General features: G+C 44.7%; 48 protein-coding genes (1 of these 48 running past the window's edge). 37 read left to right on the top strand and 11 right to left on the bottom strand.

The window, feature by feature from the left end; all coding sequences use genetic code 11:
* From ACTRWI_RS08050 to ACTRWI_RS08035, 4 genes are all read right to left on the bottom strand, one after another.
* Positions 1-472, bottom strand: partial view of a PglL family O-oligosaccharyltransferase gene (locus tag ACTRWI_RS08050; RefSeq protein ID WP_499130386.1) — the 5' portion only. It extends 1292 nt beyond the left edge of the window; the window shows 472 of its 1764 coding nt (coding positions 1-472); the start codon lies at positions 470-472; the stop codon falls past the left edge of the window.
* 96 nt (positions 473-568) lie between these two features.
* A complete protein-coding gene (gene uvrA / locus ACTRWI_RS08045; RefSeq protein WP_499130384.1) occupies positions 569-3400 on the bottom strand; it encodes an excinuclease ABC subunit UvrA in 2832 nt (943 codons plus the stop codon).
* 149 nt (positions 3401-3549) lie between these two features.
* The gene (galU, locus tag ACTRWI_RS08040) at positions 3550-4422 is read right to left on the bottom strand and encodes a UTP--glucose-1-phosphate uridylyltransferase GalU (protein ID WP_499130382.1); all 873 of its coding nucleotides are present in this window, start codon (positions 4420-4422) and stop codon (positions 3550-3552) included.
* Between the two features lie 423 nt (positions 4423-4845).
* A complete protein-coding gene (locus tag ACTRWI_RS08035; protein ID WP_499130381.1) occupies positions 4846-5493 on the bottom strand; it encodes a LuxR C-terminal-related transcriptional regulator in 648 nt (215 codons plus the stop codon).
* 279 nt (positions 5494-5772) lie between these two features.
* On the opposite strand from ACTRWI_RS08035, the gene ACTRWI_RS08030 reads away from it, so the two are divergent.
* The 26 genes from ACTRWI_RS08030 (at position 5773) to tldD (ending at position 37396) form a co-directional block, all read left to right on the top strand.
* On the top strand, positions 5773-6324 hold the full coding sequence (locus tag ACTRWI_RS08030) for a single-stranded DNA-binding protein (RefSeq protein ID WP_128162173.1): 552 nt from the start codon (positions 5773-5775) through the stop codon (positions 6322-6324).
* Between the two features lie 161 nt (positions 6325-6485).
* Positions 6486-8501 (top strand): RNase E specificity factor CsrD, encoded by a 2016-nt coding sequence (gene csrD, locus ACTRWI_RS08025; protein WP_499130379.1) that lies wholly within the window; start codon positions 6486-6488, stop codon positions 8499-8501.
* 2 nt (positions 8502-8503) lie between these two features.
* The gene (locus ACTRWI_RS08020; protein WP_499130378.1) at positions 8504-9946 is read left to right on the top strand and encodes a type IV pilus biogenesis protein PilM; all 1443 of its coding nucleotides are present in this window, start codon (positions 8504-8506) and stop codon (positions 9944-9946) included.
* Positions 9946-10593 (top strand): hypothetical protein, encoded by a 648-nt coding sequence (locus tag ACTRWI_RS08015; protein ID WP_499130376.1) that lies wholly within the window; start codon positions 9946-9948, stop codon positions 10591-10593. The genes ACTRWI_RS08020 and ACTRWI_RS08015 overlap by 1 nt, the downstream gene beginning before the upstream one ends.
* On the top strand, positions 10586-10918 hold the full coding sequence (locus ACTRWI_RS08010) for a hypothetical protein (RefSeq protein ID WP_499130375.1): 333 nt from the start codon (positions 10586-10588) through the stop codon (positions 10916-10918). The genes ACTRWI_RS08015 and ACTRWI_RS08010 overlap by 8 nt, the downstream gene beginning before the upstream one ends.
* A gap of 15 nt (positions 10919-10933) precedes the next feature.
* Entirely contained in the window at positions 10934-12586 is a 1653-nt protein-coding gene (gene mshL / locus ACTRWI_RS08005; RefSeq protein ID WP_499130373.1) for a pilus (MSHA type) biogenesis protein MshL, read from the top strand.
* Positions 12587-12633: 47 nt separating this feature from the next.
* On the top strand, positions 12634-13473 hold the full coding sequence (locus tag ACTRWI_RS08000) for an ExeA family protein (RefSeq protein WP_499130371.1): 840 nt from the start codon (positions 12634-12636) through the stop codon (positions 13471-13473).
* Positions 13474-13475: 2 nt separating this feature from the next.
* Positions 13476-14621 carry a tetratricopeptide repeat protein gene (locus ACTRWI_RS07995; protein WP_499130369.1) on the top strand — a complete coding sequence of 382 codons (1146 nt, stop codon included), beginning with the start codon at positions 13476-13478 and terminating at the stop codon, positions 14619-14621.
* Positions 14611-16335 (top strand): MSHA fimbrial ATPase MshE, encoded by a 1725-nt coding sequence (mshE, locus tag ACTRWI_RS07990; protein ID WP_499130368.1) that lies wholly within the window; start codon positions 14611-14613, stop codon positions 16333-16335. Before ACTRWI_RS07995 ends, mshE begins: the two co-directional genes overlap by 11 nt.
* 12 nt (positions 16336-16347) lie before the next feature.
* Positions 16348-17571 (top strand): type II secretion system F family protein, encoded by a 1224-nt coding sequence (locus tag ACTRWI_RS07985; RefSeq protein ID WP_499130366.1) that lies wholly within the window; start codon positions 16348-16350, stop codon positions 17569-17571.
* Positions 17572-17574: 3 nt separating this feature from the next.
* Positions 17575-18030, top strand: coding sequence for a hypothetical protein (locus ACTRWI_RS07980; protein ID WP_499130364.1), 456 nt, complete (start codon positions 17575-17577; stop codon positions 18028-18030).
* A 78-nt stretch (positions 18031-18108) separates the two neighbouring features.
* Positions 18109-18684 carry a prepilin-type N-terminal cleavage/methylation domain-containing protein gene (locus ACTRWI_RS07975; RefSeq protein WP_499130363.1) on the top strand — a complete coding sequence of 192 codons (576 nt, stop codon included), beginning with the start codon at positions 18109-18111 and terminating at the stop codon, positions 18682-18684.
* Positions 18685-18719: 35 nt separating this feature from the next.
* Complete coding sequence (locus ACTRWI_RS07970; RefSeq protein WP_499130361.1) at positions 18720-19187, top strand: type II secretion system protein; 468 nt, start codon at positions 18720-18722, stop codon at positions 19185-19187.
* A gap of 142 nt (positions 19188-19329) precedes the next feature.
* Entirely contained in the window at positions 19330-19821 is a 492-nt protein-coding gene (locus ACTRWI_RS07965; RefSeq protein WP_499130359.1) for a pilus assembly FimT family protein, read from the top strand.
* Positions 19811-20380 carry a prepilin-type N-terminal cleavage/methylation domain-containing protein gene (locus ACTRWI_RS07960; protein WP_499130357.1) on the top strand — a complete coding sequence of 190 codons (570 nt, stop codon included), beginning with the start codon at positions 19811-19813 and terminating at the stop codon, positions 20378-20380. The genes ACTRWI_RS07965 and ACTRWI_RS07960 overlap by 11 nt, the downstream gene beginning before the upstream one ends.
* Positions 20377-21165: a PilW family protein gene (locus ACTRWI_RS07955; protein ID WP_499130356.1), complete on the top strand. Its 789-nt coding sequence runs from the start codon at positions 20377-20379 to the stop codon at positions 21163-21165. Before ACTRWI_RS07960 ends, ACTRWI_RS07955 begins: the two co-directional genes overlap by 4 nt.
* Positions 21134-21565, top strand: coding sequence for a hypothetical protein (locus ACTRWI_RS07950; protein WP_499130355.1), 432 nt, complete (start codon positions 21134-21136; stop codon positions 21563-21565). The genes ACTRWI_RS07955 and ACTRWI_RS07950 overlap by 32 nt, the downstream gene beginning before the upstream one ends.
* Complete coding sequence (locus tag ACTRWI_RS07945) at positions 21555-26285, top strand: DUF8613 domain-containing protein (protein ID WP_499130354.1); 4731 nt, start codon at positions 21555-21557, stop codon at positions 26283-26285. The genes ACTRWI_RS07950 and ACTRWI_RS07945 overlap by 11 nt, the downstream gene beginning before the upstream one ends.
* Before the next feature lie 239 nt (positions 26286-26524).
* A complete protein-coding gene (locus tag ACTRWI_RS07940) occupies positions 26525-27568 on the top strand; it encodes a rod shape-determining protein (protein ID WP_004740843.1) in 1044 nt (347 codons plus the stop codon).
* 94 nt (positions 27569-27662) lie between these two features.
* A complete protein-coding gene (gene mreC, locus ACTRWI_RS07935; protein ID WP_499130353.1) occupies positions 27663-28550 on the top strand; it encodes a rod shape-determining protein MreC in 888 nt (295 codons plus the stop codon).
* Positions 28540-29028, top strand: coding sequence for a rod shape-determining protein MreD (gene mreD, locus ACTRWI_RS07930; protein WP_499130352.1), 489 nt, complete (start codon positions 28540-28542; stop codon positions 29026-29028). Before mreC ends, mreD begins: the two co-directional genes overlap by 11 nt.
* 7 nt (positions 29029-29035) lie before the next feature.
* Positions 29036-29680, top strand: coding sequence for a Maf family protein (locus ACTRWI_RS07925; RefSeq protein WP_499130351.1), 645 nt, complete (start codon positions 29036-29038; stop codon positions 29678-29680).
* 20 nt (positions 29681-29700) lie between these two features.
* Entirely contained in the window at positions 29701-31170 is a 1470-nt protein-coding gene (gene rng, locus ACTRWI_RS07920; protein WP_499130350.1) for a ribonuclease G, read from the top strand.
* A gap of 10 nt (positions 31171-31180) precedes the next feature.
* Positions 31181-35053, top strand: coding sequence for a YhdP family protein (locus ACTRWI_RS07915; protein ID WP_499130348.1), 3873 nt, complete (start codon positions 31181-31183; stop codon positions 35051-35053).
* Between the two features lie 44 nt (positions 35054-35097).
* Positions 35098-35931, top strand: a complete 834-nt coding sequence (locus ACTRWI_RS07910) for a carbon-nitrogen hydrolase family protein (RefSeq protein WP_499130347.1) — start codon at positions 35098-35100, stop codon at positions 35929-35931.
* Between the two features lie 19 nt (positions 35932-35950).
* On the top strand, positions 35951-37396 hold the full coding sequence (tldD, locus tag ACTRWI_RS07905) for a metalloprotease TldD (RefSeq protein WP_499130345.1): 1446 nt from the start codon (positions 35951-35953) through the stop codon (positions 37394-37396).
* 104 nt (positions 37397-37500) lie between these two features.
* On the opposite strand, the gene ACTRWI_RS07900 is transcribed toward tldD, so the two are convergent.
* Positions 37501-38880, bottom strand: a complete 1380-nt coding sequence (locus ACTRWI_RS07900; protein WP_499130343.1) for a PhoH family protein — start codon at positions 38878-38880, stop codon at positions 37501-37503.
* 464 nt (positions 38881-39344) lie between these two features.
* Between ACTRWI_RS07900 and rapA the strand changes: the two genes are divergently transcribed.
* Positions 39345-42254: an RNA polymerase-associated protein RapA gene (gene rapA, locus ACTRWI_RS07895; protein ID WP_499130341.1), complete on the top strand. Its 2910-nt coding sequence runs from the start codon at positions 39345-39347 to the stop codon at positions 42252-42254.
* An 88-nt stretch (positions 42255-42342) separates the two neighbouring features.
* Here rapA and ACTRWI_RS07890 read toward each other — a convergent pair whose 3' ends face one another.
* A complete protein-coding gene (locus ACTRWI_RS07890; RefSeq protein WP_499130340.1) occupies positions 42343-43614 on the bottom strand; it encodes an NRAMP family divalent metal transporter in 1272 nt (423 codons plus the stop codon).
* Positions 43615-43772: 158 nt separating this feature from the next.
* Between ACTRWI_RS07890 and ACTRWI_RS07885 the strand changes: the two genes are divergently transcribed.
* Together ACTRWI_RS07885 and ACTRWI_RS07880 are read left to right on the top strand one after the other, a co-directional pair.
* Positions 43773-44507, top strand: coding sequence for a pseudouridine synthase (locus ACTRWI_RS07885; RefSeq protein WP_499130339.1), 735 nt, complete (start codon positions 43773-43775; stop codon positions 44505-44507).
* A 36-nt stretch (positions 44508-44543) separates the two neighbouring features.
* Positions 44544-45506, top strand: a complete 963-nt coding sequence (locus ACTRWI_RS07880) for a D-2-hydroxyacid dehydrogenase (RefSeq protein WP_499130337.1) — start codon at positions 44544-44546, stop codon at positions 45504-45506.
* An 84-nt stretch (positions 45507-45590) separates the two neighbouring features.
* On the opposite strand, the gene ACTRWI_RS07875 is transcribed toward ACTRWI_RS07880, so the two are convergent.
* From ACTRWI_RS07875 to argR, 4 genes are all read right to left on the bottom strand, one after another.
* A complete protein-coding gene (locus tag ACTRWI_RS07875) occupies positions 45591-46028 on the bottom strand; it encodes a universal stress protein (RefSeq protein ID WP_499130336.1) in 438 nt (145 codons plus the stop codon).
* Between the two features lie 104 nt (positions 46029-46132).
* Positions 46133-48712: a TRAP transporter permease gene (locus ACTRWI_RS07870; RefSeq protein ID WP_499130334.1), complete on the bottom strand. Its 2580-nt coding sequence runs from the start codon at positions 48710-48712 to the stop codon at positions 46133-46135.
* A gap of 256 nt (positions 48713-48968) precedes the next feature.
* Positions 48969-49937, bottom strand: coding sequence for a TAXI family TRAP transporter solute-binding subunit (locus ACTRWI_RS07865; protein WP_004740828.1), 969 nt, complete (start codon positions 49935-49937; stop codon positions 48969-48971).
* A 343-nt stretch (positions 49938-50280) separates the two neighbouring features.
* Entirely contained in the window at positions 50281-50751 is a 471-nt protein-coding gene (argR, locus tag ACTRWI_RS07860; protein ID WP_004740827.1) for a transcriptional regulator ArgR, read from the bottom strand.
* 332 nt (positions 50752-51083) lie between these two features.
* On the opposite strand from argR, the gene mdh reads away from it, so the two are divergent.
* Positions 51084-52019, top strand: a complete 936-nt coding sequence (gene mdh / locus ACTRWI_RS07855) for a malate dehydrogenase (RefSeq protein WP_499130330.1) — start codon at positions 51084-51086, stop codon at positions 52017-52019.
* Between the two features lie 127 nt (positions 52020-52146).
* Positions 52147-52338 (top strand): hypothetical protein, encoded by a 192-nt coding sequence (locus ACTRWI_RS07850; protein WP_499130328.1) that lies wholly within the window; start codon positions 52147-52149, stop codon positions 52336-52338.
* A gap of 92 nt (positions 52339-52430) precedes the next feature.
* Here the strand turns inward: ACTRWI_RS07850 and ispB are convergent, their stop codons facing one another.
* A complete protein-coding gene (gene ispB, locus ACTRWI_RS07845; protein WP_499130326.1) occupies positions 52431-53402 on the bottom strand; it encodes an octaprenyl diphosphate synthase in 972 nt (323 codons plus the stop codon).
* A gap of 267 nt (positions 53403-53669) precedes the next feature.
* On the opposite strand from ispB, the gene rplU reads away from it, so the two are divergent.
* The 6 genes from rplU to folA all read left to right on the top strand — a co-directional run bounded on the left by rplU (position 53670) and on the right by folA (position 57581).
* Complete coding sequence (rplU, locus tag ACTRWI_RS07840) at positions 53670-53981, top strand: 50S ribosomal protein L21 (RefSeq protein WP_004740823.1); 312 nt, start codon at positions 53670-53672, stop codon at positions 53979-53981.
* A 19-nt stretch (positions 53982-54000) separates the two neighbouring features.
* Positions 54001-54258 carry a 50S ribosomal protein L27 gene (gene rpmA / locus ACTRWI_RS07835; RefSeq protein WP_004735905.1) on the top strand — a complete coding sequence of 86 codons (258 nt, stop codon included), beginning with the start codon at positions 54001-54003 and terminating at the stop codon, positions 54256-54258.
* A 267-nt stretch (positions 54259-54525) separates the two neighbouring features.
* Positions 54526-55698, top strand: a complete 1173-nt coding sequence (cgtA, locus tag ACTRWI_RS07830) for an Obg family GTPase CgtA (RefSeq protein ID WP_102424975.1) — start codon at positions 54526-54528, stop codon at positions 55696-55698.
* Positions 55699-55821: 123 nt separating this feature from the next.
* On the top strand, positions 55822-56589 hold the full coding sequence (locus ACTRWI_RS07825; RefSeq protein ID WP_499130322.1) for a threonine/serine exporter family protein: 768 nt from the start codon (positions 55822-55824) through the stop codon (positions 56587-56589).
* Positions 56589-57062, top strand: coding sequence for a threonine/serine exporter family protein (locus ACTRWI_RS07820; RefSeq protein WP_499130320.1), 474 nt, complete (start codon positions 56589-56591; stop codon positions 57060-57062). Before ACTRWI_RS07825 ends, ACTRWI_RS07820 begins: the two co-directional genes overlap by 1 nt.
* Positions 57063-57101: 39 nt before the next feature.
* On the top strand, positions 57102-57581 hold the full coding sequence (folA, locus tag ACTRWI_RS07815) for a type 3 dihydrofolate reductase (protein ID WP_499130319.1): 480 nt from the start codon (positions 57102-57104) through the stop codon (positions 57579-57581).
* Positions 57582-57671 lie beyond the last annotated feature (90 nt).

The following is a 57671-nucleotide window of genomic DNA, read 5'->3' as shown; positions in this document are numbered from 1 at the left end:
AAAAATATTGTGCATAACCAAAAAGCGCTTGTATGACGACAGCGAGTACGATGAACCACAGCATTCGCTGTTTGTATTTGTTGCTGAATTTGAATTGTTGAAGAACCACGAATAAGGCAAAGCCAGCCCATAAGCCAAGTAATCGAGCTGAAGCCCCTTGCGGTGAAGCATTGCTGTATAGAATCGGTAATGTGAGTATCACGCAGCTTATCAGCAAACCTACAGTTAACTTGGAGTACTTGAGTGCTCGATTGGTCGCTAGTTGATAAAAACCAATGGCTAAAGTGAAGCTTAGAGCCAGCCAAGTCGTCGGATTAAAGGATAGAGCAAGCCCCGAACCTCCTGGGTTAGGCATGAAAAAGTGCATGGCGAGTAAGAACACAACAGCTAGTGAAGCAATGAATGCTTTGTTGAGAGGTAGCTGAGTGACCTGATGCTCTAGCTGGGTTCCGCTAGTGTGTATTGTTGCCATAAATCCCTAACCTTATACAAACGGAGCTTGTTCCTTTTGAAACAAGCTCCGTTACTTTAACATTTTTCTGCCTGCCCGCAGGACGCTATTTTACACCTAGTTCAAATTTAACATAGGCTTAAGGAAGCGTGCGGTATGTGAACCTTCGACTAGTGCCACATCTTCTGGTGTACCCTCTGCAACAATTTCACCACCACCTTGACCACCTTCAGGGCCGAGATCGAGTATCCAGTCTGCGGTTTTAACGACATCCAAGTTGTGTTCAATTACCACAACGGTATTGCCGTGATCACGCAGTCGATGTAATACGGTCAATAACTGTTGGATATCGTGGAAGTGAAGGCCGGTTGTTGGTTCATCGAGAATGTATAAAGTCTTTCCTGTATCTCGCTTCGACAACTCACGCGCCAATTTAACACGTTGAGCTTCACCACCAGATAGGGTCGTGGCGGCTTGCCCTAGGCGGATGTAAGAAAGACCAACATCCATGAGAGTTTGTAGTTTACGTGCGATTACTGGAACCGGATTAAAGAACTCACGTGCGTCTTCTACGGTCATTTCCAGTACTTCATCAATGGTTTTACCCTTGTAGCGAACTTCTAGTGTTTCACGGTTGTAGCGCTTGCCCTTACACACATCACACGGCACATAAACGTCCGGTAGGAAGTGCATTTCTACCTTGATAACACCATCGCCCTGACAAGCTTCACAGCGTCCGCCACGCACGTTAAAGCTGAAGCGTCCCGGTTTGTAACCGCGCGAACGTGACTCTTGTGTTCCAGCGAACAACTCACGAATAGGAGTGAATATTCCTGTGTAGGTTGCAGGGTTTGATCTTGGCGTTCGACCGATAGGGCTTTGGTCAATATCGATGACCTTATCGAAATGCTCTAATCCTTTGATCTTCTTGTGAGGTGCAGGTACTGCTGTCGTTGCACCGTTGAGTTGGGTGTGAGCAATCTTAAAGAAGGTGTCATTAATCAGTGTCGACTTGCCTGATCCTGATACACCAGTAATACAACTGAATAGGCCAACCGGGATAGTCGCGGTGACATTTTTCAGGTTATTACCGGTAGCCCCAATGATCTCGACGACTTTCTTCTTGTCGATCGGCGTTCGTTGTTTTGGTACTTCAATCTCTTTTACGCCACTCAGGTACTGACCTGTCAACGAATTTGGATTGTCGATGATATCTTGCATGGTGCCTTCTGCGACGACGTGGCCGCCGTGCACACCAGCACCAGGGCCGATATCGATCACATGGTCTGCACAGCGAATCGCGTCTTCATCATGCTCAACGACAAGCACTGTATTGCCTAAGTCTCTTAGGTGAACCAAGGTTTGTAGCAGTCGTTCATTGTCACGTTGGTGGAGGCCAATCGATGGTTCATCCAATACATACATAACTCCCACTAAGCCTGCACCGATCTGACTTGCGAGACGAATTCGTTGCGCTTCACCACCAGATAGGGTTTCAGCACTGCGTGATAGGTTGAGGTAGTTCAAGCCGACATTAACCAAGAAGTGCAGGCGATCATTGATCTCTTTCATTACTTTATCGGCGATTTGTCCACGTTGACCGTCTAACTTCAACTCTTGGAAAAATTGCAATGCATCAGCAATGCTCAGTTCAACGATTTCAGGCAATGTAGTATCGCCAACGAAGACATTACGAGCCTCTAACCTTAAACGAGTACCGTCACAGCTCGAGCATGATTTCGTTGAGATGTACTTAGCAAGATCTTCACGGACTGCATTTGATTCCGTATCACGGTAACGGCGCTCCAACGTGTTCAAAATACCTTCAAATGGGTGACGTTTGACTCGAATATCACCACGATCATTGATGTACTTGAATTCAACTTCAGTACGACCTGAACCTTTGAGAATGATCTCTTGAGTCTTCTTGGGTAGAGAATTAAAGGGTGCAAACAGATCGAAACCATAGTGTTCCGAGAGCGATGTTAGCATCTGGAAATAGTAGTAGTTCTTTTGATCCCAGCCCTTAATAGCTCCATCTGCAATACTAAGGTTCTCATCTAAGATCACTCGACTCGGATCAAAATACTGCTGAACTCCAAGGCCATCACACGTACCACATGCACCAGCTGGGTTGTTGAATGAGAATAGGCGAGGTTCAAGCTCTTGCATGCTGTAACCACACTTGGGACAAGCGAAGTTAGCAGAGAACACGATCTCTTCTTGATCTGTTTCGTCCATCCAACCGACAACGGCAATACCACCAGAGAGCTCTAATGTGGTCTCGAACGATTCGGCTAAGCGCTGTTGTAGATCGGGGCGTACTTTAAATCGATCAACGACGACTTCAATAGTGTGCTTCTTATGCAGTTCTAATGCTGGTGGATCGGATAGGTCGCATGTCTCACCATCAATACGCGCGCGAATAAAGCCCTGAGCCGCTAAGTTTTCTAGTGTTTTTACGTGCTCACCTTTACGTTCTTTAACGATTGGTGCTAACAGCATCATCTTTGAACCAACAGGTAGCTCAAGTACTTTGTCTACCATTTGGCTGATAGTTTGCGCGGCAAGCGGTGTATTGTGTTCTGGACAGCGGGGTTCGCCGACTCGAGCATAAAGAAGTCTCAGATAGTCATACACTTCTGTAATAGTACCGACTGTTGAGCGAGGGTTATGAGACGTCGATTTTTGTTCTATTGAGATGGCGGGAGATAAGCCTTCGATGTGGTCGACATCAGGCTTTTCCATAAGGGATAGAAATTGACGAGCATAGGCAGACAGGGACTCAACATAACGGCGTTGTCCTTCTGCGTAGAGTGTATCAAACGCAAGTGATGACTTACCTGAACCAGAAAGACCTGTGATAACAATCAACTTATCACGAGGGATGGTAAGGTTTACGTCTTTGAGGTTATGCGTACGAGCGCCTCTAATTTCTATTTTATCCATCTCAACAGACCATGTAATTTTTAGTGGCTAAAGTATTACATAGAGTGAGATTTGTGCAAAGTTTTACTGGATAAAAAAACAGTAATTAAAAAGGGCGACTCCTAGAGCCGCCCTTTACATCGTATGAAATGTTACTTACCAGTCAGTAGTTATGCTTCTTTCTGTGTTGCGTGTTTGCCTAACTCAACTTGCTGCTGGTCTTTCTTGTATAAGTTTTCAAAACAGTAGTTTGTTGCTTCGATATAGCCTTCTACGCTGCCACAGTCAAAACGCTGACCTTTAAATTTGTACGCCAATACACAACCTGCTTTTGCTTGTTTGAGCAGTGCATCGGTGATTTGGATCTCGCCACCTTTACCTGGTTCCGTTTGCTCGATCAGTTCGAAGATATCAGGAGTCAAGATGTAACGGCCAATGATCGCTAGGTTGCTTGGTGCTTTGCCTTGTTCTGGCTTTTCCACCATGTCATCAACACGGAACAAATCGTCTTTGATCATTTCACCAGAGATAACACCGTACTTATGCGTCTCTTCTTCAGGTACTTCTTGAACCGCAACGATAGAACAGCGGAACTGTTTGTATAGGGCAACCATTTGTGCCAGCACGCCTTGTTGCTCATTTACACATAGGTCATCGGCAAGTACCACTGCGAATGGTTCGTCACCTACAAGTTCGCGACCAGTCAAGATAGCGTGACCTAAACCTTTCATTTCACGTTGACGAATATAGGTAAAGTTTGCAGCTTCAATTGTTTCACGAATATTAACCAGAAGGTCTTCTTTATTGGTGCCACTGATCTGGTGTTCAAGCTCGTAGTTCTTGTCGAAGTGATCCATGATCGAGTGCTTGCCACGACCCGTTACGATACACATTCCGTCCATACCAGCTTCGATGGCTTCCTCAACGCCGTACTCAATCAGTGGTTTGTTAACTACTGGCATCATTTCTTTCGGCATTGATTTGGTTGCTGGTAAGAAGCGTGTACCGTAGCCTGCTGCCGGGAAAAGGCACTTTTTGATCATCGTAAGACCCTTTATCTATAATAATTATTGATTCAACCTGAGCGGTTGATATTTCTGAGTGCAACTCTAGCACAAATTTTGTCGAAAATTCAGCAACAATCCGCATGGCTAACTAGGGCGTGTTGATCTTTCGAGCTGATTTTTGCAGCGAGTTGCTGGGTATTTATACAAGGCAGAGGCTTTGACGTGTAGCTAGCCTACATGAGAAGCCGCTAACGTAGTAGAAATGACCAGCAAACGCTGCCCGGAGGGTTCGGCTAAAAGCGTTTTACTCTTTGTTGAGGGAGATTTGCTTAGAATGACTAGGCTACTTCCCCCTCGCCGCGATTAAAACGCTTTTATCTCGAACAAAATTCAACCACGAAAGGTCAACACGCCCTAGAGCTTCCCTCAAAATTATCGTCACTTTAAGAAGCCGATCAATTATGCAAGCAGGTTTTGGTTTGCCCATGCGATCGCTTGGACTCTATTTTTTACCGCCAGTTTGCGGAATATTTGATAGAGGTGGGACTTCACCGTGAACTCACTGATAAATAGGTCGTCAGCTATTTGCGTGTTCGATGAGCCGGATTGGAGGCAACGAATAACCTGAATCTCGCGAATGGTGAGATCAACATTAGTCGGCGTTGTGTTGGTATTGACCATATTACGATAGTAAAACAGCAGTTGATTGGTGACCTTTCTTGGCAGCCAGTTTTCGCCATTGATTATCTCTTGTAAACCATGAGCAATTTTGTCTTTTTTATCGGTTTTATAAAACAGCCCTTTTAACACACCATAAGTCAACAGCTCTGATGTTGGCAGTTGCTGGGGGACATTAAACAAAATGATCTCATTATTTTTCCACATCACGGTCAAGTTAGGGCAGGTTACTAATAGCTTTGGCACTTGCTTATAGTCGACAAGAAGAATGCGATTACTCTGCTTTCTGTCTACTAACATTAAGTCGTCTGGCGTCATCTTGTGCAAGACAATAGACAGGTGTTTTTCTATCTCTTTTACATGTAAGTAAGTATCACTTGGGTCGATGCATATAAAGTGTAAAGTGCGAGCGTGTCGAGATTTTCTCATTGAAACTCCATGTCTAAATTGAATGAGATTTCACGTTGTCATGCAGGCTTTGGCATCTCTAGCATCATTGTTGTGACTTGCGTTGAATATCAACCCTTAAAGTAAATGAGTGGTTTATCAGTGGAGAAAAAAGCAACATCGATCTGAATATCATGATTTGTTACGTTTTTATTCTTTGTCGTGAAGTGAGAATAGGAATGCGATTTATCACAGCAGAAAAGCATGTTATTCTAGAACGCTAAAAATTTTCTGAGACTACGAATTTAGACGGAGCAAATCATGGCTAGCCGTGGAGTTAACAAAGTTATATTAGTGGGTAACCTAGGTAATGACCCAGAAATTCGTTACATGCCAAATGGCGGCGCAGTAGCGAACATTACCATTGCAACGTCAGAGTCATGGCGTGATAAAGCAACGGGCGAACAGCGTGAAAAAACAGAATGGCACCGTGTTGCTCTGTTTGGCAAGCTAGCTGAAGTTGCTGGTGAGTACCTACGTAAAGGTTCTCAAGTTTACATTGAAGGTCAACTTCAAACTCGTAAATGGCAAGATCAAAGCGGTCAAGATCGCTACACAACGGAAGTTGTGGTTCAAGGCTTTAACGGCGTAATGCAAATGCTAGGCGGTCGTGCTCAAGGTGGCGCACCAGCTCAAGGCGGCATGGGTGGCCAACAACAGCAAGGTGGTTGGGGTCAACCTCAGCAACCACAACAGCAACAATATAGCGCTCCAGCTCAACCGCAAAAAGCGCCTCAACAACAAGCTCCTCAGCAGGCTCAACCTCAATATAATGAGCCACCGATGGATTTTGATGATGATATCCCATTTTAAGCCCTGTTTTTAATATAATATAAAGACAGTATTAATTTGGAAAAAGCCGCGATCATCGCGGCTTTTTGTTACCTAGAATTCTTAACGCTTTATTAACAACCTCAATTTATAGTATAAGTAGCAATACGGTATAATGTGAGTTGAAAAGGATTTCGTTATTCATGAGATATACCCCCACACTAAAATTGAGCACCCGATTGGTCGCATTTGTCACCGTGATAGTGATCAGTGCGATGTTCATTCTTTTTATCGGTGGCACCCTCTCATTTAAGCGTATCGGGCAAGAGTATTTAGACCATTATTTGGAGGGTATTGTCGACGTCGTAGATAAGGAAATGGAAGATCCTGATGCCGCATATTCAATGCAACGTTGGATGCCTAAGATGTTGCAAGCAAGCAACATTGTTGAGATGAAGCTGACGAATAAGACCGGCATTGTCTATCGTTTCAAAGACACATCCCCACAGATTGATCCCAGCCGCTTGTATCTAAAAAGTTATGTATTAGAGCGAAATACCGGTTACCAAATTGAATTTAAGGCCCTGCCTCCTTACATTGGATACAGCTACTCATTAGAGGCGATGTGGTCGATCACCTTAGCGGTCGCCTTGATCATTTTCTGTTTAGCTCGTGGCGTTCGATGGCTAAAAGAGCAGTTAATGGGCTCTGAAATGCTGGAAGAGCGTGGAAGGATGATCCTTGCTGGTCAGGTTGAAGCTCATGCAAGAGGTGATGAGCGAGAGTGGCCTTTTACCGCGAGTGAAGCTCTCGATGTTCTTATTGATGAGTTAAAAGACGCTCGGCAAGAGCGTAGTCGCTTTGATACCTTTATTCGTACCCATGCCTTTTTAGATAAACTCACAGGCACTGCTAACAGAGTATTGTTTGATAACAAGCTCGAATCGACATTGCATGAAAGTGGCGCCCGTGGTGGTGTGTTATTGATACGTATCGATGAGTGGGAACAGGTACGTGATGATAATGATAAGCAAGTTACAGATAACTTTATTATTGAGGTTGGTGAAGTTCTATCGAATATCGTTCAGAGATACCCAGATGTAATTTTTTCTCGCTATTACGAAGCCGACTTTGCTGTATTTATTCCGCATCAAGGTGCTAAAGATATTGCAACGCTGGCAGCCCAGTGTTTAAGACAACTTGATAAGCTAACACCACCAGAGCCTTTAGAGTCAGATAATTGGTGCCATATCGGTGTGACCATGTACACCGAAGGTGAACGTCACAGCCAAATCATGAGTGAAACAGAAACGGCATTAAAAAGTGCGCAATTGGAGCGTATTAATAACTGGAGCCGCTTCCCGAAAAAAAACAAAAATGATCTTGATAGAGGTAGCGTTCGCTGGAGGACGCTGCTTGATACAGCGTTGCTTCCTGATAATTTAGTAATCTTTGCCCAGCGGTGTTATCTTATGTCAGAGCAAGGTCAAGTTAATGAATTACATAAAGAAATATTTACTAGAATTCAGGACCCAGAGAGAGGCTTATTGAAATCCTCTCGATTCATGCCTGCAGTAGAGCAAGTGGGTTATCAAGCTCAAATGGATCAATCGGTTTTGAAGGTGTTGTTGAAGTCATTAAAAGAATCAACTCAACCTATTTATTATTCAGTGAACCTCAATGTCACGCCATTTGCGAGTAAGCAACATTTTAAATGGTTTAGGAGTGAATTGCTGCAGCTCTCTGCACAGCATCGTTCACAACTCGCTTTTGAGTTCTCTGAGGGGGATCTCATTGCCCATCTTGATTATATGAGGCCAGTGGCGAAGATGCTGCGCGGACTAGGGTGCAAAATCATTGTTGGTCAAGCTGGGCGAACTATTGTCAGTACTCATTACATCAAGGACTTGAAGGTTGACTATATAAAGCTTCATCGAAGTTTGATTAAGAGAATCGATCAACGGCATGAGAATCAGCTGTTTGTCCGTAGTTTAGTCGGGGCGTGTGGTGATGCCCCAACTCAAGTAATTGCGGTGGGAGTTGAGACAAAACAAGAAAAGAACACTTTGATAGAAATAGGTATAAACGGCTATCAGGGAAGATATTTCGATAAAGAACAACAAATTATCCCTTTGCCTAATAAAGACTCAAAGTCGGTGAAAACTGAATCGGTAGTAAAAATTGGTCGAAGGAATCGATGGCGTAAGAGTAGTGGCTAAATATGAATTTTAAAGCGGTTGTAGACAAATTAAAGCCAAGTAAAAGCAATGACAACACTCAAGTTGTTATGCTGGGTCACGATGCAGTCTATATTTCATCGACAGGGCAAGAATCTCAAGTAACCAGCATTCCTCTCGTTAATGGAGACTGGGAAAGTGCGCTGAATAAGTCGTTAAATAGTGAGGCGTTTACCAGCAATACTCTTCAACTTATTGTTAGCACCAACTACTACCAAACCTATCAGCTTGATAAGCCGGATATTCCAGAAAGCGAATGGTCGGTTGCCCTACCATTTCTACTCAAAGACCTTGTTGCTGAGAGAGTTACGGAGATTACTGCGAGTGCGGTCGCTCTACCTACTTCTAATAAACTACAAGTGTATGTATTGCCGAGAAAGCTATTAGACAAGCTAGTTAATATTACGAGTTCGGCGCAAATTGAGCTAAAAGGTGTGACGCCAGAAGATGAAATCTGGGGTTATAGTACGGGTGAGCTGTCGAATTTTATCCTTTTACAACGAAGTACTAATTCGCACTTTAAGTTGGGGGCGTTTGTTGAACATACCGTTTGTTTCCAGAGAACCATACGTAGTGTTTTGCCCCCTTTAACTGGAGTGGCGTCCAGTGCTCTTCAATTAGATGGTCTTGCCTTGGAGCTTCAACGCTCTATTGATTATTTGTCCTCTCAAATTAAAGGCACGCAGCTTCATCAATTAAAGCTCTGTTGTGATGAAGAGGATGAAGCGGAATTACAAAGTGCGTTAAATAATACACTCAGTTCGACGGTCTCTTTGCTCGTTGAAGGTGAGCGTGAAAACTCTGAAAGTTTATTGGTTCAACTTGCGACTAAAAAAGAGACGTTCAAGGTCAATCTTTACCCTGAGCATTTAAAGCCTAAAAAAGAGTATTTTACTTTAGCGAATGTCGCCGCGAGTTGGGGATTGGTTGGTGTATTGTTGCTTGGCAGTTACTTTGTCATCAACTATCAAGCTTCCAATTTAGACACTGAGTTAACAGTGTTACAACAAGATTCTAACCAATTTAGCATTCAGATTAACCAACTCAATAGTAAATTAACTCAACATAAACCCTCCTCTGGTAACGTGGCAGCAGTTGAGCGTCTCAAACGTGAGATTGAAACAAAAAAAGAGGCGTTAAAGGCGATTGGGCAATACGACGAATCTCAGAAAGTCGGGTATTCTGGCGTCATGAATTCCTTAGCTCAATTAGGCCGAAATGATATCTCTCTTTCGCACATCTATATGACCCATGACACGTTAGATATGAGTGGCTTAGCTCGTAATGCTAATGTCGTCCCTAACTGGATTGGCCAATTTAAAAACGAGCTTAATCTTGTTGGTCGTTCTTTTGAAAAACTGAAAATAGGTCGTAATGAACAAGATGTGGTGACCTTTGAGTTAAGTACTCGTAGGGAGAGCAAGTAATGCCGCAGTGGAATCAACTTAGCGATAAGTTTCTTGCGTTAAGTCCAAGAGAAAAGTGGTTGCTTTTCGTGTGTGGTTTCGTTGGTCTCTCCATGTTGCTTTTTACCTTGCTGGTGGAGCCTGCATACCTCGAGTTGCAAGCTAAAAATGCCAAGATGACGAGCCTGATTCAGTCAAATCAGAGGCAGCAAGGTGAGTTACTGGTCCTGCAAGCCAAATTGAACAAAGATCCTGATAAAGAGCTCGATCTCGAACGCAAAAAGTTGTTGCGAGAGAGGGATGCCCTGTCTCTTGAGCTTTCTGAAATGGTCGATGGGCTCATATCACCATCCCAAATGTCGCAATTGCTAGAAAGTGTACTGAATGCAGGTAAGGGTTTGAAGTTGGTGTCGCTAGAGTCACTTGAGCCAGAAGCGATTTCGAACAACAAAGAGACCAGTGAATATTCAGATTATTTCCTTCACCCGGTGAGAATGGAATTGACCGGTAGCTACTTTGACATTGCAGCGTACCTTCAAGCGCTTGAGTCTCTTCCTGTGAATTACTACTGGCGTACATTTGAATACACAGTAGAAGAATACCCGACAGCTCGACTTGTATTCGAGGTTTATACACTAGGTACCAGACAGGAGTTTATCGGTGGTTAGAACGCTATTGTTGTCATTACTGCTTTCCAGCTCACTGGTGTCGGCAGAGCAAGATCCAACGACACCTCTGGGGTGGATGACGCCTCAACAAAAAACAGCACCGGCCAAGCAAGCGCAAACTCATTATCGTTTACCGTCTTTAGAAAGCATCGTGTGTAAAGCGGATACGTCTTGCCACGCCATTCTCAATGGTGAAATTGTTGCTCCGGGAGAGACGATAGAAGGGTATAGAGTTAAGAAAATAGATTCAGAATACGTCACTCTGCAGAGAAGCGCTAAGCAGTGGAAATTAGAGATGTTCTCTTTAGATATTAAGAATAATTAAGGTTTGAGTGAAGACATGCGTAAACTTGTAGTAGCAATCCTAGTATCATCTTTGGTCGGTTGTTCGATGGGGCATCGTGATCCTATTGAGATAAAAGCGTCTTTAAACGAATCTATTAATGAAGCGAACAGCAAGGCGCTTCATGAACTGCCTTTGTCTGTACAAGATGACCTTATGCCTCAGCTTAATACCGATGCTATGTCTCCTGGAATGGAAACCGTAAAGCGTTTTCGTATTCAAGCAAAAGGTGTCGACGCGAGAACCTTCTTTGCTAGCTTAGTGAAAGGCACAGAATACAGCGCAGCGATTCACCCAAGCGTGTCTGGAAAGCTTACGTTGAACTTAACGGATGTGACGCTAGATGAAGTGCTGGCTGTGGCTCAGGATATGTATGGCTATGATATTGAAAAGCGCGGTAAAGTGATTCAAGTCTACCCTGCAGGCCTTCGCACAGTCACGATTCCAGTCGATTACTTACAAGTTAAGCGCGCGGGTCGCTCGTTGACGACGATAACGACGGGGACGATCTCTAACTCAAACAACGGTTCATCGAGCTCTTCAAACTCGGACTCAAATTCATCGAACGCGTCAAACAACTCAACTTCGAGCGGTGGCACTGAGATTGAAACCACTTCTGAAAGTGACTTTTGGCCACAACTGGAGGCGGCGGTTGCGCACCTCATCGGTTCTGGTGATGGCCAAAGTGTTGTTGTGACGCCTCAAGCGAGTGTGATTACGGTTCGTGCTTTCCCTGATGAAATTCGCGAGGTTCGTGAGTTCCTAGGTGTTTCTCAGCAACGCTTGCAGCGCCAAGTGATTCTTGAAGCCAAAATCATGGAAGTAACCTTGAGCGATGGTTACCAACAGGGGATCAACTGGACGACAATGTTCTCGGCAAATGGAACCAATTACACGATTGGCATGGGGTCCATTATAAAGGATGCGACAGGCGCCATTATTCCGGGCAAATTACCTGGGATGGATCCTATTGGCGATGCCCTGGGTGGTCAATCTAATCTCGTTGTATCGAGCAGTAGCTTCGAGGCGGTATTGAGTTTTATGGATACTCAAGGCGACCTCAATGTGCTTTCTAGCCCAAGAGTGACGGCTGCAAATAACCAAAAAGCGGTGATCAAAGTCGGCACAGATGAGTATTACGTCACCGATTTATCCAGTGCGGTGGGCAGTGGTGACAACGCAAACGTGGCTCCTGAAGTGGAGCTCACGCCATTCTTTTCGGGTATCTCTTTAGATGTCACGCCTCAGATTGACGATAATGGCAATGTATTCCTGCATGTTCACCCTGCGGTGATTGAGGTGGAAAAGCAATTAACAGATATCAACTTTGGTTCAACAATGGGGGTTGTACAACTACCATTAGCGAAAAGTTCTATTCGTGAGTCTGATTCAGTGATTCGTGCACAAGATGGTGATGTGGTGGTTATTGGTGGTTTGATGAAATCCAACAATGTTGATTCGACGTCTAAAGTACCATTCTTAGGTGATATTCCAGCTTTGGGCCACTTATTCCGCAACACCAATCAATTGACGCAAAAGACCGAGCTTGTCATTTTGCTTAAACCGACCGTTGTGGGGGTGAATACTTGGCAAACTGAGCTGGAGCGTTCTCGTGATCTGCTTAAACAATGGTTTCCTGATGAAGAGTAAATGTGCATTCCCTGAGCTGGTAGCGCTTTACCAAACTGGATGAACCTATGTATCAAGCGCATTTTGGTTTTGAACAACTGCCCTTTACGTTAACGCCCAATACCGATTTTTTTTATGGATTAGCCCCGCATTTTGAGGCGATTCAAACGGTCATCTCGGCGTTAGAGATGGGAGAGGGCGTCATCAAGGTGACTGGAGAAGTTGGCACTGGTAAGACAATGGTTTGTCGGATGTTGGTCAATCATCTAAAAGAGAGTACGGCATTAATTTACTTGCCAAACCCTGTGCTGTCCGGAACTGACTTACGTCATGCTGTTGCAAAAGAGCTTGGTTTAACGGTTGAGAACGAAGCCTCGCTGGTGGACAACATTCAACATAAGTTGATTGAACTGCATAACACCGGGTTAAAAGTAGTCGCGATACTTGATGAAGCTCAAGCTCTATCGGATGAGGCGCTCGAAATACTAAGGTTGTTCGGTAATTTAGAGACAGAAGATAAGAAATTATTACAGATAGTGTTACTCGGACAGCCTGAATTGGATACCCGCTTAGAAGCCTATCATCTTAGGCAGTTTCGTCAAAGAATCACGTTTGGCTCAACACTAAGACCGCTTAACCTTGACGAAGTGGTGGCTTATATCGATAACCGAATAGCTAAATCGGGTGGCAATCAAAATCTATTTAGTTTGAATCATAAAAAAGCAATTTGGCGCTCTTCTCTAGGGGTTCCAAGGTTGATTAATCAGTTGTGTCATAAAGCCTTATTGCTTTCATTTAGCGAAGATAAAAAAACGGTTGAAAATCAACACCTATTTGCTGCTATGCACGAAACATACGATGTATGTAAGCCGAAATTTAAAATGCCAATACTGTGGGGTTGGAATTAACTATGAGCGCTATTAATAACGCCTTGTCTGAATTGGCCAAGAAAGAATCAACAACATCGATAGAAGCGGCTGTTGTGCCTAAAGTCAAAACGCGCTCGCCATTAGTATGGGTTGCGGGTGGGTTTACCTTAAGTTTGGCCATGGGTGGTTGGGCGATTTCACAGGGGCCAACGGTCGATAACTCAATCTCTACTCGAGAGAGGCAAGTTCAGGTTTCTGTTGTAGACAGCTCGCCAGACGTGTCTGCCATTGTTACTCAAGCTCCGTCATCGCCGACCAAAAAGTTAGTGGTAGTCGATTCTTCCTATCTCACTCAAGTCAACTCAGAGACAAGCTCTCGAAATCAGGCGCAAGTTGTCGATTCAGTGGTTAAAACGCCACGAATAACAAAACCGCAGGTACAAGCTAAACCTATAGCAACAACAAAAGTAAATACGACAGAAGTGCCTGAGCCGACTTTGATTGCGAGTGTTGCGCAAAGCAGCTCTGATCCTCTTTCTGATGAGCCTAAAGACATAGAAAACAGTCGAATACTGATTGAACAAGTCGAACTGACCCCAGAGCAACTTTCTGTAAATGCTCAAGGGCGAGCTCAGAAAGCGCTGGATGCCAATGATCTTACAGGTGCATTGAAGGGGTACAGCGAAGCACTTCGTTATACGCCAAGAAATGAAGATGTTCGTCAAAAGCTCGCTATTCTCTATTTCGGCAAGGGTGATACTCGTAAAGCTTACGAGCTTTTTCAGTCGGGTATTAAGCTTAACGCCAATAGTGAAAAGCTACGTTTGGGCTTATCAAAACTATTGGTTAAAGCGGACCAAGCAGAGGCAGCGTTGAGCCCTCTGATACACATGCCTCCGCACCCAACCCAAGAATACTTAGCAATGCGTGCTGCGTTGAGCCAAAAGTCTCAGCAAGAAGAGATTGCTCTGGAGAGTTACCAAAAGCTAGTCGAGATCGATTCTGAGAACGCCCGCTGGTGGCTAGGTTTAGCGATACAGCAGGAGCGACAGTTAGATTTTGCTGCAGCCAAACAATCATACCAAGGTGCGTTAACTCGAGTCGGTATCTCATCTCAATCACAAAGCTTTGTGCGTGACCGATTGAAAATAATCAGTGCTTTAGAGGAGAGCAGCCATGCAGATTAGATTAAGAAAAAGGCTTGGTGATTTGCTTGTTGAAGAAGGCATCATCACCGAGGCCCATGTTGATCAAGCACTTGCCTCTCAAAAGAGTAGTGGTCGTAAGCTCGGTGATACCTTGATCGAACTTGGTTTCTTATCTGAACAGCAGATGTTGAGCTTTCTATCCCAACAGCTTGCTATTCCTCTTATTGATTTAAGCCGAGCGAACGTTGATATTGAAGCGGTACAGCTCTTACCTGAAGTACATGCTCGCCGCCTTCGAGCTTTAGTCATTGGTCGTCAAGGTGAGACTCTACGTGTGGCGATGAGTGACCCTGCGGATCTGTTTGCCCAAGAATCGCTGCTTGGTCAATTAGGCGATTACATACTTGAGTTTGTTATCGCGCCTGAAAGGCAACTGGTCGATGGGTTTGATCGCTACTATCGTAGGACGAAAGAGATCGCTTCATTTGCTGAGCAGCTTCATGCTGAGCATCAAGTTAGTGAAGCCTTTGATTTTGATATTGCAGAGGACGACAGTGATGAAGTGACAGTGGTAAAGCTGATTAACTCATTGTTTGAAGATGCGATTCAAGTTGATGCTTCCGATATCCATATAGAGCCGGAGGCCAATGTTTTACGTATTCGCCAACGTATTGATGGCGTGCTGCATGAAACTCTATTAAACGAAGTCAATATCGCACCAGCGTTGATATTGCGTTTAAAGCTGATGGCAAACCTGGATATCTCAGAGAAACGTCTTCCTCAAGATGGTCGCTTTAATATTAGAGCCAAAGGTCAATCTGTTGATATTCGTATGTCGACCATGCCAGTACAGCACGGTGAATCTGTGGTTATGCGTCTGCTCAACCAATCTGCTGGCTTACGTAAATTGGAAGCGTCGGGCATACCGAGTGATCTGCTGGTTCGCCTTCGTAAACAATTGCGTCGCCCTCATGGAATGATACTCGTTACTGGCCCTACGGGCTCAGGTAAAACAACCACTCTTTATGGCGCGTTAAGCGAATTAAACGAGCCGACTAAAAAGATCATTACTGCGGAAGATCCGGTGGAATATCGTCTTCCTCGTGTGAACCAAGTTCAGGTAAACCCTAAGATCAACCTCGACTTCTCTACTATCCTCAGAACTTTCCTTCGACAGGATCCCGATATCATCCTTATTGGTGAGATGCGTGACCAAGAAACCGTTGAGATTGGTTTGAGAGCAGCCCTTACCGGTCACTTAGTGCTAAGTACTCTTCACACCAATGATGCGGTAGACAGTGCACTGCGTATGATGGATATGGGCGCGCCGGGTTACTTAGTCGCGAGTGCGGTTCGTGCGGTTGTGGCACAGCGATTAGTTCGTAAAGTGTGTACCGACTGTAAAGTTGATGATGAGTTGGACGAAGCGCGCAAACAATGGTTGAGTGTTCGTTTCCCTAATCAGATCGACGTGCCTTTCATGAAAGGGCGTGGTTGTCAGAACTGCAACTTAACCGGCTATCGTGGGCGTATCGGTGTATTCGAAATGTTGGAGCTTGAGCACAACATGATGGATGCTTTGAGAGCTAACGATGCGGTAGGTTTTGCTCAAACCGCAAGACAGTCTGAAAATTACAAACCGTTACTGGCCTCAGCGATGGAGTTGGCTTTGCGAGGTGTTGTGAGCCTTGACGAGATAATGAACCTCGGCGAAGGTGACGCGTCTGGCTCAACCGACCCAATTTATTTATAGGGGTAGAGTGTTATGCCAACGTATCGTTATGTAGGACGCAGCTCTGATGGCAGCCAAGTCAGTGGCCAATTAGACGCGAATAACGAAGATCTTGCCGCGGAAAGTTTGATGAGTAAGGGGATTATCCCAACCTCGATTAAGCTTGGGAAAAGTGGTGGTTCCGTCTTGGATATGGATGTCTCTGCTCTATTCTCACCAAGTGTCCCACTTGAGGTCCTAGTGCTGTTCTGCCGTCAGTTATACAGCTTAACCAAAGCAGGGGTTCCGCTATTAAGGTCGATGAAAGGCCTGGCCCAAAACTGTGAGAATAAACAGTTGAAAGCTGCGCTTGAAGAGGTGGTTGCAGAGTTAACCAATGGTCGTGGACTGGCGGCATCGATGCAGATGCACCCTAAAGTGTTTAGCCCGCTGTTTGTCTCTATGATAGGGGTTGGTGAAAATACCGGTCGTCTTGATCTGGCCTTGCTGCAATTGGCGGGTTACTACGAACAAGAAGTCGAGACCCGCAAGAGAATCAAGACCGCGATGCGTTACCCAACCTTCGTGATCAGCTTTATCTTGATCGCGATGTTCATACTAAACATCAAGGTGATTCCACAATTCTCTAGCATGTTCGCACGGTTTGGTGTCGATTTGCCATTAGCGACCCGTGTCTTAATCGGTATGTCTGAGTTCTTTGTGAATTACTGGGAAATCATGCTCGGTGTGATCTTTGGTTTTATCTTTGCGTTTAAAGCTTGGGTAAAGACGGATAAAGGCCTGGAGAAGTGGGACAGAGTTCGTTTAAAGATACCTGTCATTGGTGGGGTCGTGAACCGAGCATTGCTGTCACGTTTTTCGCGTACCTTTGCGTTGATGCTGAAAGCAGGTGTGCCGCTCAATCAATCTTTAGCGCTATCGGCTGAAGCCTTGGATAACCGCTTCTTAGAGCTGCGGGTGCTAGCCATGAAATCGGCTATCGAAGCAGGAAGCACGATTTCATCGACGGCAATTAACAGTGAAATTTTCACACCTTTGGTCATTCAAATGATCTCGGTGGGGGAAGAGACTGGGCGTATCGATGAATTATTGCTTGAAGTCGCGGACTATTATGATCGAGAAGTCGACTATGACCTGAAAACTTTAACCGCCAGAATTGAACCGATCTTGTTAACCATAGTGGCAGGCATGGTGTTGATTCTTGCTCTCGGTATTTTCTTACCGATGTGGGGAATGCTGAATGCGATTAAAGGTTAAGGAATGCTAAATACCCTACAACGCTCACGTTTTGTTATTTGGACTGTGGTTATTCTTTTGTTGATTATGGGGCTGTTTTCTGTATGGGAATCCGTCGAAGAGGAAGCGACCAACACGGCATTTATTGTGGCGAGTAAGCGTATCCTTGAGCAAGCAAATCTATTCAAACAACACTATTTGTTAAAAGGCGCAAAACAACCAAGTGACTCTGAATCTCCCAAAAGCTACAGCAGAACAGGCTGGGTAATGCCGATTCTTGGCTCGAAGGTAGACTGTCATTATTGGCTGGATCAATTGTATCCACCGAAGAGCATTCTGGGGTTAGACTCGCCAAGGGTTGAAGACCAAAGTGATAACATGCAGTTTCACTGTGTTTATCATTATGGCGATAAATATCATATAGATATCCTGCTAAAGAATGAAAGATTTAGTGTGAGAGCCAATATTTTGGCTTTGTAGATATTTTGACGTATTTTGTGTGGTGTTAAGATTTCATCAATGTATAATGCTTAATGATAATAAGGTGAGTAGGTAGAAGTGCTTAAAAATCAAAAGGGTTTCTCCCTTGTCGAGTTAGTGATTGTGATCGTTGTGGTGGGTCTATTGGCGGTCGCTGCGTTACCTCGTTTTCTCGATGTCACGGATGAAGCCAAGAAATCCAGTATTGAAGGTGTCGCTGGTGGTTTTGCAACCGCCGTTTTGTCGGCGAGAGCACAGTGGGAAGCACAAGCGAGGCCCTCAGAGACGATCGTTGCAGAAAGGTACAACACCGTCAATTACGATGGTGTTGATTTTTGGTTAACCCGTTCGAAGAGCAGTAGTAACCTTGATACTGGCTTCCGAGACGGCTACCCATGGACTCTGAACAATAATTCAGGTGCCGCGCCACAAGCGATTTCAGATAAAACATGTTCTGAGTTGATGGAAAACTTACTGCAAAACCCACCGAAAGTAGGTCCCATTGCAGATGTCGCGAACAACTCAAACTACAAATATTCAGCGCAAGCGAATTCAGGTGCTGCAACCTGTACCTACGTTCAGTTAGAAGGCAGTACCAAGCACCAATTTGTTTACGAAATTAAAACTGGTCGTGTGACCGTAACTTTGCAGTAAGTCTGCGTAAAATCAAACATAGAGAGAGCTTAACTATGAAAAGACAAGGCGGTTTCACCCTAATCGAACTCGTGGTGGTAATTGTTATTCTGGGTATTCTTGCTGTAACAGCAGCACCCCGTTTCCTAAACCTGCAAGATGATGCGAAAGAGTCAGCACTTCAAGGCTTAGCTGGAGCAATGAATGGCGCTTCAGGGATCGTATTTGGTAAAGCTTCTATTGAAGGCAGAGAAACTTCAAGCACGCCTGTCGATGTTGAAGGCGTCCAGACTATTTGGGGTTACCCAACAGCTACCTCTGCAGGTATCGCTGCAGCAATAGATATGGATGGCTTCGTATATCTTGCTGATGGCTCTGTTAGTGCTGGTGGGACAGTTGATTATGGCTTTCAAGGCTTTACCACTCAATGTGTTCGTTACACTTCAGCGACTTCTTCAGCACAAGCTACCGCTCGTGTAGTTAGCTCTACTGGTACTAATGCTACGGCTGGTGCATGTCAATAACTGTAATAATTTAGATTCGAAGGCCAGCACCTGCTGGCCTTTTTTCTATCTAAAACACATAAGTGTTACAACTATTCATATACATAAGATCGTAAACTTCGTTATCTTGTATAATCAGTATTTGCTAGGCAGTTAGAGGATCATGATGGATAACAGCCCCACATCCAAAGGCTTTACTCTGGTAGAGCTGATCACTGTCATGCTTTTACTGGCGATACTGTCCACATACGCTGCTAGCCGTTACTTTGGTGCCCGTTCTTTTGATCGTCATATGATCAAGAGTGAACTCATCTCTTCTCTTCGCTTGACTCAGCTGCGAGCGATGCATCGCAGCGAGCTGTGTAATCGATGGGGTGTCGCGCAAAACCAAGTAGGTCAAGTGAAAGAAGCTCAGAACTCGAAGTGCGGCTCTGATCTAAATAAATCAGACAGCAGTTTTGTCGATATGTCAGCTTATGATGCCACGGTCTTGTTGACGTCAGCGGATGGTTCTCCGTTTATCGACTTTGATAGCCTAGGCCGCCCAAAGCAATGTGCGACCAGTAGTGGTCAATGTCGATTAACCGTTCAACCTCAGTCGGGTATGTCGCTGTCGATTTGTGTTAATACCCAAGGGGGGATTAATGATTGCTAAACTCAGAGGCTTCACGTTAATTGAAATGGTTATCGTGATGACGATTCTGGCCATCGCTATCACGGGGGTGACGGTCTCCTTGTTTCCTCTGGGCAAGCAAAGTGTCGATCAGGCGGCTGCGGTTAAAGCAACAGAGCTAGGACGCGCCGTTATGGACGAAATACTGGGTCGTAATTTTGACAACAAATCAAGCCCTTACGGTGGTTTACCTAACTGTATCCCTAAATTGGTTGATGATACAGAGTCGTGCACTTTACCCAAAGATTTGGGGCCTGATAGTGGTGAAAATTTTTCCGCTAAAGCCGCTTTTAATGATGTGGATGATTTTAATGGCTTGACGGGGGATGTGACAGATGTGCTTGATAATGTGCTGCAAGGAATGCATACAAGCTACACCGATTACACAGTCAAGATTGAAGTGTTTTACGACGTCGATGATTCTGGAACCATGCTAGGGCAAACCTCTGCAATCGCGACGCACTATAAGCGTATCAATGTCATCATTACCGATCGTCAAGGTCAAGAGTATCCAATCTCAGCGATTAAGGGGAACTTTTGAATAAGGTTCGAGGTTTTACCCTCATAGAAATGGTGCTATCTATTACGCTACTGGGCATCGTTGGGTTATTTGTTGGAGAAGTGATACGTCTGTCTCTTACGCTATATTCTGATGTTGAAGCGCGAAATTCATTAATTCAACAAGGTCGCTTTGCTACAGAGAGATTGCGGCGTGAGATTCGTGAAGCCGTCCCCAACAGTGTGGTCACCAATTCAAGTGGACGTTGTGTTGAGTTCTTTCCCATAGTAAATAGCGGTATTTATACTAATTTACCTACTCTCTCTCCAAGTCATACTTTGAGAGCTCTGCCTTTTACGGATGCCGGTAAGAAGGGCGATCGGATCGCGGTTTATCCGACCTCTAATGCTCAGCTTAGAGGCAAGCTCTCCCCGACTGACAGCCAAGTGGCCGTGCTCGATCGTGATATTGATTTCTCACCAGCAGACTCTTCCACAATGATCGATATTGAGCTTGCTTCAGCCACTAAGTTTGCTAATAACTCTCCAGCAAATCGTTTTTATGTTTATTCTCAGCCGGTTGCGTTTTGCATAGTAGGAGATGAGCTACGGCGATATGATGGCTATAGTATGGACCGAACCTTAGAGCCGGGAGACACGTCATTGGGTTCAGGGGTGTTTTTGGTTGATAGTCTATTGGGTGGCCATTTCTTAGCGCAAGCGGCGCAGTTGCAAAGAAATGGTTTAGTAAAAATAGAGTTGACCTTGACCAGCAATGGTGAGGTGATGAGGTTTGATGATGATGCGCTTGTCTACAACACGCCGTAAACAACAAGGTAGCGGGCTGATGCTGGTCATTTTTATGCTAGTGGTAGTGATAGGGTTGGCTGCGCTTGTTGCTAATCGTAATCAAGAGCGAGGAAGTGAGCAACTTCTTGCTTCAGTCATAGGATCGAGGGCTGAAATGGCTGCGCGATCTGGTGCACAAATAGAAATTAGCCGCTTTTATCAAACCACGACAGAAGGAAGCTGCCATTTAGGTAAACCTCAAACAATTAACTACAATGGTGCTGGTTTGGAGCAATGTTCTGTAACAATCGAGTGTAATGGAATCGGAGTAATGGATAATGGCGAGGTAGTTCGTCAATTAGTTTCGACAGGGCAATGTACTTTTGGGCAGTGGATATTACAAAGAGTTATTCAAGTAGGACTTCGTGATGATAGCTAGAATTTTTATATTGTCAGCATTGCTACTGGTTTCATTTCAATCCGCAGCCGCGTATTACTATCTAACAAGCTACAATTCGCCTAAACAGTATCCATTACCCCCTTGTAGTGGTGATTGGTCCATTAACAATAGTAAGTATAAGTGTAATGGCTCACTGTCCCTGCAAAAAGGCGATATCCTTATTGCTTATAAGACATCCACACTAGAAGTCAAAAATAGCATCTATTTCGAAGATAATATTATTGGTTATCCAAGTTTTAGCGGGATATCTGTAAAAAGTACAGGTGGACATTTAAGGATTATTGACACAACCATTTATGGTGCCGCGGAAGCTAAACAATCTATAGTTATTAATGAATTCGCGAACGGCAGCCATAACAGCAATCACTATTCATTCATACTCGGCAAAGTAATAAGTTCAGATAGCAGCATTCGAATGATAAATACGGATGTGCGTGGCGACGTAGTCGCTAAACAGTCAGTGAATATTAATGTGCGGAGTAATGGTTCGTTTGCTGCATCACGAGCATCGATTATAGAAGGAAAGATTAAAAGTTACGATAGCTCTATTCGAGTCGTCGATGCACAGATCGAGGGTGATGTAGAGGCAAAACAATCTATTAATATTAATACGTTAAGTAATGGTTCGTACGTGTCTAATAGTCACGTTAGCGTTGGAGGAAAAGTAAAAAGTAGTGACAGTTCAATTCGAATTCTGAATGCTAATATAACGGATGAAGTAGACGCGAAGCTTTCTGTCAACATTAATGTGTTGAGTAATGGCACTTACGCAACTAATACAAGCAGTGCCGTCGGCGGTGAGGTGGTGAGCCGCGATCAATCAATTCGATTGGTCAATACTAATGTGGCCGACAATATTAAAGCAAAGCAAGCAATTAATATTAATCGCTTAAGCAATGGGACCGACGTATCTTCAACGATCTCCAATATAGCGGGTGATATTGAGAGTACCGAGAACAACATAGTACTTGGAGAGGCAACTCATGTTGTCGGTGATGTTACCGCAGGGCCGCAAGACAGAGGAAAGGTATTTGTTAACACTGGCAGCACGGTTGACGGAACTTGCCTATATCAAACGGTTCCAAAAGATGCATGCAGTTCAGGCATTACGCTTCCTGACCCTGTTGCACTTTATCATCTGGATGAAGCAAGCTGGAATGGTAATAGTAATGAAGTGGTCGATAGTTCTGGAAATCGGCATCACGGAACAGCATTCAATGGTCTGAATACAGCATCAACTACCCCTGCACTTCCAACGATAAGTTCACTTGGCACCTGTGGCTATGGCGTGTTTGATAATAACGCGAATCAGTTTATTGAAATTGCAGACACTGCTCTTTTAGATATGAATGGCTCCTTCACCATATCAGCTTGGGTTCGTCCTGTGAGTTACCCGAGCTCTGGCCTGCATACTATTTTATCTAAAGACTCCAATTATGAGTTTCATATTAACTCGCAAGGAAAAGTGTTTTGGTGGTGGGAAGATGAAGATGGTCAAAAATCAATAACGAGTACAAAATCACTACCGTTGAATCAATGGAGTTTTATCACTGTCCGCTATAACCAAAACAATGAAGTGGCAAGACTATTTATTGATGCTAGCAGTGAAGGAAGACTTGAAGATGTTGAAAATATAGTAACGAATAACGATTCGCTTCAGATTGGCCAAGACCAAAACTACCCAGGTAGGGCGTTTGATGGCTTCATTGATGAGATTCAACTTTTCGAAAAAGCACTTTCCAAGAGCGAAATCGAAGAGTTGATGGCTCAAAGGCATCAGTGTTCAGACACTCCTGTCCTTCAATGCTTTACCGATGATTTCAATAGTGGCAACCTTTCTAATCTATGGGTTACTTCTCGAAGTAAAGGACCGTTTACTCCTCAAGTCATAAATAATCGTCTTAGATTTACTGAAGCCAAAAGAGACCAGTCGACGGCTTCGACTTATCAGAGGTTATTTCCTGCAAAAGATAATTTAGTGGAAATTGAATTTGATCACTACGCGTATGGTGGTGACGGTGCTGACGGTATTGCCATTGTTCTTTCCGATGCCACTATAACCCCTATTCCGGGAGCATTTGGTGGGCCGTTGGGGTATGGTTTTAAAAGCGGAGAGCCGGGTTTTGCGGGGGGCTGGCTTGGTATTGGCATTGATGAATATGGGAACTACTCGAATGAAGGGGGGAGCGGTGAAAAGCCAGGGCGACGCAGACAAAGTGTCGCTTTGCGGGGCTCAGGTAGTGGAGAAACGGGTTATCAATATCTTGCGGGAGCATGTGAGGATGGTACAAAGTCTTCAAGTGGTGAGTGTTTAACCCCTTCAGTTGATGATAATAATGGAGCCAATCACCGTTATAAAATTGTCATTGATTCTCGGCTGAATGAACAGTCGTATGCTGAGATCTTCCGTAAAATTGGCAGTGGTGACTGGAGTTCCATTGTCGGGCCTATTGATGTATTGAATAATCAATACAGTCAATCTGCAATCCCTAATGATTTCCTATTATCGATAACCGGATCAACGGGAGATTTGACTAACATTCATGAAATCGACAACCTGCAGGTATGTGCTTTGGATTCACGTCCGGTAGGGAAGCAAATTGATCACTTTAGGTTAACCCATTCCGGTCAAGAGCTGACTTGCAATGCGGAAAGTGTGTTGATTGAAGCTTGCTTGGATGCAGACTGTAGTTCGAGATATACCGATTCGGTGACCGCTCACCTCGCACCGGCGACTCTAAATGATGGTGGATGGGTTGGTGGCAACGTCGTTACTTTTAGTGGCGGGAGCGCGAGCTTTGATATACGAAAAAAACAGATAGGAAGTATCACGTTAGGAGTGACTGGATCTTCACCAACCACTAAGCCTTTTGCCAAAACTTTATGCAGTAAAGCGGGTTCAGAGTTTAGTGTTCGTAACTGTGGATTGCAGTTCACCAGCAACGGTTTTGATCTTGCCGTCAGTGATAAAATTGCTAATTTACCTACCATTGCAACGCTTCAAGCGGGGGGGCGTTGTGGCCCGGGCTTTGCCAGTGAAAGTAAAAGTATTGCTTTTTGGAGCACCTACGAGTCACCAACGGCAAGTAATATAGTGGGAGCGCCCAAAGTAAAAATTGCAGATAGGGAGATAGGTAATACGGAATCGACCGCAACACCAATTTATGTCCAGTTTGACGCTAATGGAGAAGCTCAACTGCAATTAGATTACCCTGATGCGGGTAAACTTCAATTAAACGCTAAATACACTGGTCAGCCTAGTGCAGGAGATCAGGGCCTAGTTGTTGAAGGTGATGGAGAGTTTGTTAGCTTCCCACAGAGACTTGTTGTTAGCGCGAAAAATAGTGCCAATCAAGTGGGAGCGTGTGCGAGTGCCAATTTAAACTGTTCAACCTTTGCTAAAGCTGGAGAGCAGTTTGATATTGAAGTTAAGGCAATGAGTGGCTCTAACTCAACCCGAGGTGCAATTCCGACCCCCAATTATAGTGACAATGTTGGATTCGAACATCTTTTGGTAGCTCCTAGCGGGAAGGAGATCGGAGAGCTTGTTTTATATGATAGCTCTGATAAACCCATTACAAATCCAGGCAGTGTATTGCTTTCGCCAGGAGAGACAAAAGCGGTGCCAGCAAGCATCTCTGAAGTGGGCGTATTTTCAATCAAGGTGACGCCTCCTAGTACTTACTTAGGCAGTTATTATCACACGATTCCTGCTGCTTTAAGCGCCAATATTGGACGTTTTTATCCAGCATATTTTTCGGTCGTTGACTCAAGCTCGGTACCAAACTTGGATGCGTTTTGCTCGAGCGATAATGATCCTGACTTGAAGTTTAGTTATATCGGTCAAAATTTTACTTATGAACAAGTACCTGAGCTCTATCTAGAACCTAAATCGGTAAAGGGGACTTTAACTAATAACTACTACCATAAGGAGTGGTGGCGTTACTCGACGTCGTGGACCGGCCGCAATTACAAAGATTTCAATGGCCGGAGTATAGTATTTGAGGGTAATGGTGGGACGACAGCTGAGTCTGCATCAGGTCGCGTGTATTTAAGTGATACTGAGCGTTTGCGCTACGTGAAAAGTGAACCGCCAGTAGAGCCGTTTGAGGCTGATTTTAGTTTGGCCCTTACTGCAAGTGATTTGATGGATTCAGATAATGTGTGTTTCAAAACTTCGGACAGCAATTCTTCCAGTGATTGTCTCTCGTATTCGTTTTCAGATATTGATCAGGATATGGAACTGCGGTGGGGACGTTTACTCATTCATGATACCTATGGTCCGGAGGTATCACCGACTCGACAACGTATTGAAGTTCAGCATCTTGAAAAGGGACGTTTTGAGACTAATGTAGATGACTCATGTACCGATTTGGTTTCTATCAATCGCTTTGACTTTATTTCAGATGACTACACCGTGGTGGCATCAGGGGTACCAAACCCTCCGGAGGTCAAGGCAAGTTTAAAGGATGCTCAGGATGCTCAGGATACTCAGTTTGAGAAGGGGGAGTCTTGGATTGACTTTTCAGCGCCAGGTGCCGGAGATATAGGTTTAATTGAGACTGAACTTGACTTAAATAAACATGGTTTATCTTGGCTGAACCCAGATTTGAGCGGCGCGGGCACTGTTTCAGGTATAGCGCAATTTGGTATTTATCGAGGCAGCGATCGCGTGATCTGGTGGAGTGAACCAAACTAGTATTACTTGTTGTTCGGCTTATATTTGGTATCTACCGCGCTAACGATCGAGTGATCTATCGTGGTGAAAGTGGCTTAACAGGTCAGTAATAATATAATTTTTGATGGTTAAGTTAGGAATCTGTAAGAAATTGCGGATTTCAGTCCATGTTTATACTTCAATGCCTTGCCGTGACTGCAAGGCATTGGTACATTTAGTGCAATTTTTGTCTTCTAATTCTTGCAGGATGAGCGAAGAATATGTTTAAAAAACTTCGTGGCATGTTTTCAAACGACCTATCGATTGACTTAGGTACTGCCAATACCCTTATATATGTAAAAGGCCAAGGCATTGTTCTTGATGAGCCTTCAGTTGTAGCTATTCGCCAAGATCGTGTGGGTTCTGCAAAAAGTGTCGCTGCTGTTGGCCACGCTGCTAAGCAAATGCTTGGTCGTACGCCTGGTAATATCTCAGCGATCCGTCCAATGAAAGATGGCGTAATTGCTGATTTCTACGTAACGGAAAAAATGCTTCAGCACTTCATTAAACAAGTGCATGACAACAGTGTGCTTAAACCAAGTCCTCGCGTTTTGGTTTGTGTACCTTGTGGTTCAACGCAAGTTGAGCGTCGTGCTATCCGTGAATCTGCATTGGGTGCTGGCGCTCGTGAAGTTTACCTAATCGATGAGCCAATGGCGGCAGCGATTGGTGCTGGCCTACGCGTATCTGAGCCAACGGGTTCAATGGTTGTGGATATCGGTGGTGGTACTACTGAAGTTGCGGTTATCTCTCTAAACGGTGTGGTTTACTCATCTTCTGTACGTATCGGTGGTGACCGTTTTGATGAAGCGATCATCAACTACGTTCGTCGTAACTACGGCAGCTTGATTGGTGAAGCGACGGCAGAGAAGATCAAACACGAAATCGGTTCAGCTTACCCTGGCGATGAAGTCGAAGAAATCGAAGTTCGCGGTCGTAACCTTGCTGAAGGTGTGCCTCGTAGCTTTAGCCTAAATTCAAATGAGATCCTTGAAGCACTTCAAGAACCTCTATCTGGTATCGTATCTGCAGTAATGGTTGCACTTGAACAGTGTCCACCAGAGCTTGCTTCTGATATCTCAGAAAACGGTATGGTACTAACAGGTGGTGGTGCACTGCTTAAAGATCTTGATCGCCTGCTAACAGAAGAGACAGGTATTCCTGTTGTTGTTGCAGAAGAGCCATTAACGTGTGTTGCTCTAGGTGGCGGTAAAGCCCTAGAGATGATCGATATGCACGGCGGCGATCTGTTCAGCGAAGAATAATATCTAGTGTTAGGCTCTTTGATTATCTAGTTTTATGTAAAGAGCCTAGGACCTTATCTATAGGATCAAATGTAGATCTAGGATCAAATATAGAATGAAGCCAATTTTTGGTAGAGGTCCCTCTCTACAATTGCGCCTGTTTTTTGCTGTAATTTTATCAGCCAGCCTTATGCTGGCTGATAGTCGTTTAGATACTTTCTCAAATGTCCGCTATCTATTGAACAGCATGGTTGCCCCAATTCAATATGCAGCTAACCTACCTCGTACGATGTTTGACGGTGTATACGACCGTTTTAGCACTCGTAAAGGACTGATCGAATCAAACCATAATATGAAGCGAGAAGTCTTGCGACTGAAGAGCGAGCTTATTTTGCTTGAGCAATATCAAGAAGAAAATAAGCGCCTTCGTAAGCTATTAGGCTCTCCGTTTATCCGCGATGAAAAGAAAGTCGTTACTGAAGTTATGGCCGTTAATACCTCTCCATACCGTCATCAAGTCGTGATCGATAAAGGTCATATTGATGGAGTGTATGAAGGACAGCCGGTGATCAACGAGAAAGGTATTGTTGGTCAAGTGACTTTTGTTGCGGCTCACAATAGCCGAGTCTTGCTACTGACGGATGCAAACAATGCGATTCCCGTCCAAGTTATCCGTAACGATATCCGTGTGATTGCTTCTGGTAATGGCATGCTTGACGAAATCCAGCTAGAGCATATTCCAACCAGTACTGACATTCAGGAAGAAGATCTCTTAGTAACGTCAGGCCTTGGTGGTGTTTATCCAGAAGGTTACCCAGTCGCTTACGTTTCTAAGGTTGATTACGATCCGAAACGTGAGTTTGCGCTAATCAAAGCGGACCCTGTGGTTGAATTTGATAAGCTTAGATATCTGCTGCTTGTGTGGCCTGACGAAAACAAACAGAAACAGACCGATCAATCCAACATAGAGCAAGCAATGTTAGAGGATGAAAATGGCCAATAGCGTTTTAAGAAGCAAGGCAGTAATTGGCTGTTCATTATTGATCGCGCTTATTCTGCAAACCATTCCATGGCCGGGTAGTTTAGACCTGTTCAGACCTTCTTGGTTACTGCTGGTGACTTGTTACTGGGTTCTGGCTTTACCTCATCGTGTTAACGTAGGCAGTGCTTTGATTCTGGGCCTGTTGTGGGATCTTTTGATTGGTTCGACATTAGGTATTCGGGGCATGATGATGGCAATAGTGATGTACATTGTTGCGTTAAACTTCCTCGTAATTCGTAATATGGCGTTGTGGCAACAAGCCATGATCATTGCGGCGTTAACGGTATTGTTTGAGGTACTGGTATTTTTCGGCGAATATTTGATTCAAGATGTTGTCTTCAATCCATTATCATTATGGAGTGCATTGATAAACTGTATACTTTGGCCTTGGATGTTCTTGTTGATGAGACGCGTACGTCGCCATTGGCATGTGAGGTAGCGTGACGATGGAAAAGAAACATTTAGTTTTGGCATCCGGTTCGCCGCGCCGCAGAGAATTACTATCTCAACTCGGTTATGAGTTTTCTGTCTTAGTGACCGATGTTGAAGAGTGTAAACACACTCAAGAAACCGCCGAAGAGTACGTTAAGCGGCTATCTTTAGATAAAGCTCTAGCTGCGTTGTCTTTATTAACAACGAATCCTTCTGAAAAGCAGCATGTAGCGTCTGATTCTGATACTGTAGTGCTTGGTTCTGATGTTATTTCTCTTGATTCTGAAACAGTGGTTCTTGGCTCTGATACTGTAGTGGTGAGCCAAGGGCAAGTACTTGAGAAACCCGCTGATTTTTCTGACTCTAAGCGTATGCTGACTCAATTAGCGAATGGACGCCACCAAGTGATGACGGCTGTTTCAGTGGTTTCAAAAGAAAAAAAAAAAACAGAAATCGTTATTACCGACGTATGGTTTAAACCCCTCAGTGAAAAAGAAATAGAACAATACTGGCAAACAGGGGAGCCATGCGATAAAGCCGGTAGCTATGGGATCCAAGGTTTGGGTGGGCGTTTTGTCACCCGAATCGAAGGTAGTTATTACGCCGTTGTCGGCTTACCTTTATTTGAAACGGACCAGCTACTGCAAGAATTCTTATAATTACTAATCTGAGGTGCACCATGAGTGCTGAATTGTTGCTGAACGTGACCCCGAGTGAAACTCGCGTGGCCATGATTGAAGGGGGAACTCTTCAAGAGATCCATATCGAACGAGACGCTCGACGCGGAATCGTAGGAAATATCTATAAAGGTCGCGTTAGTCGTGTTCTTCCGGGAATGCAGGCTGCGTTTGTGGATATCGGTCTTGAAAAAGCAGCTTTTCTACACGCCTCTGATATTGTCCCACACACTGAATGTGTCGCTGAAAATGAAAAGAAGCAATTTCAGGTTCGCGATATTTCAGAGCTTGTTCGTCAAGGGCAAGACATTGTGGTTCAAGTCGTAAAAGATCCGCTTGGTACCAAAGGTGCCCGCCTAACCACTGATATCACTCTGCCATCTCGTTACCTCGTGTTTATGCCGGGGGCGAGTCACGTTGGTGTTTCTCAACGTATCGATAGCGAATCCGAGCGTAATCGCCTCAAGAAGGTCGTCTCTCATTACTGTGATGAACATGGTGGCTTTATTATCCGTACTGCTGCAGAAGGCGCTGATTCGAACGAGCTCGCACAAGATGCGGCATTCTTGAAGCGCTTATGGCTTAAGGTATTGGAACGTCGTGGCAAGCATAAAGCGCGTACTCGTTTGTACGGTGAGTTGTGTTTAAGTCAGCGTATCTTGCGTGATTTTGTAGGAACGGAACTGAGCAAGATTCAGGTCGATTCTCGCCTTGAGTATGAAAACCTTAAAGAGTTTACTTCTGAATACGTGCCAGAGCTGACTGATAAGCTTGAGCTGTATGAAGGTGATAAGCCTATCTTTGATATGTACGATACTGAGAACGAAATTCAGCGCTCTCTGGAGCGTAAAGTCGAGCTCAAGTCTGGTGGCTATCTGATCATCGACCAAACGGAAGCGATGACTACGGTTGATATTAACACCGGCGCGTTTGTTGGTCGTCGTAACCTAGAAGAGACGATATTCAACACCAATGTAGAGGCGACACAAGCGATTGCTCGTCAACTGCGTTTGCGTAACTTAGGTGGCATCATCATTATCGACTTTATCGATATGCTGTCGGAAGACCATCGTAAGCGAGTACTAACTTCCCTAGAAAGTGCGCTAGACAAAGATCGTGTAAAGACCAACATTAATGGCTTTACACAGCTTGGTTTAGTAGAGATGACGCGTAAGCGCACTCGTGAAAGCATTGAGCATATTCTGTGTTCGAGTTGTCCTGCTTGTGAAGGCCGTGGCAGCGTGAAGACAGTTGAAACCGTTTGTTATGAGATACTTCGAGAGATCACTCGTGTCAATCGTGCCTACGACGCTGACAAGTTTGTGGTTTATGCTGCTGCAGCGGTTGCTGAAGCGCTAGAAGGCGATGAGTCTCATGCGCTTGCTGAGCTTGAAGTGTTTATTGGTAAACAAGTTAAAATCCAGGCTGAGCCTCTGTACATACAAGAGCAGTTTGATGTTGTTATGATGTAATGGAAATTTTGTGAGCTCAAGCGTTACTCTGATTCTACGTGCATGCTTATGGTTAGTGGTTACTCTCTTAGTAACGCTAGCCATTGCTGTTACTACACTGCGTGTAGCCTTACCCAATTTAAATAAGTATCAATCTGAAATTGAGCTTTGGGTAAATCAACATTCTGGTTTTGAGTTTTCTATTCAAGACGTAGGCGGTTTTTGGCGTAACACTCACCCCTCCATCGCGCTGCAAGGTGTAAAAGCTAGCCTTCCTAATGCAGAAGATGTGACCTTCTCTGTTGAGCGTGTTGAAGTCGAGTTCGACTTGATTCAATCACTCGTTCAAATGCGTCCGGTTGTAGCCGATCTGGTTATGAACCAGATGTATCTTGATATCCGATCTATTGACCTGTTTGCTGGGCAAAACGAGACAGATAAACCTAAAAATTCTGGCTCCTCTAAGCGATTAATGAATGAGCTGGATAACCTGCTGCTAAAGACACTGGTTGATTTCACCGCGAAAGATTCTACCATCTTTTATCGTGCTGTCTCTGATGAAGAGCGTCAGCTTGATATCGAAACTTTAAAGTGGCAGAACTCAGGTAAACACCATCTGGCAGAGGGCGTAGTAAGTATCAAAGACGCTAACCTCAACTCTTTATCAGTAAGTGCTAACTTTATTGATGATGGCTCACTGACGGATGTTACGGGTGAGTTTTATGTCAGCGCTGATAGCATCTCCATTAAACCTTGGTTAACCCGTTTCATACAGGCTGAGTCTGGCATTGAAAAGGGGACCGTGAGCTTAAATAGCTGGCTTACGCTACGTAATAGCAAGCCAGTAAGCGCCTATGTCGAAGTGCTGCCTTCAGAGTTGACCTGGAACGAAGATGGTAAGCATGACCTGATGTTTGAATCAGGCGTTTTTAAGTTGTCTCCGATTGATGAAGGCTGGCAAGTTAATGGTCACTCACTTAATTTAAGAACCGATGACACGCCGTGGCCTGAACTCGATGTGGTATTTAAGTGGCAACAAGGCCCTTGGCAGCTTAACGTCTCCGAGCTCGATGTTTCTACAATTACACCGCTGATTAAGCTGCTGCCAGACTCAGAAGAGTCAACCAAGATGATAAATGTGCTGTCTCCGGGCGGGACGGTGTCTGATATTCGTCTATCGATGGAGTCTGGTATTGAGAGCTTACGTTACTCGGCTAGTTTTTCTGATTTTGCGATCGAGCAGTGGGATTTAGTACCGGGCTTTAGCCAAGTTTCTGGTAGCGTGTTCGGCTCTATGACAGAAGCAAAAGCCAGCTTATATATTATTGACGATGTATTCACGTATGGCGATGTTTTCCAAGCACCTTTAAACATCAAACAAGGTCAGGTTGACATTGTGTGGCAGCAAGATGAGAACGGCTGGAAGCTTTGGTCTGATAAAGTCACGGCAGCCACGCCAGATCTACAGGTGCTCGGTGCATTTCGCTTAGATTTCCCTAAAGATTCAAGCCCTTTCTTATCATTTTACGGTGAAGTAGATGCTTATAACGTCGGTGAAACATGGCGTTATCTACCGACCTTAGCACTTGGTCAAGAGTTGACGGATTACCTTTCCACCGCGATTCAGGCAGGTAAGGCTGACACGGTGAAGTTGCTGTGGCACGGTCAATTAGATAACTATCCGTACACCAATCACGATGGTATTTTTCAAGTTTGGGCTCGATTAGAGGACGCTAAATTTAGCTTTGATACCGCATGGCCATTGATCACAGACCTGCAACTTGATCTGTTTTTTGAGAATGATGCAATGCATCTCGATTCTCGCTCTGCACAACTAATGGATGTGACTGCCGATCGAATCACAGGTCGTATTCCTTACTTGGGTGAAGGCGGTCATATCGAGATAGAAGCTAAGGCCACCGCGTCAGGCAATGCGGTGCGTGATTACATGACAGCTTCGCCACTGGTTGACTCGGTGGGCGCTGCGTTAACCGCACTTCAAGTGAGCGGTGATGTCTCTTCTGAATTCCAGCTTAATATCCCATTCGACTCTGATAAAGAAGCCAGAGCGTGGGGTTACGCTGACCTAAGCGGCAACCATGTTGAAATTGAAGCGCCACCAATGGTGTTAGAAAACACCACGGGTCGGATAGAGTTTGATAATGATGTGGTGACTGCAAATGGTTTGGCGGCAGACTTACTTAAACAAGGTATCTCTATTGATTTCAAAGGGCAGAATGATGGTCCTGGCTACGCTGTTGATATCGATGTGCTAGGCGACTGGGATGTGAAGCCTTTAGAGCCTTACATTGGTGAGCAGTGGCTGAGTCGCCTATCTGGTCACGCACAATGGCAAAGCGAGATAGATATCCAATTGAATGACATCGGCTTTACTTACCAATTGGATTTACAGTCTGATCTTAAGTATCTGGCAAGTGACTATCCATACCCATTGGCGAAGAAGTCATTAGAGAGTGGCTCTGCGAGGCTACAAGCATCGGGTAACCAAGAAGCGATTACTGCACGTTTGCAGTTGCCGAATACTAAGTACCAAGCTGAAATTGATATCACGGGTGATGTGCCTGATCTAACCGCGACCAACCTAGTATTAGGTCGAGGTGGCTATAAGATTAGCCCTGTGGTTGGGCACCATGCATTGATTCGTACTGATAAGTTTAATGCTGATGATTGGCTTTCGGTGATCATGGAGCCAGTACAGCCATCAACTGCTGTTCTAAACCAAATGAACACACCAACTATTCCGGCTCCAAGCCGTGTGACTTTTGAAAGTAAAGAGCTGATTCTTGGTGGTATTTCTTGGAATGATGTTGATTTTAGTGCACGCAAGAGTAAACAAGCTTGGCAAATGGAAGTATCGAGCCAAGAGTTAGAAGGGGATATTAATTATCTGCCTCCTTGTGATTTAACCGTGTCGTTGGATCGCTTGCATCTGTTTGTTCCAGAATGGAGCGACAAATCAAAGCAAGAACCATTGCTGCAACGCAAAGAGCAAGAAGCACCGCTGATCTCTGAGTTGGATAGAAAGATTCATGATGTGATGCCGAACCTCAAGCTAACCCTGAACGACTTCTGGCTACAAGGCTATAAAGTTGGCAAGGTGGATGTTGAGCTAGCGAGAGAAGAAAACCGCCTTGCTTGGAAGAAAATTCAGGTACGCAGCGGCGGCAACAAAGCGGATGTCAGTGGCTGGTGGGAATTGAATGGTGACAAGAGTCATTCATCGCTGAAAGTTGACGTTGAAGGTGAAAACAACAGTGAGTTGATGGAGCGCTTTGGTATCACGTCGGGCATTCAAAAAGCACCATTTGAGCTGGAAGCTCAACTTGACTGGGACGGTTCACCTTGGGGTATCAAAATGGATACTCTGGATGGCGACGTAAAAACCAAGTTTGGTAAAGGTATTATCTCAGATGTGAGCGGGGCGGCTCGTCTGCTTGGCTTGTTTAGCTTAGATTCGATCATTCGTAAGATGCAGCTCGATTTCTCTGATGTGTTTGATAAAGGCATGGCATTTAACAGCATTACAGGCACGGGTAAGATTCAAAATGGTATCTTCCTGACCAATGACCTGAACATGGATGCCGTGGCGGGAGAGATGAAGATCAAAGGTATCGCTAACCTAAATACTCGTCAGGTAGATGCTGAAGTAAACTTTACGCCAGATATCACATCGGGTATTCCAGTGCTAACAGCGTTTGCGGTAACGCCTCAAACAGCATTGTATGTGTTGGCGGTAACTACGGTTATTTCACCGGTTGTTGAGGTCTTTACTCAGGTTAATTACTCAGTGAAAGGTCCGCTGGATTCACCAACGGTAAGCGAGCTTTCACGTAGCTCTGGTGAGTTCCAACTTCCAGAAAACCTAAGAAAGTTGGCTGAGTAAAAGTAAGGCCTAATATACAGATAAATAGTAATTTCTGAATCATAATGAGTGGAGAAGCAGTGCACATGGATTGTGTTGGTTTGATTCAAATGACTTCGGGCCCTGACCCTGACAGTAACCTGGATTATCTCGCCAAAGAGGTAGCCAAGTGTAAAGTGTTAGGGGCTAAATGGGTTTTGTGTCCAGAGAATGCATTGGTATTCGGTAGCAAAGCGGATTATCACCAGTATGCCGAGCTATTGAATGATGGCCCATTGCAGAAGAAACTGGCTGAGTTAGCCAAGCTTCATCGCATTTGGATCATTGTGGGCAGTATGCCGATAAGCACAGCGAAGGGTGTCACTACTACGACCCTGGTGATTGATGACTTTGGCAGCTTAGTGGCTCACTATGACAAGCTACACATGTTCGATGTGGACGTCGCCGATGCCCACAAGTGTTATCGAGAGTCTGATATTTTCACTTCGGGTAACCGAGTTGTGACAACGGAAACGCCTTTTGGTCACTTAGGTTTAAGTATTTGTTATGATGTGCGCTTTCCTCACTTGTATTCAGAGTTACGCAAGCAAGGCGCGCAGATCATAGTGGTACCAGCCGCGTTTACTGCAGTAACCGGTCAGGCGCATTGGGAAGCACTGTTAAGATGCCGGGCAATCGAAACACAATCGTGGATTGTTGCGGTAGGGCAAGGTGGTAAGCATCCTTGCCAAAGAGAAACATGGGGACACTCTATGGTGGTTGATCCCTGGGGAAGAGTGGTCGCACAGTTAGACCAAGATCCTAAAAGTATGGTAGTCGAGATAGACACATCCAGTTGTGAATCCATTAGGCAAAATATGCCAATCACACAACACACTCGATTTACCAATCAATTTTAATTACAAACAAGAGCCATCTATGAGCATTAATCAAATTGAAGAAGCGCTACTGAACCCAACAGGGCTTACGGAGCAAAATATCGCAGATACATTGGCGAGCATTGCTACCCGCCAAATTGATTATGCTGATATCTACTTTCAGTCAAGCTGGCACGAATCTTTAGTGCTAGAAGACAGCATCATCAAAGACGGCTCTTTCAATATCGATTGCGGTGTGGGTGTTCGTGCAGTATCTGGCGAAAAGACTGGCTTTGCTTATTCTGACCAAATTCAACTCGATGGTCTAAAGCAAAGTGCGATTGCAGCTCGTGGTATCGCGAAGCAAGGTCAAAACGGTAAGGTACAAGCCTTCAAACGCAACGCTAACCAAACCTACTATGATGCAGTAAACCCTTTAGCAAGCTGGGAAAAACAGCAAAAAACAGAACTTCTTAAGTCACTGGACGCTTACATTCGTACTAAGGAACCTATGGTTACTGAAGTATCGGTAAGCCTAAGTGGTGTGCATGAGCAGATGCTGGTTGCTGCGACGGATGGCACTTACGCTGGCGATATTCGTCCGCTTGTTCGTCTATCAATCAGTGTACTTGCGCAGAAAGGCGATCGCCGTGAGCGTGGTAGTGCTGGTGGTGGTGGCCGTTTTGGTTACGACTTCTTCCTAAGTGATGACAAAGGTACTCAAGTTGCTTACCAATTTGCTGATGAAGCGATTCGCCAAGCGCTTGTTAACCTTGAAGCAGTTGCTGCGCCTGCTGGTGCAATGCCTGTGGTTCTTGGTTCTGGCTGGCCGGGCGTTTTACTACACGAAGCGGTAGGTCACGGTTTAGAGGGCGACTTCAACCGTAAAGAGTCTTCAGTATTCTCTGGTAAAGTTGGTGAACAGGTGACTTCAAGCCTATGTACGATTATCGATGACGGTACATTGACTGACCTTCGTGGTTCATTGAACGTGGATGATGAAGGTGTTAACGGTCAGTACAACACGTTGATCGAAAACGGCATCTTAAAAGGTTACATGCAAGACAAGCTGAATGCTCGTCTAATGGGTGTTGCACCAACAGGTAACGGTCGTCGTGAGTCTTATGCGCACCTTCCAATGCCACGTATGACGAACACATACATGCTACCGGGTGAACACACACCTGAAGAGATCATCGCGACAGTAGATAAAGGTATTTATGCACCAAACTTCGGCGGCGGTCAGGTTGATATTACGTCTGGTAAGTTTGTGTTCTCGGCTTCTGAAGCTTACATGATTGAAAACGGTAAGATCACTCACCCAGTGAAGGGTGCAACGTTGATCGGCTCTGGTATTGAAGCGATGCAGCAAGTGTCTATGGTGGGTAATGATCTAAGCATCGACCGTGGTGTGGGTGTGTGTGGTAAGGCTGGTCAAAGTGTGCCTGTAGGTGTTGGTCAACCAACATTGAAGCTAGATTCGTTAACGGTTGGTGGTACTGAGTAAATCAGGCCTGCTGCAGCAACGTTAGCACAAAGATAGAGTTGAAAAGCGCCTCCATTGTGAGGCGCTTTTTGTTTTTAAAGGAGGGTGAGTAATAGCAAAAAGGATTACATGTTCTCTTCGGCAAACTCTGCCAGTCGGCTACGTACCACACCATTGAGGTGGATATTGGCACTGCCTTCGAAGTTTTTAAAACGCTCAACCATGTAGGTTAAACCTGAAGTAACAGGGGTTAAGTAAGAAGAATCTATCTGCGCTAGGTTACCTGAGCAGACAATCTTGGTCCCTTCACCACAACGGGTGATGATGGTTTTGATTTGTGATGCGGTGAGGTTCTGACACTCATCGAGAAGCACAAACGCATTTTGGATGGAACGGCCGCGCATGAAGTTGATCGATTTAAACTGGATATTGGCTTTATCACAGATGTACTTCAGTGACCCTTCGGTGCAGTGGTCATTTTTGTGCAGCGCTTCCAGTGTGTCGGTCACGGCAGCCAACCAAGGCAGCATCTTTTCTTCCTCAGTACCCGGAAGGAAACCAATAGACTCACCAATGTCAGGCGTGTTTCGGGTTACGATGATCTTATCGAACTGTTTGCGTTCTATAGTTTGCTCAAGCGCTGCGGCCATGGCGAGCAGTGTTTTACCACTACCGGCCGCGCCAGTTAGGATCACCAGGTCAATATCTGGGTCGAGGAGCGCATCAATTGCCATACCCTGATAAATATTCTTGGGTGTGATGTCCCAGGCTCTGCGATTCATTAAGCGTTCACGGCTTAAGTCTCTGAGTGTGACGGTTTCGGTATCAATCTCTTCAATTCTTGCTGCAAAGTCACTCTCTTCATCAATCACATATTGATTAAGGAAGGTGGGTTCGAAAGGCTCTCTTGCTAGCGTATGGAAGGTTTTGCCAGCTAGAGTTTTACTTTCTACATTGTCGATACCATCCCAAAATTCCCCCTCAAGTTGTTGGAAACCTTTAGTGAGGTATTGGATATCATCGATGAGTTGGTCGGTTTGATAATCTTCAACGAAACGTACGCCCGCCCCTTTTGCACGTAAACGCATGTTGATGTCTTTGGTGATGAGAACCACTTCGCGTGGCGCGCGTTTATTTTGAAGGTAAAGTACAGCGTTGAGAATTCGATTATCGCCAGCCTTGTCGTCGGCAAAGGCTTTGATGCTCTCTTGAAGTTCGTAATCGGCGAGTATTGAGATACTGCCTGAGGCCTTGATGTCTTTAGTAAAAGGGATACCTTCCGAGATTTGGTCTGGTGTGGCTTCCCTGAATAAATCTTCGAGAGTTCGAATCGCAATTCTTGCATCTCTTGCAACGTCCCTCTTACTGTCTTTGATTCTGTCTAGTTCCTCTAGCACTGTCATGGGGATAACGACATCGTGCTCTTGGAAAGAAAATATAGCGAAGGGTTCGTGAAGTAGGATATTGGTGTCTAAAACAAATAGCTTCCGGTTGGTCTCGCCCATAGCATCTCCTTGCCGCGTACGGCTTGCTTTGCATCGATTGAACGTAGATTAAGCTCACTTAAAGGTTAGTCTCTCATTCTGGTGATAGTCAACTGCTCACCTAAAGTTCAACGAGAGAAATATTGCCATATTGTGATCGGTGAACATGGCGTGTTCACTAACGCCAGCAATCTACGACCAATAGGTTAACCATGTTTTTTTGACAGTTTGATTGCATTGGCGAAAACAGAAAAAAAGCATGAAATCATCTCCTTTAGGCGTGACCTAAATCACAGCATCGAGTAAGATTAGCGACCTTTTTCTGCACCATTTTCTCGAGATATTTATTATCTAGAGCGCACTTAAAAAGTGGCTGCAAACTAGGCATTTTTGGCTATATTTTTAGTTCAAGAGCGGTAAGGTTCTTGTTTCAAATATCAGTTAAAAAGGTCAAATTCCAACTATAATATTGAGGTAGTCGATTCATGACATTTGCTTTGGGGCAACGCTGGATAAGCGATACGGAGAGCGATTTAGGTTTAGGTACCGTTGTAGCAATGGATGCTCGCACAGTAACACTAATGTTTGCAGCATCAGAAGAAAACCGTGTGTATGCACGTACGGATGCTCCCGTAACCCGAGTAACGTTTAATGTAGGCGATGTCATCGAATGCCAAGAAGGTTGGTCTCTATCTGTCGAAGAAGTAATCGAAGATAAAGGGCTGCTGACCTACTTAGGTACACGTGAAGATACTCAAGAATCAGAAGTGACTCTGCGTGAAATCTTCTTAAGCAATCAGATTCGTTTTAATAAGCCACAAGACAAACTGTACGCAGGTCAAATCGACCGTATGGATAATTTTGTGTTGCGTTACCGTGCACTAAGTAATCAATACCAACAGCACAAGAGCCCCATGCGTGGCTTGTGTGGCATGCGTGCTGGCCTAATTCCTCACCAGTTGTACATCGCTCATGAAGTGGGGCGTCGTCATGCGCCACGTGTTTTATTAGCTGATGAAGTTGGTCTAGGTAAAACCATCGAAGCGGGTATGATCATTCACCAGCAGGTGTTGTCTGGTCGTGCGGAACGTATTCTGATTGTGGTACCTGAAACACTACAACACCAATGGCTAGTTGAGATGATGCGTCGTTTCAATCTGCACTTTTCTATCTTTGATGAAGAGCGTTGTATTGAAGCCTTTGCAGAATCAGATAATCCATTTGATACTCAGCAATACGTTCTGTGTTCGTTAGATTTCTTACGTAAGAGCCGCAAGCGCTATGAGCAAGCACTTGAAGGTGAGTGGGATCTATTGGTTGTCGATGAAGCGCACCACCTTGAGTGGAGCCAAGACAAACCAAGCCGTGAATACCAAGTGGTAGAAGGCTTGGCAGAAAATACTTCTGGTGTGCTTTTGCTTACTGCGACCCCTGAGCAACTGGGCCGTGAGAGTCACTTTGCACGTCTGCGTCTACTGGACCCTGACCGTTTCTACGATTACGAAGCGTTTGTTGAAGAAGAAGATCAATATGCACCGGTTGCTGATGCTGTTACCGCACTGTTCTCAGGCGTGAAGCTTGAAGACAGCGCGAAGAATCAGATTACGGAACTGCTTTCTGAACAAGATGTTGAGCCTCTGTTCCGTGTTATCGAAGGTGACAGCAGCGAAGAAGAGCAAGCATTAGCTCGCCAAGAACTGATTGATAACCTTATGGATCGCCATGGTACTGGTCGCGTTCTATTTAGAAACACACGTGCTGCTATCAAAGGCTTCCCTAAACGTAACGTGAACTTACTGCCGATGGATATTCCAACGCAGTACACCACGTCGATGCGTGTATCAGGCATGATCGGTGGCAAGATGGCACCAGAAGCTCGTGCGATGAAGATGCTTTATCCAGAAGAGATCTTCCAAGAGTTTGAAGGTGAAGACTCAAGCTGGTGGCAGTTCGATTCACGTGTTAACTGGCTGATTGAAAAGATCCAAGACAAGCGTAGCGAAAAGATCCTAGTGATCGCATCGCGTGCAAGTACGGCGCTTCAATTAGAACAGGCACTGCGTGAGCGTGAAGGTGTACGTGCAACTGTATTCCACGAAGGCATGTCGATTCTAGAGCGTGATAAAGCAGCGGCTTATTTTGCTCAAGAAGAGGGCGGTGCTCAGGTTCTTATCTGTAGTGAAATCGGTTCTGAGGGCCGTAACTTCCAGTTTGCTAATCAATTAGTGATGTTTGACCTTCCATTCAACCCAGACTTGCTTGAGCAACGCATTGGTCGTTTGGATCGTATCGGTCAACAGCGTGATATCGATATTCATGTTCCTTATCTGAAAGGTACATCACAAGCGATCCTGGCGCGTTGGTTTGATGAAGGCTTGAATGCATTTGCGGAAACTTGCCCAACTGGTCGCACGGTTTATGACAAGTATTCAGACGTGCTTATTGAAATGCTGGCTTCTGGTAACACAGAACAGCTTGATGAAGTGATCGAAGAATCAGCTAAGCTAAACCAAAGCCTAAAAGCGGATCTAGAAAAAGGCCGAGATCGCCTACTAGAGATGCACTCAAACGGCGGCGACAAAGCGCACGAGATTGCACAGAAGATCGCATCAACCGATGGCGACACTAACCTAGTTACTTTTGCGTTGAGCTTGTTTGACACCATTGGTTTGAACCAAGACGACAAAGGTGAAAATGCGTTAGTCGTAACGCCATCTGAGCACATGATGGTACCAAGCTACCCAGGCTTACCTTATGAAGGTGCAACTATCACATTCGACCGTGATACCGCACTTTCTCGTGAAGACATGAACTTCATTAGCTGGGAACACCCAATGATTCAAGGTGGTATTGATTTACTACTTAGCGAAGGGGTGGGTACTTCTGCGGTATCACTACTTAAGAACAAAGCGCTACCGGTCGGCACGATCTTGCTTGAATTAGTTTACCTGGTGGATGCACAAGCACCAAAACGCAGTGGTCTCAGCCAGTTCTTACCTAAGACTCCGATTCGTTTGATGATGGATGGCCGTGGTAACGACCTATCTGCTCAGGTTGAATTTGATAGCTTTAACCGCCAGTTGAGCCCGGTGAACCGTCATCTAGCAAGTAAGTTAGTTAACTCGGTACAAGGCGAAATTCACAAGCTAATCGAAGCGGGTGAGGCACAAGTTCTTCCTAAAGTGGAAGAAGTGCGTCAGCAAGCGCAAAGAGATATGCAGACAAACCTGAATGGTGAATTAGAGCGTCTACAAGCATTGAAAGCGGTGAACCCAAATATTCGTGATGAAGAGCTAGAAGTGATCGAAGCTCAGATTAACGAACTGACAGGCTATATCAGCAAAGCTCAGGTTCAACTAGACTCGCTACGCCTGATTGTGGTTTCTCATAACTAACATCAGCTAGTCAGTGAACAACAAATAAGGCCTTCATCATGAAGGCCTTATTTTTATCTCGAGTTTGTAGATGGTGATGATTGGATAGTTACATCAACCATTTCCACCAAACAAATACTGCCAAGAAACCGAACAAGTAAACTAGGCCTGCGACAGACAACCATTTTAGTTTGCTGCCAATGGCTAGCGCTTCTGGAAGCTTAGCTTTGTTCACCAAGGTGAAGTTAAGCAGAGCGAAGAACGGCGTCGTAGCGAAAGCAAGTACCATTGCGAAATCTAGCATAGGCATCAACGCTGCGCTAAAGAACATCACAATCGCGAGTGCAGCGATAGAGACAATGATGATCCAACCTTGCAGCATGCGCGGGCTCGACTCTTTGTTGAGTAACAGACGTTGTGATTCAGCAAGTACACGAGAGTAGCCGTCGATAACCGTAATCGTGCTACCAAAGATACAGAAGAAAGCGATAATGGCGATGAGTGGGCGCGACCATTCGCCAATGGTCGACGCGTAAATACCAACTAACTGGTGAGTAAAGCCCACACCAGATCGAGACAGTTCTACGCCTGAACCGTGAAGTACGAGGGCACCCAAAGCGACAAACACTAACGCAAGCAATGCAGTACCAATGTAGCCGACGTTGAAATCGAATAAGGCAGATTGAGCTGTGACTTCTTGCTTCTCTTTTTGGCTTTTTAGCCACATAGAAGTGATGCTTGAAATCTCGATAGGGGCAGGCATCCAACCCATGGTCACCACGATAAAACCAATAGCAGCCAATGACCAAGGTGATGGAGGGACAAAAGCAGCATCCGGTTCGACAGGTGAGCCAATAGCGATTGCGACGGCGGCCAGAGTGGTGATCGTTAGGATCGCCATGATCGTTTTTGAAAGGGTGTCCAGAGCACGGTAATGCCCTGTAAATAAGATGATCAAGCAGGTCGCAAGTACGATCATACAAAGCGTGCTGGTTGCTAACTCAAAAGGAATGAAGTAGCTAAGCAAACTCGCACTAAACAGCAGAAGTGCGGCTGTGTTTACGACGGCTGAAATAGCACTCAGTATCGAAAAGATCACTAGGTAAGGGCGGCCTAGGTTTGAGTAACCCTCAACCAAGCTTTGTCCTGTACCAAGCGTGTATTGGATACCGGCACGAAAGAATGGGTACTTGAATAGGTTTACTAGAATGATTAGAGCTGCCAGTTGCCAACCATAGATGGCTCCAGCTTTAGTTGAGGCGACTAAGTGTGAACCGCCGACAGCAGCAGCGGCCATCATAATACCTGGGCCAAGAGACTTGATTAAACTGGATAGGGGAGCTGAGGTTTTTGTTGTGGTTGTTTTAACCGTACTGTCCATCATTGTTCCTTTGATGTTGACTTGTTATTTTCCGTTACCCTATCAATACCATGTTTTGTAAAATCGTCAACTTTTATGTACAAAAATATTAAAGATTGTATTTATTAATAAACGAATTAACTGTGAATTATTTTTTCACTAGTAAATAAGAGGCTTTAATGGCGCTAGAGCAGTACACACCACCACGCGAACCTTGGATTGATATTGTTTATCAAGATGGTGATATTTTGGTGGTGAACAAGCCTGCGGGGTTACTTTCAGTACCGGGTAGGTTGCCAGAGCATTACGACAGCATGTGGAGTCGTTTGGTGGAGGAGTTCACTGATATTCAAGTGGTGCACCGTTTGGATATGTCGACCTCAGGCTTGATGTTGTTGGCTAAGCATAAACCTGCAGAACGTCACTTGAAGAAGCAGTTCCAATATCGCCTGACGCACAAACTGTATTACGCACGCGTATGGGGAGCGGTTGAGCACAAAGAAGGTGTGATCGATCTACCACTCATCTGTGATTGGCCAAATCGCCCGAAGCAGAAAGTCTGTTTTGAAGACGGTAAACCATCACTGACTCGTTATGTGGTAGAACAGCAAGAACCCCAAACGACTTTACTGAAGTTACTTCCAATTACCGGGCGTTCTCACCAATTGAGAGTGCACTGCATGGAAATAGGCGCACCTATTGTAGGCGATGAGTTTTACGCAACACCAGAAGCATTTGAGTACAGTGAGAGGCTAGCTTTACATGCGTGTGAGCTGAGCTTTTATCATCCAGCAAATAATCAGCTGTTCAAAGCCTTTGTTCCCTGTGACTTTTATCCTCAAGCATCTCCACAAATCGAACAGCACTTTGAAATTGCGCCTGAGCTTCCAGACTACAGTAAGCTAAAAGCTTAAAATGGATGGATTCATAGGTTTAACCAAGGAAGAAGAATGCCAACGTTGAAAGTTGTGTTTCTCGACAGAGCGACCATCCCGTCTCAAATTCATTTAAAACCACTGAGTTTTGAGCATGAATGGGTAGAGCATGACTTCACTGCTCCTGAGCAAGTATCGGAGCGAGTTGAAGAAGCTGATGTGGTGATCACTAACAAGGTAGTGCTCAATGAGTCGAATCTCGCTGGTGCGAAAAAACTCAAGTTGATCGCAGTTTCAGCGACCGGTGTCAATAATGTCGATGTGGAATACTGCAAATCTAAAAACATTGCAGTGACAAACGTGCAAGGCTACGCAACTCAATCGGTTCCTGAACATGTCATCGCAATGCTGTTTGCACTTAAACGAAACCTTGTTGGCTATCATAAAGATATTGAGGCGGGCGAGTGGCAAACGGACAAGCAGTTCTGTTTCTTTACTTATCCGATTCAAGATGTGGCTGGTAGTACATTGGGTTTAATGGGCGGTGGCAGTTTAGGTCAAGCCACCGCAATATTAGCCAAAGCAATCGGTATGAAGGTTATGTTTGCTGAACGGAAAGGGGCGGATTCTTGTCGAGAAGGGTATCTGCCTTTTGATACGGTATTACAGCAAGCGGATGCGATCAGCCTGCATTGCCCGTTGACTGATGCGACCCAAAATTTAATTTCAGAGAGAGAGCTCACAATGATGAAACCGAGCGCAGTCTTAATCAATACCGGGCGCGGAGGTCTAGTAGATGAACAGGCCTTGATTGAAGCTCTGAAGAACAATCACATTGCTGGAGCGGGCATGGATGTGTTTACTCAAGAGCCAGCCGACAACTCAAATCCACTGTTGGCCAATAGCCATTTGCCAAACTTGCTACTCACACCACATGTAGCGTGGGGTAGTGACAGCTCTATTCAAAAACTGTCTGATATCTTAATGGATAATATTGATGGCTTTATTGCGGGTCGTCCGAAAAACATAGTGAACTGACTCTAAAGCTATGTAGCATGAGTTAAAAACAAAAAAGGTTGGCGTGTAGGCCAACCTTTTTAAATTGTATATCGACTAAATGACTTAACCTTGCGGTTTAACTACCAATACATTTATTGGTGAGTTCTGAACTACTTTGCTTGCAACCGAGCCAAGTACCACTTTGTCGATTTTTGAACGCTTATGGCTAGGGATTACAATAAGGTCAGCGCCAAGCTTTTCTGCGTAATCAAGAATCGTCGCGTAGGTTTTACCCTCAGCAACATGAACTTTGTAAACCACTTCATCGTCGATGTGTTTGTCGGCGAACTCTTTCAGCTGATTTTTAACATCCAGCTTCATTTGATTCGCAGCATCTTTCGGGAAGTAAGATGCCACCATCGACATGTGAATGCCTGGTAGTACGTTCAGAATGTGGATTTCAGCATTGCTGTGTTTTGCGTGCCATACCGCCAGCTCGACTGCCTTATTAGAAAAGCCTTTGTCATTAAGGTCAACAGGAACAAGGATTTGTTTATACATGTATTTGTCTCTTTTTAATCAGTGCCAAGTTCTCACTTAGCACTGTAATTATCCTTTCCATGTAATAAAGCCAAATAGCGCTAAGTACTACTCAGCCTTATCCATTACGCGCTAATCTCATCCTTACGAGCACGTCTTCTTTGATTCATCGCTAAACCAATCAAAATGATAAGAGCTGGTAAGAATACCCACTCTTTCATTGGTCGATCTGCATCTTGGATAACGGATTTGATTTCCCAATCGAAATCAATACCAGCTGCTTCTGCTGGGCTACCGAACTCAACCATATCAACAATCATCTTGCCTTCTGATTCTGTCAGCATTAGACCCATAGAGGCAATACGATCTTCACTTGAGGTCGCAGAGTCTTCAAACGGTAGGCGAACAGTCTTTTCAGAATAGTCACCTTCTAAGTTTTCTCCACCCACTCTTAGTTCAAGTGATTGTCCCACATCCAGTTTTTCTGTGATTTGAGCAATCTCAGCTCCAGGTGAAAGAACTTTCTCTGGGTAAATCATGTCCCACCAGAAGCCCGGGCGGAAGAAAGTGAAGGTTAATGCAATCAGCAGTACCGTTTCCCACCACTTGTTCTTAGTGAACCACCAACCTTGTGTTGCAGCTGCGAAGATAAGTACCGCAGTTACAGATGAGAAGATAGTTAGCGCTAAGTGCCACCAAGAATCAATGCCCATCAGCAGTAGCTGAGTATTGAAGATGAACATGAATGGCAAGATGGCAGTACGGATATCGTAGGTGAAGCCTTGGATACCAGTTCGAATTGGGTCTGATTTGGCAATTGCCGCTGCAGCAAAGGCCGCAAGACCTACCGGAGGCGTATCATCCGCAAGAATACCGAAGTAGAACACGAATAAGTGCACCGCAATCAGTGGGATGATAAGACCGTGTGCTGCACCTAGGGTCACAATTACTGGTGCCATCAATGTCGATACAACGATGTAGTTTGCTGTGGTTGGCAAGCCCATACCTAGGATCAAGCTGATTACCGCAGTGAATAGCAGCATAAGGATAATGCTACCGCCTGAGATAAACTCAACGAAGTCAGTCATTACAAGACCGATACCCGTCAGCGTCACCACACCTACAACAGTACCAGCCGCCGCTGTCGCCACACCGATACCGATCATGTTACGTGCACCTGACACCAAGCTTTCAGCCAGATCAACGAAACCAGCTTTGGTTTGTTCTGCAAGATCGTCTGATTTGTTCATCAAAGTCATTAAAGGACGCTGGGTGATCAAGATAAAGATCATGAACACTGTTGCCCAGAATGCAGATAAGCCTGGTGAGAACCGTTCAACTGTCAGACACCAAACTAGTACGACGATAGGTAGTAGGAAGTGTAAACCTGATTTAATCGTTGGGCCTGGATCCGGAACTTCTTTTAGATCCGCATCGATCTCCATACCGCCTTCTGCTGAGTATTTAGCAGAAACGCGAACAAGAGCGATATAAGCAATCAACAGAGCAACAGTAACGATTGGTGTTGCTGCTTCGCCAAAGGCATCTTTCGTCCAACCCACACCGTAGTAAACCGCGGCACTGATAACACACAGACCTAAAATGGTCCCTGTGAAAGAGAGTAGGCTTTGTACAATAGTTGGCGTGTGACGACGAGGTAGGCCAGTCATGCCTGCTTTGCATGCTTCTAGGTGAACAATGTAAATCAGAGCGACGTAAGAGATAAGAGCTGGTAGTAGTGCCGCTTTGATTACTTCTACATATGAGATACCTACATATTCTACCATTAGGAATGCCGCAGCACCCATGATAGGCGGTGTAAGCTGACCATTGGTTGAAGCCGCAACCTCTACCGCGCCTGCTTTTGTACCAGGGAAACCAACACGTTTCATCAGTGGAATAGTGAAGGTACCAGTGGTTACCACGTTAGCAATCGAAGAGCCAGAAACAAGGCCAGATAAGCCTGATGCAACAACGGCTGCTTTCGCAGGACCGCCTTTCATGTGGCCAAGTAGAGAGAATGCGACCTTGATGAAGTAAGCACCTGCACCCGCACGTTCAAGCATTGCACCGAACAGTACAAACATGAATACGAATGACGTTGAAACGCCCAGAGCGACACCGAATACACCTTCTGTTGTTAGCCACAAGTGCGACATTGCCTTGTTCAGACTCGCACCTTTGTGGGCGATAACATCTGGCATGTGTGGGCCACCAAAGGTGTAAAGTAGGAATACTGCTGCCACAACCATAAGAGGTGGACCTAAAGCGCGTCGTGTTGCTTCAAGCAGTAGAACCATACCAAATACAGCGGCAACAATATCGAATGTTGTTGGAGCACCTGAACGGCCAGCAAGCTCTGTATAGAAAATATAGATATAAGAAGCTGAAAAACTACCTGCAAGCGCTAATATCCAGTCGACTGCTGGGATGTAGTCCCGTGGCGAGTTCTTCATAGCTGGATAAGCGGTAAATGCTAGGAAAATAGCAAAGGTAAGGTGAATTGCTCGAGCTTCGGTGTCGTTTAAAATTCCGAAGTTAAAAATGAACGGCAGCGGAGATGCATACCAAAGTTGGAACAGTGACCAACATAGAGGCACAAACCATAAAATACGGCCTTGGATACCGCGAGGGCTACGCGCACCAGTGTCTGATTGTGCCACCATTTCTTGCACATCTGGAGACGGTGATGTTGTCTGCGTCATGTACTTTATCCTTATTATTGATGGTCTGCCTTTCTTACGAACATCGAGACGTTATTTCTTTCCTATCTAGTGTAGTGAATCGATAGGGAAATGCGTTTTTTTGTTCGTCTTTGTCTTAGGCTTGATAACGAAGGTAAGTTCGCCAAATTGGAGAAGCTTAAAGGTTTGCTCTTTTCACTTAAGTTATTTTTATAAAACGTGAAAAGCCAATAAGGAGGGCCAACCTCCTTATTGGTGTAGTAGGCTTAAAGTAGAATTACTTTAGAAGGCCCACTTCTTTGTAGTATTTTTCTGCACCTGGATGTAGAGGGATAGAGATACCCGCTTTCACCATGTCTTCTTTCTTCAGGTTAGCAAATGCTGGGTGCAGGCGTTTGAAAGTGTCAAAGTTTTCAAATACTGCCTTAGCAACGTTGTATGCTACTTCATCAGAAACGTCAGAAGTGGTTACCATAGTTGCTGCAACACCGAAGCTATTTACGTCAGCATCCGTACCACGGTACATGCCCGCAGGAACTGTGCTGTATGCGTAGTATGGGTTTTCAGCTACGATTTTGTCGATTTGTGGACCAGTTGCTGAAACCAGTTTTGCATCACAAGATGTTGTTGCTTCTTTGATTGATCCGTTCGGGTGACCAACCATGTAGATGAATGCGTCAATCTTGTTATCACAAAGTGCTTGTGAACGCTCAGAACCTTTAAGCTCAGAGGCTAGCTTGAAGCTGTCATTCGTCCAACCCATCGCGTCCATTACAACGCCCATAGTTGCACGGTCACCCGAGCCTGGGTTACCAATGTTTACACGCTTGCCTGCTAGGTCAGCAACATTGTTGATACCAGAATCGGTACGAGCGATGATGTTGAACGGTTCTGTATGTAGAGAGAACATCGCGCGAAGTTTCTTGTATTCGCCCTGATCTTTGAACTTACTTGTACCGTTGTAGCCATGGTATTGCCAGTCAGACTGAACAACACCGAAATCTAGTTCACCAGCACGGATGGTGTTAACGTTGTAGATTGAACCACCAGTAGACTCTACAGAACAACGAATGTTGTGGTCTTTGCGGCCTTTGTTCACTAGTTTACAAATCGCACCACCAGTCGGGTAGTAAACACCCGTAACTGAACCAGTACCAATTGTGATGAACTCTTGAGCGTTAACAGCGCCAGCGCCCATTACAGCAGCTGCAATAGCACCAACTTTGATAAGTTTGGTAAATGCCATGAATTTCCCTTCCTTTATTCATTATTAACCCGGAAACAAGTGTAGTTGTTTCTGGAGTTTCCTATTTGGAAACGGCACCTTTTTCAATCCATGTGATGAAAAAGTGTCTGAATAATATCAAAAATTGGCAGAAAATTACTCGAATGTTAAAAGATATAGCTAAAAAATATAACAAATGATGCCTGGATCTTGTATTTAATTCGCTACTGAGTTTTTTAAAATCAATGGTTTAGTACTGCTTTGTGGGCGTGGTGGGAGATATTCTAGGATGTGATTTGGATCACGAAGCAAATAGATATTCGTGATCCATTTATACGGTTGATAATTATGAAACTATGAGCAATTATCCTGCGTATTCAAATAGCTCACAGACTGAGTCAAACAGCTGCTTTGTCGTAACGGATAACGTAGGAGTAATGAAGATCGTATCATCACCTGCGACTACGCCCAGTATGCCCTCCGATTTACCCAACGAGTCTAGTAGGCGAGCAATCAGTTGTGCAGCGCCAGGGCCTGTGTGTATCACAACTAACGCATTGTTGTGGTCAATATCTAGGACAAGCTCTCTTAAAGAGCTTGAAACCGTTGGAACCCCCAGTTCTGCAGGAAGACAGTAAACCATCTCCATTTTTGCGTTACGAGTTCGAACCGCGCCAAACTTAGTTAACATACGCGAGACTTTAGACTGGTTGATGCTTTCAAAGCCTTCATGCTTCAAAGCATCAACAATTTCGCCTTGTGAGCCAAAACGTTCTTCTTTTAGTAGCGCTTTAAAAGCACGAACTAAGTTGTCTTGTTTTTCTGTATTGCGCATATGTCATTCTTATTCATTAACAAAGATGTTTGCATATTCTCGCATACATATTCAATTTTAGCCAAAACAACCCGGTAATTTGTTAGTCATATCACTGTAAATATTTAATAGAATAATGTGTTATTTGCAACGACTTATTTTGTTATTTCAGTCGATTATCGCCATAATGCGAACTTGCTGTGTAGCACGGTTTTACTGACTTGCGCGAAGTCGCAAAGCTGGCGTTAATTGATTGTAATCACTTTGTGATTAATATAGTTTTTTAACTTTAAATTAGCTCAAGAATCACCCTACCAAGAATTTATAAGAGAAAGCTCTCAAGGAGAATAACAATGAAAGTAGCTGTTATTGGTGCCGCTGGTGGCATCGGTCAAGCCCTAGCCCTACTACTTAAGAATCGCCTACCTGCCGGTTCAGATCTTGCACTTTACGATATCGCACCGGTAACTCCGGGTGTTGCAGCTGATCTTAGCCACATCCCAACACCTGTTTCGATCAAAGGTTACGCGGGTGAAGATCCAACACCTGCACTAGAAGGTGCGGATGTTGTACTTATCTCTGCGGGCGTTGCTCGTAAGCCTGGTATGGATCGTGCGGATCTTTTCAATGTGAATGCTGGCATTGTTAAGTCTCTTGCAGAGAAGATTGCTGTTGTATGTCCAAAAGCTTGTGTTGGTATTATTACTAACCCGGTAAACACTACAGTGCCGATCGCTGCTGAAGTTCTTAAGAAAGCGGGCGTATACGACAAACGTCGTTTATTCGGTGTTACTACTCTGGATGTGATTCGTTCTGAAACTTTTGTTGCTGAGCTAAAAGACAAAGATCCAGGCGACATTCGCGTTCCTGTTATCGGTGGCCACTCTGGTGTGACTATTCTTCCTCTTCTTTCTCAAGTCGAAGGTGTAGAGTTCACTGATGAAGAAATCGCAGCACTAACGACTCGTATCCAAAATGCAGGTACTGAAGTTGTAGAAGCGAAAGCGGGCGGCGGTAGTGCAACACTATCTATGGGCCAAGCAGCTTGTCGTTTCGGTCTTGCTCTAGTGAAAGCACTACAAGGTGAAGAGAACGTAATCGAGTGTGCATATGTTGAAGGTGAAGGCGATCACGCACCATTCTTCGCTCAACCAGTTAAGCTGGGTAAAGAGGGCGTAGAAGCGATTCTTAGCTACGGTGAATTGAGCGATTTCGAACGCAATGCTCTAGACAGCATGCTTGAAACGCTAAATGGTGATATCGAGATAGGTGTTGAATTCGCTAAGTAAGCGAGATACGACTCATTTAGCCAAATAGATATAACAAAAGCCGGCCTTATAGGTCGGCTTTTTTGATCTTTTCATCTCAATGTGCGTATTAAAGTAAGTGTCAGTTCACTTTGTGAAGGAAATGATGATGGAAGCAAATCAAATTCGTAAAGGTCTAGTAGTAGAGTGTCAGCAAGGAGTAGGAACTATCTTGGTAGTTGACCAAGAAGCCGAAACGGTGTTGTTGGCTAAGCAGGGCTCGGAAGAGCAATTAGCGGTAAGCTTTGATGAGATCGAAGATAACCCTCAACTACATGGAAATTGCGACAAGTACTATTAGTTTGAACATTCACCCAGCTATCGACAAACAACAGACAACAAAAAGGAAGAGCGCAGCTCTTCCTTTTTACTTTAGGGTATTTCTATTCAGCCTTAGCTAGTTCGCTTCACTGCCATGTGAGCAAGAGTAACCAACGCTTGCTTATAATCGGATTCAGGCAGTACAGTCAGTTCAGTAATCGCCTTATCAGCTTCTTCGTAAGCTTTGTTGGTGGTGTACTCTAACGAACCTGTCTCTTCCATAGCGGCAAGAATATCGTTGAGCTTGTCCATACCGTTGGCTTTTTCAATCGCTTCACGAATCATACTTGCTTGCTCAGGAGAACCATTGTGCATGGCGTATAGAAGTGGCAAGGTCGGTTTGCCTTCTGCTAGATCGTCACCAACGTTCTTACCCATCTCTTTATCATCTGCGGTGTAATCCATCACATCATCAATCAGCTGGAATGCAGTACCTAGGTATTTACCATAGTTTTGCATTGCCGTTTCGATCTCTGGTGACGACTCAGTCAGAATTGCACCAATTTGAGTTGCGGCTTCAAACAAGCGAGCTGTCTTCGAGTAGATAACTTGCATGTAGCTTTCTTCAGTGGTGTCTGGGTTGTTGCAGTTCATTAATTGTTGAACTTCACCTTCAGCAATCACGTTTACCGCTTTACTCATTAACTCGAGGATCTTTAAAGATCCTAGCGTAGTCATCATTTGGAATGAGCGTGTATAAATAAAGTCACCAACCAAAACACTGGCAGCATTACCAAAGGCTGCGTTGGCGGTTGCTTTACCACGTCTCATGTCTGATTCGTCGACAACATCGTCATGAAGCAGAGTCGCAGTATGAATAAACTCAATAAAGGCTGCAGAGGTGATATGCGCTTCACCTTGATAACCAAGAGCGCGAGCAGATAAAAGGGTAAGCAAAGGACGCAGGCGTTTACCACCGCCGCTAACGATATAAAAACCAAGCTGGTTGATTAAACTTACGTCAGAATTAAGTTGGGCTTGAATTGTTTCATTCACTTTTGCCATATCATTGGCAGTAAGCGTTTGGATAGCTTTAAAATCCATTGTTCATCCGGCTGAGGTTAGACCCTGTAAGGTTTATGCGTTGTATTAATTGTTGAATAATACACTAAAAAACGTTGATTAATACATCGCTTAAGGGCATGATTGCCGCACTTTTCTTTGGCGAACAGGTTTTCGCCAATTTTTTAAAAATATGGCTTGTCATAGCGCCATGATTCCCGTAGAATCTGCGCCCTATTGATTAGTTTAGCGCACACCCGAGTTGTACAAATAACAACCATAGGCTGTGCGGAAAAAGCGGAGTAAAATATGTACGCTGTTTTCCAATCTGGTGGCAAACAACACCGAGTAAGCGAAGGTCAAACTCTTCGTTTAGAGAAATTAGACGTTGAAACTGGTGCAACTGTAGAATTTGATAAAGTTCTTCTTGTTGCTAACGGCGAAGAAATCGCTGTTGGTGCACCTCTTGTTGAAGGTGGTAAGGTTACTGCGGAAGTAGTACAACACGGTCGTGGCGATAAAGTAAAAATCGTTAAGTTCCGTCGTCGTAAGCACTCTCGTAAGCAAGCTGGTCACCGTCAGTGGTTCACAGAAGTGAAAATCACTGGCATTAACGCTTAAGTATTAGGAGAGTTTAACAATGGCACATAAAAAAGCTGGCGGTTCTACTAATAACGGCCGCGATTCAGAAAGCAAACGTCTTGGTGTTAAGCGTTTCGGTGGCGAATCTGTTCTTGCAGGTAACATCATCGTACGTCAACGTGGTACTAAGTTCCACGCTGGTACAAACGTTGGCATCGGTAAAGACCACACTCTTTTCGCTCTTACTGAAGGTAAAGTGAAATTTGCTGTTAAAGGTCCTAAAAACCGTAAGTTCGTAAGCATCGAAGCTGAGTAATTTAATCTTTAGTTAGATTATATTTATAGCTTTAAAGCTGAATTCAAAAGCCCTGCCGATTCGGCAGGGTTTTTTATTTATAACGAGAATAAAAAAGTAGACGCTCTTGTTTAAGCTTTAACAAGTCCAAAGCAAAGAACCTCTCCTTATTTGTTCCTTGGTTGCAGGTCGGCCTAGATCTTAGGTGATCGATCTAAACTCGGATCTGCTAGAATTTATATCACTCCTTGATGAGTGGTAACGCAACGTAAGTGCGGAGTTAAAAAAATGAAATTCGTTGATGAAGCGGTAGTAAAAATAGAAGCCGGTGATGGCGGTAATGGTACAGTGAGCTTTTGGCGCGAAAAGTTCGTCGCTAAAGGTGGTCCTGATGGCGGTGACGGCGGTGACGGCGGTGACGTTTACATCCAAGCTGATGAAAACTTAAATACACTAATCGATTACCGTTTCCAACGTTTTTACAGCGCAGAGCGTGGTGAAAACGGTCGCGGTGGTAACTGTACGGGTAAACGTGGTAAAGACATCACGTTAAAAGTGCCTGTAGGTACTCGTGCTGTTGATATCCATACTAATGAAATCGTTGCTGAAGTTGCTGAGCACGGCAAGAAGGTAATGGTTGGTAAAGGTGGTTGGCACGGTCTTGGTAACACACGTTTTAAATCGTCTGTTAACCGCGCTCCTCGTCAAAAGACAATGGGTACTAAAGGTGAAGTTCGTGAATTACGTTTAGAGCTTCTTCTACTTGCTGACGTTGGTATGCTTGGTCTACCAAATGCAGGTAAGTCTACCTTTATCCGCTCTGTTTCTGCAGCGAAACCAAAAGTAGCTGACTACCCGTTTACAACCTTGATCCCAAGTTTGGGTGTGGTGAGCGTGGTTCCTGAGAAGAGCTTTGTTGTTGCCGATATCCCGGGTCTGATCGAAGGCGCTGCTGATGGCGCTGGTCTTGGTATCCGCTTCTTGAAACACCTTGAGCGTTGTCGTGTTCTTCTACACATGATCGATATCATGCCGATCGACGGTTCTGATCCTATTCAGAATGCACTAACGATCATTGATGAGCTTGAGCAGTACAGTGAAAAAGTGGCACAAAAACCTCGTTGGTTAGTGTTCAACAAAGTTGACCTAATGCCAGAAGAAGAAGCAGACGAAAAGATTCAAGAAATCATCGATGCTTTAGGTTGGGAAGACGAGTACTTCAAGATCTCTGCAGTGAACAAGCTAGGCACTAAAGAGCTTTGCTTTAAGCTTGGTGAGTTCATGGAGAACCTACCACGTGAAGTGGAAGAAGTTGCAGAAGAAGAAAAAGTCGACTTTATGTGGGATGACTACCATAAAGATGCGATGAGCGGCAAAAATGTCGTTACCGAAGATGATGACGATTGGGATGATTGGGACGACGAAGAAGATGACGGCCACGTTATCTACGTTCGTGACTAATTGAGCCTATTAGATAAAAACCGCAATTAATATTGCGGTTTTTTTGTATCTAAATCATGGACAGAGTTTTATTGTTAAAGCAAAATTTACCTCTTAAGTATTAACGCCAATGGGAAGGAAGTCATGGCATCAAAACAAAGAGCGATCTCAAGGCTCGTTGCTCAGTCAGGGCAAATGCTATTAACGCACGGCGCGGAAAGCGCATTAGTTGGCGACATCATGCGCCGTATTGGTATTGCTTGTGGAGTTGATGAGGTCGAGGTTGCGCTGTCTGCTAATGCGCTTGTTGTGACGACAGTAATGAGTGATCACTGTATTACGACCACGCGAAGCTGCGTAGATCGTGGTATCAATATGCAAGTGATCACTAACATTCAGCGAGTGTGTATCATGATGGAGAAAGGGATCATCGATTATGGACTCGCGTATAAAAAAATCCAAAACATCAGTCCTAAGCGCTACAACCGTTGGTTAGTCGTTGTGATGATCGGCCTATCTTGTGCTTCTTTTAGTCGGCTTGCTGGCGGTGATTGGCAGGTGTTCATGATGACCTTTATTGCTTCTGCCTGTGGCATGACCGTCAGGCAAGAGATTGGTCATCGCCATTTTAATCCACTGTTAAACTTTGCGATCACAGCTTTTGTTACCACGACTATCTCTGCCCAAGCCGTCCTCTACAATATTGGTGGCCAGCCAACCATCGTAATGGCTTCATCGGTATTGATGCTCGTACCTGGTTTCCCACTGATTAATTCAGTTGCAGACATGCTCAAAGGTCACATCAATATGGGGTTGGCTCGCTTTACCATGGCAAGCTTACTTACTTTGGCGACTAGCTTAGGCATTGTTGCTGCGATGAGCCTATCTGGTGTTTGGGGGTGGGCGAGCTAATGAGTATCTTCGAGCTGTTTTTAGGCTTACTCAACGATATGTTTTTCGCAGCGATTCCGGCTGTTGGATTCGCATTGGTGTTTAACGTTCCGCAACGCGCTTTAATTTATTGTGCACTCGGCGGCTCTATCGGTCACGGTAGCCGTTACTTGATGATGTACTTTGGGATTCCAATTGAATGGGCAACCTTCTTCGCCGCAACAGTGGTTGGTCTCATAGGTGTGCATTGGTCTCATAAGCTGTTGGCTCATCCCAAGGTATTTACAGTCGCGGCTCTGATTCCTATGGTGCCGGGTGTATTTGCCTTCAAGGCAATGATTGCCATGGTTGAGATTAATAGGGCAGGGTATACTCCCGAACTTCTAGCGATGTTGATGGAGAATTTTTTGAAATCGATGTTCATTATCGCTGGGCTAGCGGTTGGCTTAGCTGTACCTGGACTGCTATTCTACCGACGCAGACCTATCGTCTAGCATCATCTTTCTCTCAGTTAAGGACAGGACTTTCGATTTATGATCATCAGTATGATTGCAGCAATGGCCAATAACCGTGTAATAGGTAAAGATAATCAGATGCCGTGGCACTTGCCTGCGGACTTCGCATGGTTCAAACGCTCAACGATGGGTAAACCTGTAGTCATGGGCCGTAAAACCTATGATTCGATCGGTCGTCCTCTACCTGGTCGATTGAACATTGTTATTAGCCGTGATGCGAACTTGGAAATTGATGGTGTGACAACGGTTACCTCAATTGATAAAGCTCTGGAGTTAGTCTGCGATATTGAAGAGGTGATGATCATCGGTGGTGGTTCAATCTATGAAAGCTGCCTACCAAAAGCTGACAAGCTGTACCTGACTTATATCGATTTTGACGTTGATGGTGATACTCAATTCCCAGATTGGGGAGAAGGTTGGAAGCAGAGCTTTAGCGATACGTATCAAGCGGATGAGAAAAACAAACACAATATGGAGTTTGTGATCCTCGAGCGCTAACTATGATGAAAATAGTTCGGCTCTGAATAATGCTTGCGCTATCGTCCCAGCTAGCGCAAGCTTGTCGTATGTCGTATGTCGTATGTCGTA

Source organism: Pseudoalteromonas sp. G5_S1_14_S5 (assembly GCF_054968605.1).
The sequence above is the reverse complement of the archived record's forward strand: the minus strand, read 5'-3'. Positions and strand labels throughout refer to the sequence as shown.

Bases quoted from the DNA above. Each gene is read 5' to 3' on its own strand.
- ACTRWI_RS07940 (WP_004740843.1), top strand. From the start codon at position 26,525: ATGTTTAAAAAACTTCGTGGCATGTTTTCAAACGACCTATCGATTGAC.
- ACTRWI_RS07995 (WP_499130369.1), top strand. From the start codon at position 13,476: ATGAGCGCTATTAATAACGCCTTGTCTGAATTGGCCAAGAAAGAATCA.
- csrD (WP_499130379.1), top strand. From the start codon at position 6,486: ATGAGATATACCCCCACACTAAAATTGAGCACCCGATTGGTCGCATTT.
- folA (WP_499130319.1), top strand. From the start codon at position 57,102: ATGATCATCAGTATGATTGCAGCAATGGCCAATAACCGTGTAATAGGT.
- ACTRWI_RS07825 (WP_499130322.1), top strand. From the start codon at position 55,822: ATGGCATCAAAACAAAGAGCGATCTCAAGGCTCGTTGCTCAGTCAGGG.
- ACTRWI_RS07850 (WP_499130328.1), top strand. From the start codon at position 52,147: ATGGAAGCAAATCAAATTCGTAAAGGTCTAGTAGTAGAGTGTCAGCAA.
- ACTRWI_RS07965 (WP_499130359.1), top strand. From the start codon at position 19,330: ATGATGGATAACAGCCCCACATCCAAAGGCTTTACTCTGGTAGAGCTG.
- ACTRWI_RS08000 (WP_499130371.1), top strand. From the start codon at position 12,634: ATGTATCAAGCGCATTTTGGTTTTGAACAACTGCCCTTTACGTTAACG.
- ACTRWI_RS07945 (WP_499130354.1), top strand. From the start codon at position 21,555: ATGATAGCTAGAATTTTTATATTGTCAGCATTGCTACTGGTTTCATTT.
- ACTRWI_RS07910 (WP_499130347.1), top strand. From the start codon at position 35,098: ATGAGTGGAGAAGCAGTGCACATGGATTGTGTTGGTTTGATTCAAATG.
- mshE (WP_499130368.1), top strand. From the start codon at position 14,611: ATGCAGATTAGATTAAGAAAAAGGCTTGGTGATTTGCTTGTTGAAGAA.
- ACTRWI_RS07980 (WP_499130364.1), top strand. From the start codon at position 17,575: ATGCTAAATACCCTACAACGCTCACGTTTTGTTATTTGGACTGTGGTT.
- ACTRWI_RS08030 (WP_128162173.1), top strand. From the start codon at position 5,773: ATGGCTAGCCGTGGAGTTAACAAAGTTATATTAGTGGGTAACCTAGGT.
- ACTRWI_RS07925 (WP_499130351.1), top strand. From the start codon at position 29,036: ATGGAAAAGAAACATTTAGTTTTGGCATCCGGTTCGCCGCGCCGCAGA.
- mshL (WP_499130373.1), top strand. From the start codon at position 10,934: ATGCGTAAACTTGTAGTAGCAATCCTAGTATCATCTTTGGTCGGTTGT.
- ACTRWI_RS08015 (WP_499130376.1), top strand. From the start codon at position 9,946: ATGCCGCAGTGGAATCAACTTAGCGATAAGTTTCTTGCGTTAAGTCCA.
- ACTRWI_RS08035 (WP_499130381.1), bottom strand. From the start codon at position 5,493: ATGAGAAAATCTCGACACGCTCGCACTTTACACTTTATATGCATCGAC.
- ACTRWI_RS07970 (WP_499130361.1), top strand. From the start codon at position 18,720: ATGAAAAGACAAGGCGGTTTCACCCTAATCGAACTCGTGGTGGTAATT.
- ACTRWI_RS07880 (WP_499130337.1), top strand. From the start codon at position 44,544: ATGCCAACGTTGAAAGTTGTGTTTCTCGACAGAGCGACCATCCCGTCT.
- tldD (WP_499130345.1), top strand. From the start codon at position 35,951: ATGAGCATTAATCAAATTGAAGAAGCGCTACTGAACCCAACAGGGCTT.
- rng (WP_499130350.1), top strand. From the start codon at position 29,701: ATGAGTGCTGAATTGTTGCTGAACGTGACCCCGAGTGAAACTCGCGTG.
- ACTRWI_RS07885 (WP_499130339.1), top strand. From the start codon at position 43,773: ATGGCGCTAGAGCAGTACACACCACCACGCGAACCTTGGATTGATATT.
- ACTRWI_RS07890 (WP_499130340.1), bottom strand. From the start codon at position 43,614: ATGGACAGTACGGTTAAAACAACCACAACAAAAACCTCAGCTCCCCTA.
- ACTRWI_RS07870 (WP_499130334.1), bottom strand. From the start codon at position 48,712: ATGACGCAGACAACATCACCGTCTCCAGATGTGCAAGAAATGGTGGCA.
- ACTRWI_RS07875 (WP_499130336.1), bottom strand. From the start codon at position 46,028: ATGTATAAACAAATCCTTGTTCCTGTTGACCTTAATGACAAAGGCTTT.
- ACTRWI_RS07960 (WP_499130357.1), top strand. From the start codon at position 19,811: ATGATTGCTAAACTCAGAGGCTTCACGTTAATTGAAATGGTTATCGTG.
- ACTRWI_RS07985 (WP_499130366.1), top strand. From the start codon at position 16,348: ATGCCAACGTATCGTTATGTAGGACGCAGCTCTGATGGCAGCCAAGTC.
- ACTRWI_RS07950 (WP_499130355.1), top strand. From the start codon at position 21,134: ATGATGATGCGCTTGTCTACAACACGCCGTAAACAACAAGGTAGCGGG.
- ACTRWI_RS07865 (WP_004740828.1), bottom strand. From the start codon at position 49,937: ATGGCATTTACCAAACTTATCAAAGTTGGTGCTATTGCAGCTGCTGTA.
- ACTRWI_RS07900 (WP_499130343.1), bottom strand. From the start codon at position 38,880: ATGGGCGAGACCAACCGGAAGCTATTTGTTTTAGACACCAATATCCTA.
- mdh (WP_499130330.1), top strand. From the start codon at position 51,084: ATGAAAGTAGCTGTTATTGGTGCCGCTGGTGGCATCGGTCAAGCCCTA.
- rapA (WP_499130341.1), top strand. From the start codon at position 39,345: ATGACATTTGCTTTGGGGCAACGCTGGATAAGCGATACGGAGAGCGAT.
- rplU (WP_004740823.1), top strand. From the start codon at position 53,670: ATGTACGCTGTTTTCCAATCTGGTGGCAAACAACACCGAGTAAGCGAA.
- galU (WP_499130382.1), bottom strand. From the start codon at position 4,422: ATGATCAAAAAGTGCCTTTTCCCGGCAGCAGGCTACGGTACACGCTTC.
- mreC (WP_499130353.1), top strand. From the start codon at position 27,663: ATGAAGCCAATTTTTGGTAGAGGTCCCTCTCTACAATTGCGCCTGTTT.
- mreD (WP_499130352.1), top strand. From the start codon at position 28,540: ATGGCCAATAGCGTTTTAAGAAGCAAGGCAGTAATTGGCTGTTCATTA.
- cgtA (WP_102424975.1), top strand. From the start codon at position 54,526: ATGAAATTCGTTGATGAAGCGGTAGTAAAAATAGAAGCCGGTGATGGC.
- ACTRWI_RS07820 (WP_499130320.1), top strand. From the start codon at position 56,589: ATGAGTATCTTCGAGCTGTTTTTAGGCTTACTCAACGATATGTTTTTC.
- rpmA (WP_004735905.1), top strand. From the start codon at position 54,001: ATGGCACATAAAAAAGCTGGCGGTTCTACTAATAACGGCCGCGATTCA.
- uvrA (WP_499130384.1), bottom strand. From the start codon at position 3,400: ATGGATAAAATAGAAATTAGAGGCGCTCGTACGCATAACCTCAAAGAC.
- ispB (WP_499130326.1), bottom strand. From the start codon at position 53,402: ATGGATTTTAAAGCTATCCAAACGCTTACTGCCAATGATATGGCAAAA.
- ACTRWI_RS08020 (WP_499130378.1), top strand. From the start codon at position 8,504: ATGAATTTTAAAGCGGTTGTAGACAAATTAAAGCCAAGTAAAAGCAAT.
- argR (WP_004740827.1), bottom strand. From the start codon at position 50,751: ATGCGCAATACAGAAAAACAAGACAACTTAGTTCGTGCTTTTAAAGCG.